This is a genomic window from Curtobacterium sp. MCPF17_018, from assembly GCF_003234135.1.
Taxonomy (GTDB): domain Bacteria; phylum Actinomycetota; class Actinomycetes; order Actinomycetales; family Microbacteriaceae; genus Curtobacterium; species Curtobacterium flaccumfaciens.
On sequence record NZ_QKSJ01000004.1, the window covers coordinates 54,856 to 112,526 of the forward strand.

The window sequence follows — 57,671 nt, forward strand, 5'->3', positions numbered from 1 at the left end:
CTCACCGCCAGCATCGGTGACGACGAGGTCGACTCGGCCACCGGCGTCTCCTACGAGATCGGCTCCGGCGACCTGCTCGAGGGCATCGACGAGGCGCTCGAGTCCCTGACCGCCGGTGAGTCGACGACCTTCGAGTCGAAGCTCGTCGGTGGCGACCGCGAGGGCGAGACCGCCCAGATCGCCGTCACCGTCACCGCCGTCAAGGAGCGCGAGCTCCCCGAGGCCGACGACGAGTTCGCCCAGATCGCCAGCCAGTTCGACACCATCGACGAGCTCAAGGCGGACCTCAAGGAGCAGATCGCGAAGTCCAAGACCTTCGGTCAGGGCGCCGCGGCTCGCGACAAGCTCGTCGAGAAGCTCACCGAGGACGTCAACATCCCGATCTCGGAGCAGCTCATCGCCGACGAGGTGCACCGTCACCTCGAGCAGGAGAACCGCCTCGAGGACGAGGAGCACCGCAAGGAGGTCTCCGAGTCCAGCGAGACCGCCTTCCGCTCGCAGATCCTCCTCGACGCGATCGCCGAGAAGGAAGAGATCCAGGTCTCGCAGGAGGAACTGACCCAGTACCTCATCCAGGCCGCCGCGCAGTACGGCATGGAGCCGGCCGAGTTCATCAAGGTCATCGACCAGAACGGCCAGATCCCCGGCATGGTCGGCGAGGTCGCCCGTTCGAAGGCGGTCGCGACCGTCCTGTCGAAGGTGACCGTCAAGGACACCAACGGCGACGCCGTCGACCTGTCCGCCTTCACGGCGGGCGTCGCGCAGGAGCCGGCAGGGGACGCCGAGTAACGATCTCGACGCCACCAGCACGACTTGACGGGAGGCACGGTGCCAGCTGGCACCGTGCCTCCCGTCCGTCGTTTCCGCACCTTCGCATTGCCGACAGCGAACAGACGAGAACTGGTGCGTTGCACCCGATAAGTTCGACAACAAGCGACAACTGAACGGGAGCTTTTCCATGGCCGAAGCAACACTGAACCCCAGTGTTTTTGACCGCCTTCTGAGAGACCGGATCGTGTGGCTCGGCTCCGAGGTCCGCGACGACAACTCGAACGAGATCGCAGCCAAGCTGCTGCTGCTCGCCGCCGAGGACCCTGAGAAGGACATCTACCTCTACATCAACTCGCCCGGTGGTTCGATCACCGCCGGCATGGCGATCTACGACACGATGCAGTTCGTCCCGAACGACATCGTCACCGTGGGCATCGGCCTCGCCGCGTCGATGGGACAGTTCCTGCTGTCCTCCGGCACGCCCGGCAAGCGCTACATCACGCCGAACGCGCGCGTGCTGCTCCACCAGCCGTCCGGTGGCTTCGGCGGTACCGCCGCCGACATCCAGACGCAGGCCAAGGTCATCCTCGACATGAAGCAGCGCATGGCGGAGCTCACGGCCGAGCAGACCGGCAAGTCGGTCGAGCAGATCCTCAAGGACAACGACCGCGACAACTGGTTCACGGCGCAGGAAGCGCTCGAGTACGGCTTCGTCGACCACCTCCGCGCCTCGAGCGCCGAGGTCATCGGCGGTGGTGGCACCGTCGGCGACGGCGAGACGCCCACCAGCGCAGCCGAGCCCGACGCCCAGTCCTGATCACCACCGAAGAAAAGGAAACGAGAATGCATCTCCCCATGCTCGGTGGCGCGCAGAACGTCCCGGCTCCGTCCAATCGGTACATCCTGCCGAGCTTCGAAGAGCGCACGGCCTACGGCTACAAGCGCCAGGACCCGTACGCCAAGCTGTTCGAGGACCGCATCGTGTTCCTCGGCGTGCAGGTCGACGACGCGTCGGCTGACGACGTCATGGCCCAGCTGCTCGTGCTCGAGTCGATGGACCCCGACCGCGACATCGTGATGTACATCAACTCGCCCGGTGGCTCGTTCACCGCGATGACGGCGATCTACGACACGATGCAGTACATCCGTCCGCAGATCCAGACGGTCTGCCTCGGCCAGGCTGCCTCGGCCGCGTCGGTGCTCCTCGCCGGTGGCACCCCCGGCAAGCGCCTCGCGCTGCCGAACGCCCGTGTGCTGATCCACCAGCCCGCGACCCAGCAGGGTGGCGGTCAGGCGTCCGACATCGAGATCCAGGCGGCGGAGATCCTCCGCATGCGCACCTGGCTCGAGGAGACGCTGTCGAAGCACTCCAACAAGACGCCGGAGGAGATCAACCACGACATCGAGCGCGACAAGATCATGTCCGCGCAGGAAGCCGTGGAGTACGGCCTGATCGACCAGGTCCTCACCAGCCGCAAGAACCTGCCGGCGCTCGTCAAGTAGCACCAGCACGAACGACGAAGGCCCCGCACCGAACGGTGCGGGGCCTTCGTCGTTGCGCGGTGGTCAGTCGTCGGTGTCGTCGGACTCCGGGGCCGGCTTGCGACGCAGGAGCAGCAGCACCGCGACGACCACGCCGACCAGCACGATGCCACCGGCGCCGATCCAGATCGCGTCGGACGCCGCCGAGTCGCTCGACCCCGAGGCCGTGCCGGTGGCGGTGTCCGAGCCGGTGTCGTCGTCACCCGCAGTGGCGCAGGTCGGGGGCTTCGCCGCACCCGAGGCCGGAGTGAAGCCCGACGGTGCCTTCCAGGTGAAGGGGTACTCGTCGGACACGGTGTGCCCGTCGGCTGAGACGATCTGCCACTCGACGGTGTACCCGCCCGAGTCGCCGAGTGCGGCGGTCGTGGTCATCGACGGCCCCTCGACGTCGACGCAGCCGTCCTCGTAGTACCTGCCGTCGGGGCCGACGATGCGGAACGCGAAGCCCGACCCCGAGTCGCCGATGTCGAGCAGCTTGTCGTTCGTCGTGATGTCGAACGTCTCCGGCAGTTCGGTCAGGGTGCCGCCGACCTCGGGGTCGGACGAGACCAGGTAGTTGTGCGCGCTGGCCGGACCGGCGAGCCCGAGGACCGCACCACCGGCGATCGCGACGGCCGCGGCGGTCCCGGCCACGAGCCTCCAGGCAGAGGGCCGCGGGTGGGACCGACGCGAGCCGCGCCGCGTCACTTGGCGGAGCTCCGACGACGCGTGCCGGCGACGGCGACGACCAGTGCGACGGCACCGAGCACCAGGCCGCCGAGGCCGAGGAAGCGACCGACCAGGTCGGGGTCGCTCGAGGCGGTCGTGCCGGCGGCCTCGGCCGTCGGGGTCGCGGCGATCGGGTCACCGTCGTCGTCCGTCGCCTCGGCGGCGGTCAGCGTGATCGAGGGTGCCGGGTGCTCGGGCTCGGCTTCGCCGGCCTGCTGCTCCTGGTTCCACTCGACGCTGCCCTTCTCGCAGGTCTGGATCGCGGGGAACTCGACGAGGTCACCGGCCTTGCCGTCCGGCAGCGAGAACGAGAGTGCGAAGGTGTCGCGCTCGTCGGCGGGCAGGGGGGTCTTCGCGGTGTACGTGACGCTGGTGACACGCTCGGCGGCCGTCTCGGCGTGGTCCTCGTCCGATGCCGAGGCCGACGGGTCGGTGTAGGGCTCGGTCGCCTTCGTGATCGTCCAGTTCGGGTTCACGGTGGGCGTGACCTCGATGACGGACTCCGGCACCTGGAACTCGATCTTGGTGGTGGGGGAGCCGTCGCAGCCGTGCGGGACCGAGAAGGTCGCCGTGGTGTACGAGTTCGCTGCGGTCGACGTGGCCGTGGCGGACACGTGCGCGCTGGCCGTCGTGGCGCTACCGAGGACGATGACGGCCGCGACACCGAGGGTGACGGCGCCGCCGGCGGCGAGACGCTTCTGCATGGGGTTCCTTCCGGGGTGGTTCTGCACCTGCTGTTCTACAAGATGTAGAGAAGTCCGGATCACCGTAGCAGGGTCGCACGCCCAGGGCGAACGCGCGGGCGGATTCCGGAGGGGCATCGCGGTCGGTGTCACCGGTTGCGGTTAGGCTCGTGTCCACGACGAGGTGCCCACCAGCAGCGGTGCACCAGCGGTGGTGCGACAGCGCGGCCGACATGTCCAATCAGGGAGGCACGGGAATGGCACGCATCGGAGAGAGCGGCGATCTCCTCAAGTGCTCGTTCTGCGGCAAGAGCCAGAAGCAGGTCCAGCAGCTCATCGCCGGACCGGGCGTCTACATCTGCGACGAGTGCGTCGAGCTCTGCAACGAGATCATCGAGGAACGTCTGGCCGAAGCCGGCGAGGACACCTCGAGCGGGGACTTCGAACTGCCCAAGCCGCGGGAGATCTTCGACTTCCTGCAGGAGTACGTCATCGGGCAGGACCCGGCGAAGCGCGCCCTCGCCGTGGCCGTCTACAACCACTACAAGCGCATCCGGGCGCAGGGGCAGATCACCGCCGCCGAAGACCGCGACGACATCGAGATCGCCAAGTCGAACATCCTGCTCATCGGCCCGACCGGCTGCGGCAAGACGTACCTGGCGCAGACGCTGGCCAAGCGCCTCAACGTGCCGTTCGCCGTCGCGGACGCCACCGCCCTGACCGAGGCCGGCTACGTCGGCGAGGACGTCGAGAACATCCTCCTCAAGCTCATCCAGGCCGCCGACTACGACGTGAAGCGCGCCGAGACCGGCATCATCTACATCGACGAGGTCGACAAGATCGCCCGCAAGGCCGAGAACCCGTCGATCACGCGCGACGTCTCCGGCGAGGGCGTGCAGCAGGCGCTGCTCAAGATCCTCGAGGGCACGGTCGCCTCGGTCCCGCCGCAGGGTGGCCGCAAGCACCCCCACCAGGAGTTCATCCAGATCGACACGACGAACGTGCTGTTCATCGTGGCGGGTGCGTTCGCCGGGCTCGAGGACATCGTGTCCTCGCGCGTCGGCAAGCGTGGGATCGGCTTCGGGGCGCCTCTGCACAGTGCGACCGACCACCAGGACCTCTACTCCGAGGTGCTGCCGGAAGACCTGCACAAGTTCGGTCTCATCCCCGAGTTCATCGGCCGTCTGCCCGTCGTCACCACGGTGTCGCAGCTCGACCAGGCGGCGCTCATGCAGATCCTCACCGAGCCGAAGAACGCGCTGGTCAAGCAGTACCAGCGGATGTTCCAGATCGACGGCGTCGAGCTCGAGTTCGACCAGGGTGCGCTCGAGGCCATCGCGGACCTCGCGGTGCTGCGCCAGACGGGCGCCCGCGGGCTCCGGGCGATCCTCGAAGAGGTCCTCGGCCCGGTGATGTTCGACGTCCCGTCCGACGACGACGTCGCCCGCGTGGTGATCACCCGTGAGTCCGTGCTCGAGAACGCGGCGCCGACGATCGTGCCGCGACCCCGGGCCAAGCGCGTCGAGAAGTCGGCGTAGCCCTCCGGAACCACGAAACGGACACAGCACCTCGGAATTCCGTGGTGCTGTGTCCGTTTCTTGGTGCGAGCCGGGGCCGGTGCCCGTGCCGGTGTCGCCGCCGGGGACGGTGCCGGTGTCGCCGCCGGGCCTACTCCAGCCCGCGGCGCCGCAGCAGCGGGCCGACCTCGGCGTCGCGGCCGCGGAAGTCCCGGTACGCCTCCAGCGGGTCCTTCGCCCCGCCGACCCCGAGCAGCCGCTCGGCGAACCGCTTGCCAGCCCCGCGGTCCAGCCCGCCGTTGTCGCGGAACCACTCCACCGTGTCGGCGTCGAGCACCTCGGACCAGATGTACCCGTAGTACCCGGCGTCGTACCCGCCCGAGAACGTGTGCGCGAAGTACGTCGACGAGTAGCGCGGCGGCACGGCCTCGACCGCGATGCCGGCGGCGGCGAGGGCGTCTCGCTCGAAGTCCGCGACGGACGTCACCGCCGCGGCGTCGGCTGCCGAGAGCCGGTGCCACGCCTGGTCGAGCAGTGCTGCGGCGAGGTACTCGGTGGTGCCGAAGCCCTCGTTGAACCCCTCGGACTCGCTGAGCCCCAGGACGAGCTCGGGCGGCAGGGGCGCGCCGGTCTCGTGGTGCTTCGCGTAGTTCGCCAGCACGGACGGCCACGACAGCCACATCTCGTTCACCTGGCTCGGGAACTCGACGAAGTCCCGCTCGACGTTCGTGCCGGAGAACCGCGGGTAGGTGGTGCGGGCGACGAGGCCGTGCAGGGCATGCCCGAACTCGTGGAAGAGCGTCTCGACCTCGTCCTGGATGAGCAGGGTGGGGGAGCCGGCGGACGGCTTCGCGACGTTGAGGTTGTTGACCACGACGGGCAGGGTGCCGAGCAGCTCGGACTGCTCGACGACGGGGTTCATCCACGCGCCGCCGCGCTTGCCGTCGCGCGTGTAGAGGTCGAGCAGGTACAGTCCGACGGGCTCGTCGTCGTCGCCGGTGACCTCGAAGACCCGCACCTCGTCGTTGTAGCCGTGCAGGTCCGGGCGCTCGGTGAAGGTCAGACCGTACAGGGCGCCCGCGGCGTGGAAGACCCCGTCGTGCAGGACCCGGTCGGCCTCGAAGTACGGGCGGAGCGCGGTGCTGTCCGCGGCGAACTGCTCGCCTCGCAGGATCTCGGTGGCGTACGCCCAGTCCCACGACTCGATGTCGAAGCCGACCGTGCGCGACCGGACCGCGCGTTCGTCGTCGGCGTTCCGTGCAGCAGCGCCGACGAGCGAGGACAGCAGCCCGTCGACGGCCTCGGGGGTCTTCGCCGTCTCGTCGGCGGTGACCACAGCGGCGTGGTTCGGGAACCCGAGCAGCTCGGCGCGCTCCGCGCGGAGCCGGACGATGCGGAGCAGCACGTCGCGGTTGTCGTACTCGTTGCCGCGACGACCGCGGGCGAGCGAGGCGCGCATGATCCGCTCGCGCAGGTCCCGGTTCGCCAGCGAGGACAGCCACGGGTGTCCTGTGTAGAGCGGCAGCGTGATGAGCCAGCCGTCCAGGCCCCGGTCGGCAGCGGCGGCGGCCGCGGCGGACTTCGCACCGTCGTCGAGCCCCTCGAGCTCGTCCTCGCTGGTCACGTGCACGGCGGAGTCGTTGGTGTCCTCGAGCAGGTTCCGCTCGAAGGTCGTCGTGAGGGTCGAGAGCTCCTGGTTGATCGCGGTCAGACGCTCCTTGCCCGCGTCGTCGAGGCCCGCGCCCGCCAGGGTCATCTCGGCGTGCGTCCGCTCGACCAGTCGCAGCGCCTCGCCCGCCAGTCCGGCGGCCTCGGCACCGTCGAGCACCGCCTGCACGCGGGCGTACAGGCGGGAGTCGAGCGTGATCGCGTCGCGGTGGGCGGCGAGGAGCGGGGAGACCTCGGCCTCGAGGTCGTGCAACTCCGGGGTCGAGTCGGCCGACGACAGCGTGAAGAACACGTGGCTGACGCGGGTCAGCAGCTGCCCGGATCGCTCGAGTGCGACCAGGGTGTTCTCGACCGTCGGGGCGTGCGGGTCGGTGGCGATGGCCTCGACCTCGGCGCGCTGCTCGGCCATGCCGGCCTCGAACGCCGGTCGGTAGTGCTCGAGTCGCACGTCGTTGAAGGGCGGCAGGGCGTAGGGGAGGGTGCTCGGGACGTCGAACGGGGTTGCCATCTGCCCACCCTATGCACGGGTGCTGGAGTGCGTTCCTTCCCATGACGCCCGGACTGGGAAGCGGATTCGGGCGTACCTGGTCGAAACAACCCACCCGGTACGCCCGGAAACACCAGGTACGCCCGGAAACAACAGGTACGCCCGGAAGCACCAGGTACGCCCGGTACGCCCGAAACGACCAGGTACGCCCGGAACGACCCGGGGAGCGCACCCGCGCCCGGCGCGACCAGCGAGCGGACGGGAGGCCCGTGGCGGTCTCGCCACGGGCCTCCCGTCCGCATCGTGGTCGCGTGTCAGCGCATCGCGGCGTCGATCAGGGTCACCGCGGCTCGGCGCGCGTGCGCGGCCGGCGCCGTGGTGCCGGCGATGGCCGCGGTGGTCTGCGCGCCCTCGGCGAGCAGTGCGAGCTGCGCGGCGAGCTCTTCGGCGTGCTTGGGGTCGGTGACGACCTCGGCGGTGAGCCGCTGCACGAACCGCTGGAACGAGTCCTTGTGCTCGCGCGCGATCTCGGCGACCGCGGGCGAGGTCGCGCCGAGCTCGCCGAACGCGTTGATGAACCCGCAGCCGCGGAACGTGTCGTCGCCGAACCACGACTCGAGGAAGTCGTAGACCGCCAGGAGCTTGTCGCGCGGGCTGGCCGCAGCCTCGACCGCGCCGTGCACGCCCTGCTCCCACATGTCGTGGCGGCCGGCGAGCACCGCGGCGATGAGCTGCTCCTTGCCGGGGAACGCCGCGTACAGCTTCTTGAGGGAGACCCCTGCGCCCGTCCGGATCTCGTCCATCCCCACGGACTGGATCCCGCGCGTGTAGAACAGCTGGTCCGCGACCTCGACGATGTGTGCTCGGACGTCCGGCTCGACGGTGCTGGTGGCCATGTGTGTACCCCGTTCCCTGAGTGTTCACCGTTCTCGACTTGCGCCGGGAACGGGCGTTCTCTACTGTAGTCCACATCGGCGGAGAACGATCGTTCTCCGCGATACCCAGGGAAGGAACGATCATGGGTGCCATCACCGTCGGAACCGAGAACAGCGTCGACATCGAACTCCACTACGAGGACAAGGGCCAGGGGCAGCCGATCGTGCTGATCCACGGCTTCCCCCTCGACGGCAACTCGTGGGAGGGGCAGGTCCCGATGCTCCTCGAGGCCGGCTACCGCGTCATCACGTACGACCGCCGTGGCTTCGGCCAGTCCTCGCAGCCGTCCACCGGCTACGACTACGACACCTTCGCCGACGACCTGCACACGGTCCTCGAGACCCTCGACCTGCGCGACGTGATCCTCGTCGGCTTCTCGATGGGCACCGGTGAGATCGCCCGCTACATCGGCCGCCACGGTGAGGACCGGATCGCGAAGGTCGCGTTCCTGGCCTCGCTCGAGCCGTTCCTCGCCATCACCGACGACAACCCCGACGGCGCCGGCCCGATGTCGTTCTTCGAGGGCGTCGCCGCCGACGTGGCGAAGGACCGCTACGCGTACTTCACGAACTTCTACCAGGACTTCTTCAACCTGTCGGAGAACCTCGGCTCCCGCATCTCCGAGGAGCAGGTCCGCAACGCCTGGAACATCGCGGCCGGCTCCGGCTCGATCGCGTCCGCTGCAGCACCCCTGACCTGGCCGACCGACTTCCGCCAGGACATCCCGAAGGTCACGGTCCCCGCCCTGATCGTGCACGGCACGTCGGACAACATCCTGCCGATCGACGCCACCGGCCGACGCTTCACCCAGGCCCTGCCCGCGGCGGAGTACGTCGAGATCGAGGGCGCCCCGCACGGCCTGCTCACCACGCACACCGCCGAGGTGAACGAGGTCCTGCGCACCTGGCTCGCCGAGTCCTGATCCCTCGGCGATCACGCGGGCGCTCCCCGGAGGGGGCGTCCGCAGCGTGAGCACGAATGGTCGGGTCCCCACCGGGGACCCGACCATTCGTGCACAACGAGCGAGGTCCGCGCAGCGGACCACGCGCAGCGCGCCGCGCGCTAGTCCTCTTCGCCCGCGTCGTCGGGGTTCGTCACCTGGGCGTGCCCGAGCGCGTCGAGGTGGATCGAGGTCCCGTCGTCGAGCTCGACGATCGGCTTGCCCTCGAGGAACGTCAGGGTCCAGCCCCACGTCGCCGTGTCGACGGACTCCGCCGCGAGTTCGTCCTCGACCTCGCGCACGGCGACGACCATCACCTCGGGCAGTCGCGCAGGCGGCTCCCCACCCACGTTCCAGCGTGTGCCCAACTGCATCCGTGCCTCCAGTCCGTTCGTTTCGAGTAGGAATGGTCGGGTCCGCCTGACGGACCCGACCATTCCGGCTCACCATGCGTCGTGCGCGAGCCTACGACGCCGGCTGCTCCGCGAGCTCGATCTCGGTGACGGCGAGCTCGTCGCCGTCGACGAACGACAGGTTCTCGATCCGGCCCACGGCCGCCAGGTCCACCGCTGCGCGCTCGATGAGCACGCGCGTCTCGGCGGGTGCCGCCACGACCGCACGCGTCACGGGCGTCTTCTGCGACGCCTTCGCCGCCGTCTTCGCGCCGCGGATGCCGATGAGCGCCTGTCCGACGGCCGCGAGCAGCCCGGTGGGGGCCGCGTCGGTCGGCAGGTCGGCCGCGGTCGGCCAGGAGGCCCGGTGCACGCTGGTGTCGTGGGTCCAGGCCCACACCTCTTCCGTCGCGTACGGGAGGAACGGTGCCAGCAGCCGGAGCAGCACGTCGATCGCGCCGCGCAGCGCCAGGACCGCACTCGCCTGCGTCTCGTGCGTCGCGTCGGACGCGGTGCCGTAGGCGCGCTCCTTCACGAGCTCCAGGTAGTCGTCGCAGAACGTCCAGAAGAAGCGCTCGGTGATCTCGAGGGCACGGGCGTGGTCGAAGCCGTCGAACGCCGCGGTGGCCTGCTCGACGACCGCGCCGAGCTCGGCGAGCATGTCGACGTCGAGTGCCTCGGTGACGCTGGTGGCGCCCTCGGGCAGCGGGAAGCCGTAGACGAACTTCGCCGCGTTGAGCACCTTGATCGCCAGACGGCGGCCGACCTTGATCTGCTTCGGGTTCTGCGGGTCGAACGCCGCGTCGGTGCCGAGCTTCGACGAGGCCGCCCAGTAGCGGACCGCGTCGGCGCCGTGCTGCTCGAGGATCGACAGCGGCGTGACGACGTTGCCCTTCGACTTCGACATCTTCTTGCGGTCGGGGTCGACGATGAAGCCGGAGATCGAGGCGTGCTTCCACGGGACCACGTCGGCCTCGAGCTGGCTGCGGAGCACGGTGGTGAACAGCCAGGTGCGGATGATGTCCTGCGCCTGGGGGCGGACGTCGTACGGGTACACCAGGTCGTAGAGCGCCGGGTCGGTCTCCCACTTGCCCGCGAGCTGCGGGGTGAGCGACGAGGTGGCCCAGGTGTCCATGACGTCGAGCTCGCCCTGGAACCCGCCGGGCACGCCGCGCTGGTCCTCGGCGAAGCCGGGGGCGGGCTCGGAGGCCGGGTCGACGGGCAGCTGCGCCTCGGTCGGCACGATCGGCTGGTCGAACACCGGGTTGCCGTCGGCGTCGAGCGGGTACCAGACCGGCAGCGGCACGCCGAAGAAGCGCTGGCGGGAGATGAGCCAGTCGCCGGAGAGGCCACCGACCCAGTTGTCGTAGCGGACGCGCATGAAGTCCGGGTGGAACGCGATCTCCTCGCCGCGCTGGCGGAGCGTGCTCTTCAGCTGCTCGTCGCGCGCACCGTTCACGATGTACCACTGGCGGGTCGACACGATCTCGAGGGGCTTGTCGCCCTTCTCGAAGAACTTCACCGGGTGCTGGATGGTCTTGACGTCACCGATCAGCTCGCCGGACTCGGTCAGGGCGTCGACGACGACCTTCTTGGCCGAGAACACGGTCTTGCCGGCCATCTCGGCGTAGAGCTCCCGGCCCGTCGCCGACTCGATCCAGGCGGGCTCGTCGGAACGCACGCGGCCGTCGAAGCCGATGATCGCGCGGTTCGGCAGCTGCAGCTCGCGCCACCACACGACGTCGGTGGTGTCACCGAAGGTGCAGACCATCGCGATGCCGACGCCCTTGTCCTTCTGCGCCAGGTGGTGTGCCAGCACCGGGACCTCGACGTCGAACAGGGGGGAGCGGACCGTGGTGCCGAAGAGGTCCTGGAACCGCTCGTCGTCCGGGTGTGCCACCAGGGCGACGCAGGCGGGCAGGAGCTCCGGGCGGGTGGTCTGGATGACGACGTCGTCGCCGCCGTCGGTGCGGTGGAAGGCGATGCCGTGGTACGCGCCGGGCATCTCCTTGTCCTCGAGCTCGGCCTGCGCGACCGCGGTGCGGAACGTGACGTCCCACAGGGTCGGGGCGTCGGCCTGGTAGGCCTCGCCACGCTCGAGGTTGCGCAGGAACGCGCGCTGGGCGCTGGCCCGCGAGGTGTCGTCGATGGTGCGGTACGACTGGGTCCAGTCGACCGACAGGCCGAGCGTGCGGAAGAGCTCCTCGAACTGCTGCTCGTCCTGCACGGTCAGGCGCTCGCACAGCTCGATGAAGTTGCGGCGCGACACGGGCAGCTGGTCGGCGGCCTTCGAGGACGTGCCGTCCCCGCCCTCCAACGGCGGCGTGAACTCGGGGTCGTACGGCAGGGTCGGGTCGCAGCGGACCCCGTAGTAGTTCTGCACGCGGCGCTCGGTGGGCAGACCGTTGTCGTCCCAGCCCATCGGGTAGAACACGTGCTTGCCGCGCATGCGCTCGAACCGGGCCTTGAGGTCGGTGTGCGTGTACGAGAACACGTGGCCGATGTGCAGCGAGCCGGAGGCGGTGGGCGGCGGGGTGTCGATCGACCAGACGGCGTCGCGGTGACCGGCGGCGTCGCGGTCGAAGCGGTAGGTGCCGTCCTGTTCCCAGACGGGCCCCCAGACCTGCTCCAGTCCGTCGACGCTCGGCTTCTCGGGCATGGGCTTGGTCATGGTGCACCTTCCGTCCGTGTGTGCGGCACCGAGTCCGTGATGAGGTGCCTGAGTGTTCCGCGCCTGACGCGCGGTGCCCCAATCGTAGCGGCCGCGCACGGGCGCGCAGCCGGACGACCGGCGGCTCGCGGCCATCGCCGATCGGCGCCTAGCACACCGAACTGTCGGACACGCCCGGAGCCTGCTAGTCTTCCTGCGCTTGTCCGGCGAGCGCAGGGTTCGCAGGAGCTGCAACGTCGCCGTCCGCCGGACGCCCGAAGGAAGCACCGCACCCCGGAGGAACGACTTGGCACCGAACAACGCACCCCACCCGCACGGCGATCGGCCGTTGCGCACGAAGGGCGCCGCGAAGCGCGCTCGTCGCGATCTGACGAAGGACGACGTCACCGTCGTCGAGGAGTCGCTGCTCAAGCGTGCCGTCGCGGCTGCCGCGCTCGGCAACGCCATGGAGTGGTTCGACTTTGGCATCTTCGCGTACCTGACGGTCACCATCTCGCAGGTGTTCCTGCCGCAGGGCGACCCGGCCGCGAACATCGTCGCAACGTTCGGCTTCTTCGCCGCCGCGTTCATCGTGCGCCCGATCGGCGGTGCCGTGTTCGGCCCGATCGGCGACAAGATCGGCCGCCAGAAGGTCCTCGCGCTGACGATGATCCTGATGGCCGCCGGCACGCTCATGATCGGCCTGATCCCGTCGTACGACACGATCGGCTTCTGGGCCCCGGTCCTGCTGCTCGTCGCCCGCTTCGTGCAGGGCTTCTCGACCGGTGGTGAGTACGGCGGCGCCGCGACCTTCATCGCCGAGTACTCGCCCGACAAGCGCCGCGGCTTCATGGGCTCGTGGCTCGAGTTCGGAACTCTCGCCGGCTACGTGCTCGGCGCCTCGATCGTCACCGGCCTGCAGTTCGGCCTGTCCGAGGACGCCCTGCTCAGCTGGGGCTGGCGCATCCCGTTCATCATCGCGGGGCCCCTCGGCCTGATCGGCCTCTACCTGCGCCTCAAGCTCGAGGAGACCCCGGCGTTCCAGAAGCAGCAGGAGCAGGCCGCCGAGCGCGAGGGCCAGAAGACCCCGTTCCTCAAGCTCTTCGCCGAGAACTGGCGCTCGCTCATCATCTGCATCGGCCTGGTCCTGGTCTTCAACGTGACCGACTACATGCTGCTGTCGTACATGCCGACCTACCTCGAGCAGAACCTCGGCCAGAACGCCACGTTCGGCCTGATCCTCATCGTCATCGTGATGCTGCTCATGATGGTCGTCATCACCTTCGGCGGCCGACTGTCCGACAGGTTCGGGCGCCGTCCGGTGCTCGCCGCCGGCTGCATCGGCTTCATCCTGCTGTCCTGGCCGGCCCTCAAGCTGGTCCAGACCGGCACCGGCGTCGGCGTCTTCGCCGGCCTGCTGATCCTCGGCGTCGTGCTGGTCACGTTCACCTCGACCATGCCGTCGACGTTGCCCGCACTGTTCCCGACGATCATCCGCTACGGCGCCCTGGCGATCGCGTTCAACGTGTCGGTGTCGCTCTTCGGCGGGACCACCCCGCTCGCGACCGCCGCCCTCATCAACGCCGCGAAGGACGCCGGGTACGGCTGGGCCGAGGACATCCCCGCGTTCTACCTGATGCTCGCCGCCGTGATCGGCCTGGTCGCGGTGTACTTCACCAAGGAGACCGCCGCGAGCCCGCTCATGGGCTCCGGCCCGACGGTCGGCTCCGAGGACGAGATCGCCGGCGTCATCGAGGACTACAACGACCCGACGTCGGAGCTCGCGAAGTCCGACTGGGCGAAGGACTTCTCGACGAGCGAGATCCCGATCATCTCGGCCGACGCCGCCCAGAAGGAACCCTCCGGTTCCTGACACGGGGCCGCGGTGACGTCACGCGCGCAGCGACAGTCCACGGGCGCGAGCGCGCGTGGACTGTCGCTCAGCCCGTGAGGTCGGTGGCGGGCCGGTCGGGGGCGGGGCCCGCTGCCAGCCGCTCGGCGGCGTGCAGCAGCCGCGCGGTCACCGGGTGGGCGGGGTGCGCGAAGACCTCGGCGGCCGGTCCGTGCTCGACGACCGCGCCGCGGTGCACCACGAGGACGTCGTCCGCCATCCGACGGACCGCTCGCAGGTGGTGCGACACGAACACCATCGCCACCCCGGTCTCGTCGCGGAGCCGTTCGAGCAGCCGCAGCACGGCGTCCTGCACCGTGGCGTCGAGGGCGGTCACCGGCTCGTCGAGCACGATCACCTCGGGGTCGGTCGCCAGCGCGCGGGCGATCGCGAGCCGCTGCCGTTGCCCGCCGGACAGGGTGCGGGGGGAGCGGGACCGCAGCACGGGGTCGAGGTCGACCTGCCGCAGTGCCGCGTCGACCCGTTCGCCGAGCGCACCGCGAGCCCGCCGTTCGTCACCGCGCGAGAACGCGTCGGCGAGGACCCGCTCCACGCTCCACCGTTCGTCGAACGTCGCGCCGGGGTCCTGCACGACGGCCGCGAGCCGGTGCCGTCGTGGGCGTCGCTCGCGCTCGGGCAGCGGGACCCAGGGCTCGTCGTCGAGCGTCACCGTGCCGGCGTCGGGCGTCTCGAGCCCGAGGAGCATCCGCGCCAGCGTCGTCTTGCCCGAGCCCGAGGCGCCGATCACTCCGAGCACCCGGCCACGTTCGAGCGCGAACGACACGTCGTCGACCGCGAGCAGCTCGCCGTACCCCCGCGAGAGTCCCTGCGCCGCGAGCACCCCCCTCGCACCGTGCGAGGTCGGAACGGCAGCGGGCGCCGCCGCAGCACCGGCCGCGCGCACCAGCGCCCGGGTCGCGGGGTGCGTCGGTGCCGCGAAGACCTCGGCGACCGCGCCCTCCTCGACGATCCGGCCCTCGTGCACGACGGCGACCCGGTCGGCCCACCCCGCGACGAGCCCCAGGTCGTGCGTGATGACGAGCAGTCCGGCGCCCCGTGTCTGCGCCGCCCGCAGCTGCTCCATCACGGTGACGGCGACCCCGGCGTCGAGCGCGGTCGTCGGTTCGTCGGCGACCAGCAGCGCGGGGGACCCGACGGTGGCCGCGGCGATGAGGGCCCGCTGTCGCATCCCGCCCGACAGCGTTCCGGCGAGCCGGCCGTCGGTCGCGATGTCCGGGTCGAGGCCCACCGCGGCCAGGGCGTCGCGCACGGCGTCCACGCGCTCGGCCGCACGCATCTCGGTGTGCAGGCGGAGGCTGTCGGCGACCTCGCGCCCGACGGGGCGCAGCGGGTCCAACGCGCCCAGGGCCTCCTGGCCGACGTAGCCGACCCGCGATCCCCGCAGCCGGCGCCACCGCCGGTCCGTGTACCCGTCGACGTCGACACCGTCGACCGCGAACACGTCGGCCTGCACGGCGGCGCCGGGCGCGGACAGGCCGAGCACGGCGCGGGCGGTGACGGTCTTGCCGGAGCCGGACGCCCCGACCAGGGCGACGCACTCGCCGGCGTCGACGCGCAGGTCGACACCGTGCACGATCGGGGTGCCACCGATGGCGACGGTGAGCCCGCGGACGTCGAGGACGGCGCTCACCGCGTGGCCCCGGTCCGTCGGATCGCCCGGCCGAGCACGGTGACGGCGGTCGCGAGCACCACGATCGCGAGTCCGGGGAAGGTGCTCATCCACGGCGCGGTCTGCAGGTAGGTGCGACCGTCGGCGAGCATCGCGCCCCACTCCGGCGCGGGCGGGGGCGTGCCGACGCCGAGGTAGCTCAGCGCCGAGGCCCACACGACCGCCTGCCCGACCCCGAGCGTGGCGACGGCGACGACGGGCCAGAGCGCCGTCGGCAGCACGTGCCGGACCACGGTGCGGGCGGGGGAGCGGCCGAGCAGCACCGCCGTCTCGACCACCTGCGAACTCCGGGCGGCCCGGACCAGACCGCGCACGATCCGGGCGTAGCCGGGAGCGGTCGCGAAGCCGACCGCGAGCACCGCCGGCACCGGACCCGGACCGGTCACGGCGATGACGACCAGGGCGACGAGCAGCAGCGGCAGGGCGAACGCGACCTCGGTGACGCGGCCGATGACGGCGTCGAGCAGGCGTCCGAGTCGTCCGGCCCCGGCGCCGAGCCCGGCGACGACGCCGAGCAGGACGCCCGCCCCGCCGCCGATCAGGGTCGCGGCGACGCCGACGACGAGCGATGCCCGGGTCCCCGCGACCACCCGTGCCAGGACGTCGCGTCCGGACTCGTCGGTGCCGAACGGGTGCGCGCCGCTCGGCGCAGCCAGGGCATCTGCGGGGTGCACCGCGAGCGGGTCCCCGCCGCCGAGCAGGGCGGGCCACGCCGCCGCCACGACGGCGACCAGGACGATCACCCCCGCGGTGATGCCGCCGGCGCCGAGCGTCCCCCCACGGACGCGCTCGGTGCCGGCGGCGGTCTGGTGGCCGGGCGCTCCGGTCTGGAGGCCCGGGTCGGCGATCCCGCTCACCGCGCGCCCGCCGGACGGCCGGGTCCACGGCGTCGCGCGTCGCCAGGGCGGGAGGTGGCGTTCCGTGCGTTGCTGCGCGGGTCGACGGCACGCTCGACCAGGTCGGCCACGGCGAGTACGACGACGTACGCTGCCGCCGACACCATCGCGATGCCGGCGACGAGCGGCATGTCCCGCTGGGTGACGGCGGTGACGAGGGCACGGCCGATGCCGGGCAGGGCGAACACGGACTCGACGACCACGGCTCCGGAGACGAGCGACCCGAAGGCCCATGCGGACAGCGCGATCCCGGGCAGGGCTGCGTGCCGGAGCAGGTGGCGTCCGAACAGTCCGACGCGGGTCTCGCCCCGGCCCCGGGCGGCGAGTGCGAAGGCGGAGCGCTGCGCGTCGACCACGCCGTCGCGCACGGTCTCGGCCAGGTACCCGGCGACCGGCACGGCCACGGTCAGCACCGGGAGCACCCACCCGCGCGCGGTGCCGTCACTGACCGCCGGCACCCACCCCAGGGAAGTGGCGAACACCACGATGAGCACGCTGCCGAGCCAGAAGTGCGGCATCACGCTCGCGGTGACGCTCAGGGCGCTGGTGAGCCCGGCGGCGATCCGGCCGCGCTGCGTCGAGGCCCACGCGGCGATGATCGCCAGCACCCAGGCGACGACGAGGCCGGCGACCGCGAGCGTCAGCGTGACGGGCAGCTGCTGGGCGAGGAGCGTCGCGACCGGGGTGCGGAAGGCGTACGAGTCCCCGAGCTGGCCGGTCACCAGGCGTCCGAGGAACACCGCGTACTGCACCAGGACCGGCTGGTCGAGGCCGTACTCGTGGCGGACCTGGGCGACGGCCTCGGCCGAGGCCTGCGAGCCCGGTCCGCCGAGGATCGCGAGCGCCGGGTCACCGGGGATGAGCCGGATCGCGACGAAGACGATCGTCGCGACGGCCCAGAGCACGCCGATGCCCCCGGCGAGCCGCCGGACGGCCCACCAGACCCATCGCATCCGGGTCAGCGGTCGATCCAGGCGGTGCCGAACCAGGGCGTCGAGACCGGGGTCGTCTGGATGCCGTGCACGGCCGAGCGCACCAGGAAGTGGTTCTGCTGGTCGTACAGGGGGAGCACCGTGCCGCTCGCCAGGATCGCTTTCTGGGCCTGCTCGTACAGGTCGGCGCGCTCGTCGGCGTCCGAGGTGCGGGCGGCCCGCTCGAGCAGCCGGTCGAGCGCGGGGTCGTCGAGCTGGGCGAGGTTCGCGAAGTAGCCGGACGGTGCCGGTTCGATGCTCGCGCTCTCGTACAGGATGCGCAGGACGTCGGGGCCGACCTTCGTGTACGGGGCGCTGACGAGGTCGTACTCGTTCGCTGCGAGGGCGGCGTACCAGCTGGACAGGTCGAGTTCGTCGAGCACGACCTTGAACCCGACGGCCTTCTCGGACGCCTGGATCTGCTGGAACAGGCTGCGCTCGGCCGGCACCGACTGGTTCGTCGAGACGGGGAACGTCACGGTGAGCTGCTGGCCGTCCTTCTCGCGGATGCCGTCTGAGCCGACCTTCCACCCGGCGTCGTCGAGGAGCTGCTTCGCCTTGGACGGAGAGTGGTCGAACCGGCTCTTCTCCGAGTACGCGAGCGGCTCAGCGCTCGAGAGCACCGAGTACGAGCGCTTCGCGGTGCCGAGGAACAGCGACTGCAGGCCGGGGTCGATCTCGGCACCGGCGATGAAGGCCTGGCGCACCGCTTCGTCGCGGAAGACCCCGTGACCGGAGTTCAGCTCGAGCCGGTTCGAGGCGCCGGGGCGCGGGGCGTCGAGGTCGCGGATCGCTCCCTTCGCCGACGCGGCCTTGAGCTGGTCGGGCTGGGCGTTGTCGATCACGTCGACCTGGCCGGACTGCAGCGCGGCGTAGCGCGAGGTCGAGTCCGGCAGGAACCGCCACGTGATGCCGGACAGGCGCGGCTTCGTCGCCCCCCAGTAGTCGGTGTTCTTCGTCAGGGTGACGCGGTCGCCGTGCTTCCAGCCGGTGACCCGGAACGGGCCGGTGCCGACGGGGGACTCGCAGTTCGTCGCCTGCTCGCGCTCGAGAGCCTTCGGGGACTCCATGCCCACCCAGGGCTGCGAGAAGGACTCGAGCAGCGCGCTGTCCGGCCGGCTCAGCGTCAGCGTGACGGTGTGCTCGTCGGTGGCGGTCGCCTTCGTGATGGACTGCAGTGCCAGGTAGCCGGTGCTCGAGGCGGTGGCCGGGTCCTGCACGTGCTCGATGTTCGCCACGACCGCAGCGGCGTCGAACGGGGCGCCGTCGGTGAAGGAGACGTCGTCACGCAGGGTGAACGCCAGGGTCTTCCCGTCGTCGCTCGTGGTCCACTTCGTCGCGAGCTCGGGTGTCGGCTTGCCGTCCTCGAGCCCGACGAGCTCCTCGATGTACTGCGTCGCCAGGAGCGCCTGCGGGTAGTTGCCGCCGACGTGCGGGTCGAGGCAGGTCGGTTCGGCGTCGCCGGAGGCGTAGGTGAGCGTGCCGCCCGCGACCGGGGTGCTGCTCCCGGTGCTCGTGCCCGGTCCGCTGCAGGCAGCCAGGACGAGCAGGACCGCCGAGGCGCCCGCGACTGCGGTGAGGGTTTTCTGTACTGAGTCCAAGATCATGGCGGATCGAGTCTAGCGGTTTACTGGGGCCCATGGACGAACCGATCCGCCGCGGTGGCCGCCCCCGACGATCGAGCGCCGAGGTGCTCGCGGACGCCGCCGCCGAGCTCTTCCTCGAGCAGGGGTACGGACGCACCACGGTCGACCAGATCGCCGCCCGCGCCGGGGTCAGCCGCGCGACGTTCTTCAACTACTTCCCGGCGAAGGCCGACGTGATGTGGCTCGAGCTCGACGCCGCCGTCGCCGGGCTGCCCGGGTACCTCGCCGCGTCGACCGAGCCGAGCGTCGTCCGGGCCGTCGAGCAGGCGCTCCTCGCCGCAGCCCGTGCCCACGACCCCGAGCGGGTTCCGTGGGCCGTCGCGCAGGCCGAGGTGATGGGCATCGGGCCCGAGCTGGTGGCGGGCGCCGCGGTCCGGGTGACGGCGCAGCACGAGGCCGTCGCCGCCTTCGTCGCGGGCCGCACGGGGGAGCAGCCGCGCTCGCTCTGGCCGCAGACGGTGTCCGGCGCGATGCTCGGGGCCGCCGCCGCTGCGTTCGGGGTGTGGGTCACCGACGGGGTCGGCCGCCGTGCGCTCGTCGAGTACGTCGCGGCGGCGCTCACCCCGGTGGTCGCGGGCCTCGACGCCCGCTGACACGCCGGCGTTTCGCCGCGACGAGACGCGATCGTGTTGCGCGAAGGTCCTGACGCAAGACGCGGTCGTGTCGGCACCACGCCCCGTTCCCCGCGAGACGCCGCCGAATTCGGCGGCGTCTCGCGCACGTGGCGGCGTCTCGCGGTGACGCCGGCGTCTCGCGGTGACGCCGGCGTGATGCGCAGACGCAGACGCCGGCGTCGTGCGGTGGGCGCAGCCGGTGGCGGGCCGGGAGGCTCGTTGCGGGCTGGTGCCGCGCCTCCAGTCCGGTGGTGGGCCGCGTTCTCGTGCGCGCAACACGCCGGCGTCCTCGCAAGACGCCGCGCAGCTCGCGAGACGCCGCCACGTTCGGCGGTGTGTTGGCGACCTGGCGGCGTCAGCGGAACACGACGGCGTTTCTCGGCCAAGCCACGACCCTCCCGACCGCCCGAAGCTCGCCCGACGCCCACCCGTCCGGCCTCGGACGCGTCACTCCGTGCGCAGGGTCCCCGCACCGCCGGACGCCACGTCCGAAGCGGTGCCGTCCCGGACGACCTCGGGCACGTCGCCGTCGGTCGGCACCAGCGACTCGTCGCCCGGGTAGCTCAGGGTGAGGACGGCCTCCTCGATGTACGGGCTGTCCTCGAGCGACTTCTCCACGTCACGCAACCGCACCGCCACGTGCTCCTCGGTCTCGTTGCCCGTCAGGTCGACGGCCGCGACGAGGTACACCCGCGACGGCCCCACGAACTCCAGGTGCAGGTAGGTGACCCGCTCGACCTGCGACCGGCCCAGCAGCTCGACGAGCACCGCGTTCTCGAGCTCGGGGGACGTGCTCTCGCCGAGCAGGAACCGGCGGTTGCGGTCGATCAGGACGATCGCGACGACCCCCAGCAGCACACCGATCGCGATGGAGCCGAGCGCGTCGAAGACCGCCAGCCCGGTGACCTGGTGCAGGAACACCCCGAGGAACGCCACGACCAGGCCGATCAGCGCCGCCGCGTCCTCGGCGAACACCGCACGGAGCGTCGGGTTCGACGACTGCAGCACGTGCCGCAGCACCGGGACCTTGCGCTTGGTCGCGGCACCGTGCGCCTGCCGGTAGGCCTGCAGGAAGCTCGTGCCTTCGAGCAGGAACGCGACCCCGAGCACGACGTAGTTGAGCACGACGTCCTCGGCCGGCCCGGTGTCCCCGAACTCCGAGATGCCGTGGTAGATCGAGACGATCGCACCGGCCGTGAACAGGCCGAACGCGGCGAACATCGACCAGATGTAGGTCTCGCGTCCGTACCCGAGCGGGTGCGCGGTGTCCCGCTTCTTGCCGCCGCGTCGTTCCGCGACGAGCAGGAACACCTCGTTGCCGGTGTCCGCCCAGGAGTGCGCCGCTTCGGCCACCATCGAGGCCGAACCCGAGACGAGCGAGGCGATCGTCTTCGCGATCGCGACGAGCAGGTTCGCCCCGAACGCGATCAGGACGGTGACGAGTGACTCGGGGCGTTCTTCTGCGGGCATCACTCAAGCATGCTCCCGTCCGGTAAAGTCGTGTTCCAAGAGCGTCGATCCGGCCATCACCGGGGAGCTTCCGGAAGAACGCGGAGCGCATCAGCGCCTCCGTCAGTAGAACCGGGCGGGTTCGGGACCGTCACCACCCCCGACACAGAGTGGTCGCACAGCGCACGTTGGGCGGCAAACGAGGTGGTACCGCGGAACCTGCTTCCGTCCTCGTGGAGATTGAGCGAACCCACAAGGAGTCCCGGTGCCGTACCCGTTGAACGCCGATGCCGATGGCGTCGTCCCCTCGCCGAGCTTCCCCGCCGTCGAGCGGGGCATCCTCGCCTTCTGGAAGCGCGACGACACGTTCCAGGCGTCCATCGACGCGCGCGAGGGCTGCCCGGAGTGGACCTTCTACGACGGCCCGCCCTTCGCCAACGGCCTGCCGCACTACGGGCACCTGCTGACGGGCTACGCCAAGGACGTCTTCCCGCGCTACCAGACCATGCGCGGCAAGCAGGTGCACCGCCGCTTCGGCTGGGACACCCACGGCCTGCCCGCCGAGCTCGAGGCGATGCGCCAGCTCGGCATCACCGAGAAGCACGAGATCGACGCCATGGGTATCGACGTCTTCAACGCCGCCGCCAAGAAGTCCGTGCTGCAGTACACCGACGAGTGGCAGGAGTACGTCACCCGCCAGGCGCGCTGGGTCGACTTCGAGGACGACTACAAGACCCTCGACGTCACCTTCATGGAGAGCGTGCTCTGGGCGTGGAAGCAGCTCTGGGACAAGGGCCTGGCGTACGAGGGCTTCCGGGTCCTGCCGTACTGCTGGAACGACCAGACGCCGCTGTCCAACCACGAGCTGCGCATGGACGACGACGTCTACAAGATGCGCCAGGACCAGTCCGTCACGGTCTCGTTCCCGCTGCACGGCGACCGCGCTTCCGCGCTCGACCTGGCCGGTGTGCGTGCGCTCGCCTGGACGACGACCCCCTGGACCCTCCCGACGAACGCCGCCCTCGCGGTCGGCCCGGACATCGCGTACGCGGTCGTCCCGGCGGGCCCTGGAGGCGCGGCTGACGGTGGCGAAGCGGGTTCCGCCTCGTACCTCCTCGCGTCCGACACCGTGGCCGCGCACGCGAAGGAGCTCGGCTACGCCTCGGGCGACGAGGCGCTCGCCGCCGTCGCGCGCACGCTGACGGGCGCCGAGCTCGATGGCGTCGAGTACGAGCGCCTGTTCGACTTCCTGGCCGAGCAGGAGGGGTACGACAACGCCTGGCGCATCCTGGTCGCCGAGTACGTCGAGACCGGGGAGGGCACCGGCATCGTGCACCAGGCCCCGGCCTACGGTGCCGACGACCAAGAGGTCTGCGCAGCAGCCGGCATCCCCGTCGTGCTGTCGCTGGACGAGGGCGGCGTCTTCACGTCCCAGTTCGGCGAGGTCGCCGGGATGCTCTGGTCGGACGCGAACAAGCCGCTGACGAAGGCCGTCCGCGACGCCGGGCGACTGCTCCGCCAGGCGTCCTACGAGCACAGCTACCCGCACTGCTGGCGGTGCCGGAAGCCCCTCATCTACAAGGCCGTCTCGTCGTGGTTCGTCCGCGTCACCGAGCTCCGCGACCGCATGGGCCAGCTCAACCAGGACATCAACTGGGTGCCGGACAACGTCAAGGACGGCCAGTTCGGCAAGTGGGTCGGCAACGCCATCGACTGGTCGGTCTCGCGCAACCGCTACTTCGGCACGCCTATCCCGGTGTGGCAGTCCGACGACCCCGAGTACCCGCGCACCGACGTGTACGGCTCGCTCGCCGACATCGAGCGCGACTTCGGCCGCCTGCCGCTGAACGGCGAGGGCGAGGTCGACCTGCACCGCCCGTTCATCGACGATCTGACGCGGCCGAACCCCGACGACCCCACGGGCAACTCGACGATGCGCCGGATCACCGACGTGTTCGACGTGTGGTTCGACTCCGGGTCGATGCCGTACGCCCAGGTGCACTACCCGTTCGAGAACCGGGAGTGGTTCGAGTCGCACAGCCCGGCCGACTTCATCGTCGAGTACATCGGGCAGACGCGCGGCTGGTTCTACGTCATGCACGTGCTCTCCACCGCGCTGTTCGACCGACCGGCGTTCCGGAACGTCATCAGCCACGGCATCGTCCTCGGCTCGGACGGCCAGAAGATGTCCAAGTCGCTCCGGAACTACCCGGACGTCTCCGAGGTCTTCGACCGCGACGGCGCCGACGCCATGCGCTGGTTCCTGATGTCCTCGTCGGTGATCCGCGGCGGCAACCTCGTCGTCACCGAAGAGGGCATCCGCCAGGGCGTCCGCGAGTTCATGCTGCCGCTGTGGTCGACGTACTACTTCTTCACCCTGTACGCGAACGCCTCGGGTCCCGACGGGTACCGGGCCCAGCGCCGGACCGACTCGACCGACGTGCTCGACCGGTACCTGCTCGCGAAGACCCGGGTCCTCGTCACCGACGTCCGGACGCACCTCGAAGCGCTCGACACCCCGCTCGCTGCCCAGGCCGTCCGCGACTTCGCCGACGTGCTGACGAACTGGTACGTCCGCCGCTCGCGCGACAAGTTCTGGACCGGGGCCGACGCGGACGCCGGGGTCGAGACCCGCGCGGCGTTCGACACGCTGTACACCGTGCTCGAGACCCTGACCCGGGTCGCCGCCCCGCTCGCGCCGCTCGTCACCGAGGAGATCTGGAAGGGCCTGACCGGTGGGCGCAGCGTCCACCTGACGGACTTCCCGGACCCCGACGAGTTCCGCGCCGACGACGCCCTCGTCGACGCGATGGACCGCGTGCGCGACGTCGCCTCGAAGGGGCTGGCGCTCCGCAAGGCCACGGGCAAGCGCGTCCGGCTGCCCCTCGCCACGCTGACCCTGGTGGTGCCGGACCCGGCGGCGGTCGAACCGTTCGCCGACATCCTGCGCGACGAGCTCAACGTGAAGCGCGTCGTGCTCGAGGAGCAGGCCGAGGAGTCGCTGGCGCAGTACGGCATCGAGCGGAAGCTCACCGTGAACGCCCGCGTCGCCGGCCCCCGCATCGGCAAGCAGGTGCAGCAGGTGATCCCGGCAGCCAAGAAGGGCGACTGGACCGCGACCGACTCCGGCGTGACCGTCGGCGGCGTCGACCTGATCGAGGGCGAGTACTCGCTCGACCTCACCGTGGCCGACGCCTCGGTGGCCGTGGCGTTCCTCGACGAGGGCGGCTTCGTGGTGCTCGACACCGTGACCACGCCCGAACTCGAGGCCGAGGGGCTCGCCCGCGACGTCGTCCGCGCCGTCCAGCAGGCCCGCCGCGACGCCGACCTCGACGTCAGCGACCGCATCGCCCTGACCCTCCGGGTGGACGACACGGCCGACGGCGCGGTCCGCGCGCACCAGGAGCTCATCGCGGGGGAGACCCTGGCGACGAGCGTCGAGATCCTGCCCCTCGGGGCGGACGACACCACCACCGACGTCGGTGACGGTGCGAAGGTATCCGTGGAGGTAGCACGCGCATGAGTGACGACGACCAGTACGACGACCACGAGGCGAACGAGGAGTTCGTCGGACACGACGAGTTCGACGGCCGCGACGAGGACGGCATCCGGATCCCGGTCGGCCCCTCCGGAGACGCTCCAGCCGACGCCGTGCCCTACGGGGGCGACGACGACGAGGTCCGCCGCGTCGAGGCCGCCCTGTACGCCCGCATCGGTGAACAGGCCCCCGAGCGCCGGCTGACCGCCACCCGCCGCGCCGTCGAGCTGCTCGGCGACCCGCACCTGGCGTACCCGGTGATCCACGTGACGGGCACGAACGGCAAGACGTCGACCGCGCGCACCATCGAGAGCATCGTCCGGGCACACGGTCTGCGCACCGGTCTGATGACGAGCCCGCACCTGGTGTCGATCCGGGAACGCATCGTGGTCGACGGCCAGCCGATCGCGGCGGACCGGTTCGTCGAGAACTGGGACGACATCGCCCCGGTGCTCGAGATCACCGACCGCGAGCTCGCCGACAAGGGCGAACTCCCGCTGACCTTCTTCGAGGCGCTCACCGTGCTCGCCCTGGCGTGCTTCGCCGAGGCGCCGGTGGACGTCGCCGTGATCGAGGTCGGCATGGGCGGCGAGTGGGACTCCACCAACGTCGTGCAGAGCCAGGTGTCGGTGTTCACGCCGATCGCCATCGACCACGCGAAGCAGCTCGGTGCCACGGTGGCCGAGATCGCCCGCACCAAGTCGGGCATCGTCAAGCCGTCGTCCGCCGTGGTGTCGAGCCGGCAGGTCCCCGAGGCCCTCGCCGAACTCGAGCGCGCCGCCGAACTCACCGAGTCCACGCTGGCCGTCGAGGGCGCCGTGGGCCCCTTCGAGCCGGTACCTGACCGTCGCGAAGCGGCGGGCAGGCCGAGCTCGCAGGGATTCAGCGTCGTCGACGTCACCCCGGCCGTGGGCGGACAGCTCATCACCGTGCAGGGCATCGCCGGCCGCTACGACGACCTGTTCCTGCCGCTGTTCGGCCGGCACCAGGCCGAGAACGCCGCCGTGGCGATCGCGGCGGTCGAGTCGTTCCTCGGCCGCGGGGCCCAGGCCCTCGACGAGGACGTCCTGTCCGAGGGCATCGCCGGCACGACGAGCCCCGGTCGCCTGCAGCCCATCGCGACCGACCCGACCGTCGTCGTCGACGCCGCGCACAACCCGCACGGTGCGAAGGCCCTGGCCGAGGCGCTGCCGGTCGCGTTCCCGTCCGAGCACGTCGTCGGCGTCGTCGGGATCCTCGGAGACAAGGACGCCCGCGGGTTCGTCCGCGCGCTCAAGGACACCGTCGCCACGTTCGTCGTGACGCAGCCGCCGGGGGAGCGAGCGCTCGACGCGGACGAGTTCGCCCGGGTCGTCGTCGACGAGGTCGGCGAGGACCGCGTCGTCGTCGAGCCGTCCCTGGCGTCCGCACTGCAGGAAGCGCGCAGCCTGGCCGACGAGGCGGACGCCGAGGACGCCCTCGTGCTCGTCGCGGGCTCCATCGTGATGGTGGGCGCGGTCATGGACCTCGTGCACCGCGAAGGCGAGGCGAAGTGACGGACGCACCAGGGGCCTCCCGGCCGGGCCGCGCACCGCGCACCCGGAAGCCGCGCCGCGAACGCGGGGCGCAGGAGAGCCTGCTCTCGATCACCCTGGTGCTCGAGGCGATCATGTTCTTCTTCCCCATGCTCGTCGTCTTCGGCAAGGGCACGCTTCCGCCCGCAGCGGCCTTCGGCGGCGGCATCGGCGCGATCATCGTCCTCGCAGCTGCCTCACGTCTGACGGGCAACCCCGCCGGTGTAGGGTTCGGGTGGCTGCTGCAGGCGGCCATCCTCGCCACCGGGTTCATCGAACCGTTCATGTTCGCGGTCGCCGTGGTGTTCCTGGCGCTGTGGGTCTTCTGCTTCGTCAAGGGCGGTCAACTGGACCGCCAGAACGCCGCGCGCCGAGCGGCCATGGGCGAGGACTGACCACCACATTCGACCCCGAACACAGGGAGTACTGCGTGTCCGACTTCGAAGAGACCCTCGTCCTCGTCAAGCCCGACGGCGTCGCCCGCCAGCTGACCGGTGAGATCCTCCGCCGGATCGAGACGAAGGGCTACGAGCTCGTCGACCTGAAGATGCTCACCGCACCGCGCGACCTGCTCGACGCGCACTACGAGGAGCACCAGGGCAAGCCGTTCTTCGAGCCGCTCGTCGAGTTCATGCAGTCCGGTCCGGTCGTCGCCGTGCGCGTCGCCGGCAACGGTGCGATCGCGGGCTTCCGCTCGCTCGCCGGCACCACCGACCCGACCTCGGCCGCGCCCGGCACCATCCGTGGTGACCTCGGCCGCGACTGGGGCCTCAAGGTGCAGCAGAACCTGGTCCACGGTTCGGACAGCCCCGAGTCGGCCGCGCGCGAGCTCGCGCTCTGGTTCGCCTGAGCGGCGGGCACGACGTGACGAACAACGACCGACCCACCAAGAACGAGCGGCGTCAGCACGCCCGAGAGGTCGCACGCCAGCGAGCCGACGCCGAGAAGCGCCGCAAGCGCCGCAACAAGTGGTTCCTGCAGGGCGGCATCGGCCTGGGCATCGTGGCGATCGCCGCGATCATCGCGATCGTCGTGGTGAACGTGAACAACGCGCCCGTGGTGTCCGCAGCGGGACCGAAGAACATGGCCACCGGGGCGATCCAGTTCACCGGCCAGGACGGCAAGGTCACCCCGGTGACCACGCCGGCCGTCTCCGCGACGGGCTCGGCCTCGCCGGTCCCGACTGCGAACAGCGACGGTGCCGTGACGGTCACCGAGTACGTCGACTGGGCCTGCCCGGTCTGCAAGCAGTTCGAGGCGGCCTACTCCGACCAGATCCTCGACAAGGTGAAGTCGGGCGACGTGACCTTGGCGATCCAGCCGGTGTCGATCCTCGACCGCAGCTACGCGGGCTCCCGCTACGCCAGCCGTGCCGCGAACGCCGCCATGTGCGTGGCGAACTACGCGCCGGACAAGTTCCTCGACGTGCAGACGCAGTTCTTCGAGAACCAGCCGGCCGAGGGCACCAAGGGCCTGACCAACTCCGAGATCGCGAAGCTCGTCAAGGCGGGCGGCGCGACAGGTTCGGACCTGTCCGAGTGCCTGTCGTCCGAGCAGTTCAAGGGCTGGGTGACGAAGTCCACGCAGGCCGTCACCACGAACGAGGCGCTCGCGGGAACGCAGGGCTTCGGCACGCCGACGATCGTCGTCGACGGCAAGCGCCTGGACGACCTGAGCACCGTCATCACCGCGATCGACGCCGCGGCGAAGTAACACTCTCCGAACGACCGACGGCCCTCGCTCCCATCCGGGAGCGGGGGCCGTTCGTCGTGCGGCGGGCGGGCGGTCGCGCGGTCGCGCGGCGAGGACGCGGCGGGACGGTGCGCGCGGCTAGGACGCCCTGCCGTGCTTCCGGACGAAGGCCGCGAACGCGTCGACGTCGGCGAGGGACGCCGCGCCGTCCGCGTTGTACTGCTGGCCGTCGACGATGATCGTCGGCGTGCTCGTGATCCCGTCGAGCGACGAGTTCGGCACCGGGTCGTTCATCGCCCGGTTGGTCGCGTCGGCGACCCACCCGGCGAAGTCCTGCCGGGTGATGCACGGTGTCACGGCCGGGTCCGTCGCCCCCGCTCCGCGCGCGAGGGACGCCAGCTCGTCGTTCGTGAGTCCGCGCGTGCTCTCCGAGGGCTGGTGTTCGTACAGCGAGCTGTTGAACGCCAGGAACGCGTCCGGGTCGTGGTCCGCCACGCAGGCGGCAGCCGCAGCCGAGCGGGTGGAGTACCGGGATCCGAGCGACACGCGGTCGAGCAGCCCGAGCGGATGCAGCTCGAGGGTCGCGGTGCCGTCCTCGACCCACTGCCGGATCCGGGACATCTGGGCCGTCTCGAACTGGTTGCAGTACGGGCACATGTAGTCCGCGTAGATCGTGATCGCGGTCTCGGAGCCGTCCTGCTCGGTCGGCGTCGGGGTCCCGCCGTCGGGCACCGCCCGCGTCTCGACGGGCACGATCCTGCCGTTGACCCCGGTGAGCAGGACGCCGTCGCTCGCCGTGTTGCGCGGCCCCGGACCGGCGGGCTGCACGGAGTTCGCGATCACCAGGACCACCACCGCGATCACCGCGAGGCCGCCGACGATGATCCCGCTGATGCCGAGTGTGCGGAGGCGGCGTCGGCGCGACTGCTCCGCCGCCCGTGCCGCTCGCGCGCGCTCACGTGCGGCGTCCCGGCGCGCCCTGCTGCTCTCGTTCTCGTTCATCGATCCCGAGCGTAGGGGCAGCGGGGACGGCTCAGAAGCTGGTGAGGACCGCGGGGAACTTGATGATGATCGTGACGATGATGACCAGGTAGTTCGCCAGCGCGAACGCCCAGCTGAAGGGCAGGAGCGACCGCCCGACACGCTGCGCTCCGGCGCCGAAGCGACCCTGGGCGGCGTTCCAGATCGTGAACACCCAGAACATCGGGATGGTCATCGACCAGACGAGCATGCACCACGGGCACAGGGCACCGATGACGAAGACGGTCTGCGTGAACAGCCAGGTCACGAACACCCACGCCAGGAGGACACCGGCGTTGAACGCGATCCAGAACCAGCGCGAACCGTTCCGGAACCCGGCGAGCAGCAGCACGGCGACGGCGATCGGCGCGACGAACCCCATGACGCCGAGCAGCGGGTTCGGGAACCCGAACAGGTGCCCCTGCCAGCTGGCCATCACGTCGGAGCAGTTGATGAACGGGTTCACGTCACAGCTCAGGACGGCCTTCGGGTTCTGGTACTTCGTGAACTCGTCCAGGACGAGCCGGAACGAGCCGAACAGGCCGACGATCCCGGTGACGAGCAGGAAGACCGCCATCGCGATCGGACGACGGGGGGCAGGTGCAGACGCGGTCACGCGGTCATCATCGCATGCGGGTTCCGGTGCTTTCGGGGTGTGGCATGCGATAATGCCTGGAGGTCGTGCGGCCAACCGCACACCGAAGAGAGCTTTCCGAGTGACGCCCCACCGGGCCGAACCCGGACGATCCGGTGCGGTGAGAGCGCACTGTGGTCGGGACAGCGTCACTCCGACGCCGAGCCGACCCGGGCCGGGTGCCCGGACCGGAACGGGCGCGGACGCAAGCGAAGTTGACGCAGACCGGTCACGAGACAGCGAGCGCGGGGGCGTCGACGCCGCCCGCCACAACTACAGAATTCCCGCCGCCCGAAAGGGTGCGAGTGGGGCCGAGGAGTGCACCAGTCCATGGTGGAGCAGAACAACGACAACACGACCAACGACGAGAACGCGCCGAAGCGCCGGAGCCGCCTGTTCGGCGGTCGCCGCGCCCGGTCGTCCGGCCAGGAGGCCCGTGGGGGCGCCGAGCAGGCACCCCACGCCGACGAGACCCTCGCGCTGACGGGCGGCGCTGACGCCCGTCCCGCGGCCAGCGTCGGGTCTCCCGACTCGCCGGATTCTCCCGATTCGCCGGACTCCCCGGCATCGCCCGTCGAGCCGACCGACACCGGGGCGGTCTCCGTCGCGGTCGAGGCCGTGGCCGACAGCGGTGCCGAGCCGCACGACGTGAGCACGCTGACCGGTGACCTGCCGGTCGTGACGGGCGACCAGCCGGGCACCGCGAGCGACGGGGCGGACGCGGACCGCGCCTCCCGTCCGGCCGATGCCGCACCGACGGCCGCGGCGAACGACGACGCCGCACCCGCCGACGAGCCGTTCGTGCCGAAGGCCACGAGCACGCTCAGCCTGATCTTCCACGCGCCGGTGCTGCCGGAGCTGCCGCAGCGCGCGCCCCGGTTCGAGCGCGATCGTGACCGCGACCGCGACCGCGACCGCGACGAGGACGACCGCTACGACCGCGAGGACCGCTTCGACCGCGATCGCGACCGTGACGACCGCGACGACCAGGGCGGCTCGCGCCGTCGCTCGCGTCGCCGTGGTTCGAGCGCCGACCGCGAGGCCCGCGAGCCGCGCGACCACCAGGAGCCGCGCCGCCGCGAGCCGGAGCTCATCACCGAGCCGCAGCGCATCAAGGGCTCGACCCGACTCGAGGCGAAGAAACAGCGCCGTCGTGACGGCCGCGACGCCGGACGCCGCCGTCAGGTGGTCAGCGAGGACGAGTTCCTCGCCCGCCGCGAGAGCGTCGACCGCCAGATGATCGTCCGCTCCAGCTCGTCGACGATCGAGATCGGCGTGCTCGAGGACGGCATCCTCGCCGAGCACTACATCACCAAGTCCGAGAACGTGTCGCTCATCGGCAACGTCTACCTCGGCAAGGTGCAGAACGTCCTGCCCTCGATGGAGGCGGCGTTCGTCGACATCGGTCGTGGCCGGAACGCCGTGCTCTACGCCGGTGAGGTCGACTGGAACTCCGTCGAGACCGGCAACCACGGTCGCCGCATCGAAGCAGCGCTCAAGCCGGGCGACAAGGTGCTCGTGCAGGTCACGAAGGACCCGGTCGGCCACAAGGGTGCCCGCCTCACCAGCCAGATCTCGCTGCCGGGTCGCTACCTGGTCTACGTGCCGAACGGCTCGATGAACGGGATCTCGCGCAAGCTGCCGGACACCGAGCGTGCCCGACTGAAGAAGATCCTGAAAGAGGTCCTGCCGGAGCACGCGGGCGTCATCGTCCGCACCGCTGCCGAGGGCGCGACCGAGGAGCAGCTCACCCGCGACGTGCAGCGCCTGACCAGCCAGTGGGAGGCCATCCAGAAGAAGGTCGCCGGCGGTCACGCCCCGGTGATGCTGCACTCCGAGCCCGACCTGCTCATCAAGATCGTCCGCGACGTCTTCAACGAGGACTTCACGAAGCTGATCATCGACGGCGAGGCCGCCGGCGGCACCATCGACGAGTACCTGTCGGCCGTCGCCCCGGACCTCAAGGACCGCGTCGTCCGGTACGAGGGCCCCGACTCGTTCGAGGAGTTCCGCCTCAACGAGCAGATCGACAAGGCGCTCGACCGCAAGGTCTGGCTGCCCTCCGGTGGTTCGCTCGTCATCGACCGCACCGAGGCCATGACGGTCGTCGACGTCAACACGGGCAAGTTCGTCGGGTCCGGCGGCAACCTCGAGGAGACGGTCACGAAGAACAACCTCGAGGCCGCCGAGGAGATCGTCCGGCAGCTCCGCCTGCGGGACATCGGCGGCATCATCGTCGTCGACTTCATCGACATGGTGCTCGAGGAGAACCGCGACCTCGTGCTCCGCCGTCTGGTGGAGTGCCTGAGCCGTGACCGGACGAAGCACCAGGTCGCCGAGATCACCTCGCTCGGCCTCGTGCAGATGACCCGCAAGAAGATCGGTGTCGGTCTGCGCGAGTCCCTCGACGAGGTCAACGCCAAGATCAACGACAACAACGCCGACCCGGGCCCGAGCAAGGGTCGTCGCAAGGGCCGTGGCGGGAACGGCAACGAGAACGGCCGGTCCGGCAACGGCGGGAACGGCAACGGGAACTCCGGTTCGTCGGGGTCGTCGAACGGGGCGTCCAGCCAGGCGCACCAGATCACCGACGACGTGAAGAACGCGCTGTCGCGGATCGCCGCCTCGACCCTGTCGCACGACGAGCAAGAGGCGGCAGCTGCTGCCGTGACCGCCACGGAGGCCGCGGCACCGTCGTCGGCCGACGCGTCGACCGGCACGGACAGCACGGGTGGCGAACAGCCGACCGGCTCGAAGCGTCGTCGTCGTGGTCGTGGAGGCCGCGGGGCTGACCAGCAGACCGGAGACCAGCAGAACGGCGAGCAGCAGGCCGCTGCACCGGCTGGGGCCACCGAGGCGCCGCAGGCACCTGCCGCCGAGCAGTCGGACGCACCGGAGTCCTCGGCCACCGCCGAGTCCGCCGTGGTCGTCGAGCCCGAGGCGCGCGCGCCGAAGGGCGCTGCTCCGGCCGTCACGGAGCCCGCGGCCGCACCGAAGGCGAAGGCCCCGGCCCGCCGTCGCGTGAGCTCGAGCGCCACCGTGACCCCGACCGACAACACCGTCGCGATCCTGGACATCCCGATCGCCGCGGCACCCAAGCGCGAGCCCCGCGCGGTCGCCCCGGACGCCGAGTCCCTGCTCGACTCGGTGCTCCAGGCGCTCCCGGAGCCGAAGCAGCCCGGACAGGGGCGCTCGCGCTCCCGCCGGGTCTCGTCGCCGAGCATCAGCGCTCCGGCCACGCCGACGGAGGAGCCGACCGACGACGCCGACGGCTCCGACGGCGCAGTGATCCTGGGGAACTGACGTGACGAACCCGGGCGACCCGCAGCAGCAGCGTGGGTACTACGGTGCGGGCTGGTCCCAGCCCGCACCGCCCGGCCCGGGTGCCCAGCAGCCCGGTGGCCCCGTGCCGCCGCAGCAGGGCGGTGTGCCGCAGTACGGGCGTCAGCCCGGTGCCGGCGCGCCGTACGCCCCACCGCGGCCGCCCCGTGCCCCGGCAGACCCGCGTCGGGCCTTCGCGCCCGGGGCATCGGTGACGAACACGGCCGGTGCGCTCATCGCCGTGGTGGCCCTGGTGCTCGTCGAGTTCGTGTCCGGGCTCTTCGGGCTGCTCGGCACCTCGCTCGTGGTCAGTCCGTTCCGGCACTACGGCGCCGGCACGAGCCTGCTCGGCAGCTTCACGACCGGAGTCTTCGTGGCGCCGTTCCCGTACTACGTCGGCGCGTTCCTGGCCCTGGCGTTCCTGACGCCGATCGACCGCCGCAGCCCGCTGCCGAGGCTCCTGCTCCGCGTGGTCCTCGCCGGCGCCGCTGGCACGGTGGCCCTGATGCTCGTCGGGGTCTTCACCGGGTCGCTCGGAGCGGCCACCGCCGGCGCTTCCCAGCTCGTCATCGACGTGCTCACGCGGCCGCTGCAGAACGGTCTGCCGTTCACCGTGATGCTCCTGGCGACCGCCACGGCGGCCTGGCTCTGGCTCGGTCGACCGCGCCGCGGACGAGGCACGTCGACGACCCCGGGCATGCCGGGCACCGTCCGACCCGCCGACGCGGTCCCGCCGTCGACGATCCAGCCGCAGCAGCAGCAGCCTCCGCAGCAGCCCCCGGCGAACCCCTGGGGCGGACCAGCGCCCCGCTGAGCCCGTTCCCGGCCCCTCGCACGCGCAGCCCTGCGAGCCGGCGGCGCGCCGTGCGAGGTGCCGCGTGGGGCGGACCCGCACCGGGCCTCCCGGCCGTCCTGAGGCGCTGTCAGAGGCCGCGCTTGTCGCGCTGCGCCACGCGCAGCCCACTGCGGATCAACCGCAGCACGAGCTCGCGACCGGTCACCGCCGAGGCGCCCGCGGCCACGAGTTCGTCGTACCGCGCGAGCGGGACGTCGTAGTGATCGTGGTCGAACGCACGGCGCGGCACACCTGCCCGCGCAGCGAACGCGTGGAGTTCCGCGTAGGATTCATCACTGACGAGGTGCGACCACAGTGTGTCGTGGGCGGGCCACGTCGGTGGGTCGATCAACACGGTCACCGTGCAATCGTACGGGTGTCGCCGTTTGACCGGACCCAGGGTGATCGAGTATTCTCGGTCCCTGGTGTCAGCGGGCCGTTCTGCCTGCGTCGCCGATCGGGCCCGGCCTTCCCGGGAGCCGCTCGTGCAGAAGTGGGCACCCGAGACTTCCCTCAAGCAGAGTTACGTAAGGATTTCCACGTGGTTTACGCAGTAGTGCGCGCCGGCGGCCGTCAGGAGAAGGTCGAGGTCGGCACCATCCTGACCATCGACCGTGCCAAGGCGGACGACAAGGGCAACATCGACCTCGCCCCCGTGCTCCTCGTGGACGGTGACAAGATCACGTCGGCGGCTTCCGAGCTCGCGAACGTGACCGTCACCGCCGAGGTGCTCGACGACCTCCGTGGTCCCAAGGTCATCATCCAGAAGTTCAAGAACAAGACCGGGTACAAGAAGCGCCAGGGTTTCCGCGCTGAGCTGACCCGCGTCAAGATCACCAAGATCGCGTAAGGGAGTCAACTCATGGCACACAAGAAGGGTGCGAGTTCCACTCGCAACGGTCGTGACTCGAACGCACAGCGCCTCGGCGTGAAGCGCTTCGGTGGCGAGGTCGTCAACGCCGGCGAGATCATCGTCCGCCAGCGCGGGACCCACTTCCACCCGGGCGCCAACGTCGGCCGCGGTGGCGACGACACGCTGTTCGCCCTCTCGTCCGGTTCGGTCGAGTTCGGCACCAAGGGTGGCCGCAAGGTCATCAACATCGTCAACGCGTAGTCGTTCGAACGACTGCAGCTGGAGGGGCGGGCCGAGTGCCCGCCCCTCCTTCGCTTTTCCCGCCGACGATCCCGTCGGCACAACGAAACACCAGGAGTGGACCATGGCGACCTTCGTCGACCGCGTGACCCTGCACCTCAGCGCGGGGCACGGCGGCAACGGCTGCGTGTCGGTCCGCCGTGAGAAGTTCAAGCCCCTCGCCGGGCCCGACGGCGGCAACGGCGGTGACGGCGGCGACATCGTGCTCGTGGCCGACCCGCAGGTCACGACGCTGCTCGGCTACCACCGTTCCCCGCACCGCTCGTCGAAGAACGGCCAGCCCGGCATGGGCGACCACCGCAGCGGTCTCAGCGGCGAGGTCCTCGAGCTCCCGATGCCCGTCGGCACCGTGGTGTACGACGAGTCCGGCGAAGTCATCGCCGACCTCACCGAGCCCGGCATGCGCGTCGTCGTGGCTCCCGGTGGACAGGGCGGCCTCGGCAACGCGGCGCTCTCCACCACGAAGCGCAAGGCCCCCGGCTTCGCGCTGCTCGGCACCGAGGGCTGGGCGGGGGACATCAGCCTCGAGCTGAAGACCATCGCCGACGTGGCCCTCGTCGGGTTCCCGAGCGCCGGCAAGTCCTCGCTCATCGCGGCCGTCTCCGCCGCCAAGCCGAAGATCGCGGACTACCCGTTCACGACCCTCACCCCGAACCTCGGCGTCGTCGAGTCCGGTGACACCCGGTTCACCGTCGCCGACGTCCCCGGTCTGATCGAGGGCGCGTCCGAGGGCAAGGGCCTGGGCCTCGAGTTCCTGCGCCACGTCGAGCGGTGCGAGGCGCTGCTCCACGTCATCGACTGCGCCACGCTCGACCCGGGCCGCGACCCGATCAGCGACCTCGACGTCATCCTCGGCGAGCTCGAGCGCTACCCGGTCCCCGAGGGCCAGGTGCCGCTGCTCGAGCGCCCGCAGCTCATCGCCCTGAACAAGATCGACGTGCCCGAGGCGCAGGAGCTCGCCGAGTTCGTCACCGCCGAGCTCGAGGGCCGCGGCTACCGCGTCTTCCCGATCTCCACGGCGTCCCGCAAGGGGCTCCGCGAGCTGACGTTCGCCCTGGCCGACATCGTCGAGCAGGCCCGCGCCGCCCGTGCTGCCGAGCCCGTGCCGGAGCGCATCGTGCTCCGCCCCCGCTCGGTCAACGAGAAGCCCTTCACCGTGCGCGCCGAAGGCGGCGAGGAGCACCGCTTCTACCGCGTCCGCGGCGCCAAGCCGGAGCGCTGGGTCCAGCAGACCGACTTCACGAACGAAGAGGCGATCGGCTACCTGGCCGACCGGCTCGCGAAGCTCGGCGTCGAGGACGGCCTGTTCAAGGCCGGAGCCGTCGCCGGCTCGACCGTCGTCATCGGTGGCGACGGCGGCATGGTGTTCGACTGGGAGCCCACGCTCACGTCGACCGCGGAGCTCATCACGAGCGCCCGTGGGACCGACGCCCGCATCGGCGCGACCTCGCGTCCGACCCGCAACGAGCGGCGCGAGGAGTACTTCGAGCGGATGGACGCCAAGGCGGCCGCCCGTGCCGAGCTCGAGCAGGAGCGCGTCTCCGGGCTCTGGGTAGACGACGACGTGGTGACCAGCGACCAGCTCGGCACCAGCGACCAGGTCGAGACCAGCGACCAGAAGGACTGACCGCGGCATGACCGACACGACCGCCCGCACCGACCTCGGACCCGTCACACGGCGCGAGGACATCCCGCGTGCGCGGCGGATCGTGGTCAAGGTCGGCTCGTCCTCGGTCAGCGGTGACGCCGCCGGCCAGATCGGCCCCCTGGTGGACGCTCTGGCGGCCGCCTACGGTCGAGGGACCGAGGTCGTGCTCGTGTCGTCCGGTGCGATCGCGACCGGGTTCCCGTTCCTCGGGCTCGAGGGGCGACCGGACGACCTCGCCACGCAGCAGGCGGCGGCCGCAACCGGGCAGAACGTCCTGATGTTCCGGTACCAGAAGGAACTCGACCGGCACGGTGTCGTCGCGGCGCAGATCCTGCTCACCGCCGGTGACCTGCAGAACCCCACGCACCGTGTGAACGCCCAGCGGGCCATCGACCGGTTGCTCGCCCTGCGCGTGCTCCCGATCGTGAACGAGAACGACACCGTCGCCACGCACGAGATCCGCTTCGGCGACAACGACCGGCTCGCGGCCCTGGTGGCTCGGCTGCTCGGGGCCGACGCCCTCGTCCTACTCTCCGACGTCGAGGCGCTCTACACAGCACCCCCGGAGCAGCCGGGCGCGACCCGCATCGACGAGGTGCCGTTCGGCGACGAGCTGGCCGGGGTCACCTTCGGCTCGATCGGCACCGCGGGCGTCGGCACCGGGGGAGCAGGGACCAAGGTCGCCGCCGCGCGGCTCGCGGCCGAGGCGGGCACCGCGGTGCTCGTGACCGACACGGCGCTGGTCGACCGCGCGCTGGCGGGCGAACACCTCGGCACCTGGTTCCACGCCGCGCCGCGTCCCTGACACGGCCCGCAGTGCGCCACGCCGCGCCGCGCCGCGCCGCGCCTCGCGGGTGGCACCGAGTGGTCGCGACTCCCCGTTGGGACGCGGTCGTGTGGTCGGGAACCGTCGCTGCGGGCGGCGCGGAGCGTCGATCTGCGACCGCTCGGCGGGCGGGGGACGACGTGTCGTGACCGCTCGGAGCGGCCGGTCGACGGGGTGGACGCGACCGCCTGGAGGCCCGGTGCGTGTCCGGGGACCGGTGGCGGGCCTCCAGGCGGTCGCGACTCCCCGTTGGGTCGCGGTCGTGTGGTCGGGAACCGTCGCCGCGGGCGGCGCGGAGCGACGATCTGCGACCGCTCGGCGGGCGGGGGACGACGTGTCGTGACCGCTCGGAGCGGCCGGTCGACGGGGTGGACGCGACCGCCTGGAGGCCCGGTGCGTGTCCGGGGACCGGTGGCGGGCCTCCAGGCGGTCGCGACTCCCCGTTGGGTCGCGGTCGTGTGGTCGGGAACCGTCGCCGCGGGCGGCGCGGAGCGACGATCTGCGACCGCTCGGCGGGCGGGGGACGACGTGTCGTGACCGCTGGGCGCGGCGGACCGGGCCTGGAGGCACGGCGAGCGTCCGGCACGCCCGTCACGAACCGGGGGACGGACCTACAATCGGTCCATGTCGTCGATCGCGCCCGCCCCGACCCTGACCGACAAGCTCGTGGCGGCACGGGCCGCCTCGTCGGCGCTCGCGACCGCGACGACCGCCGTCAAGGACGCGGCCCTCGGCGCGATCGCCTCGGCGGTGCGTGCCGCAACCGACGAGATCGTCGCCGCGAACCACGACGACCTCGTTGCCGGCGAGGACGGCGGACTCTCGTCCGGGCTGCTCGACCGGCTGCGACTCGACCCCGTCCGGATCGAAGCCCTCGCCGCCGCGGTCGAGCACGTCGTCGGGCTGACCGACCCCGTGGGGGAGCACGTGCGCGGGTCGCAGCTGCCGAACGGACTCCAGCTCACCCAGGTGCGCGTGCCGTTCGGTGTCGTCGGGGCCATCTACGAGGCACGCCCGAACGTCACCGTCGACATCGCCTCGCTCGCGCTCAAGTCGGGCAACGCCGTCGTGCTCCGTGGTGGGTCGGCGGCCCAGCACACGAACGCCGTGCTCGTCGCCCGGATCCAGGACGCGGTCGAGTCGGTCGGCCTGCCCCGCGACCTGGTGCAGACCATCGACGAGTTCGGGCGCGCCGGTGCAACCGAGCTCATGCGCGCACGTGGCCTGGTCGACGTGCTGATCCCGCGGGGGAGCGCCACGCTCATCCAGACCGTCGTCACCGAGTCGCAGGTACCCGTCATCGAGACCGGTGCGGGCGTCGTGCACGTGTTCCTCGACGCGTCCGCGCCGGAGCAGCGTGCGGTCGACATCGTCCTGAACAGCAAGGTGCAGCGGCCGAGCGTGTGCAACGCCCTCGAGACCCTCCTGGTGCACGAGGCCGCGGCCGAACGACTCCTGCCGGTGCTGGCCGACCGGCTGCGGGCGTCCGGTGTCACGCTGCGCGGCGACGACGCCACGCGGGCGATCGTGCCCGGGGTGCTCCGAGCCACCGAGGACGACTGGGCGACCGAGTCGATGGACCTCGACCTGTCGATCCGCGTCGTGCCCGACGTCGACGCGGCGATGGCGCACATCGCCCGATGGTCGACGCACCACACGGAGTCGATCGTCACGAACGACGTCGACACCGCCGAACGGTTCCTGGCGACCGTCGACTCGGCGGTCGTGATGGTGAACGCCTCGACCCGGTTCACCGACGGCGGCGAGTTCGGTTTCGGGGCCGAGGTCGGCATCTCGACGCAGAAGCTGCACGCGCGTGGTCCGATGGGCCTGCCGGAGCTCACGAGCACGAAGTGGATCGTGCGCGGCTCCGGGCAGATCCGCGGCTAGACTGAACGGCGTCTTTCCCCGACCGAACGGAGCACGAACGATGACCTTCCTCGCAGAAGCTGCTGAGCACGCCTCCGGGGCGCCCGCGTTCGTGTTCCCGATGGTCGGCGCCCTCTTCTTCATCTTCCTCGGCTTCGTGACCTGGAGCTTCCGCGACGTGGCCTACCGCCACTCCCAGAAGTTCGAGGCCACCCGCCACCACGAGACGGGTGTCGACGAGTTCGGCCACACCAAGATCTGACCGACCACTCGATGCTCGAGACCACCGGACGGCCACGCATCGGCGTGATGGGTGGCACGTTCGACCCCATCCACCACGGGCACCTGGTCGCGGCGTCCGAGGTGGCGCGGGCGTTCGACCTCGACGAGGTCGTCTTCGTCCCCACCGGACAGCCGTACATGAAGTCCGACGTCACCGACGCCGAGCACCGGTACCTGATGACCGTGATCGCCACCGCGTCGAACCCGATGTTCACCGTCAGCCGCGTGGACATCGACCGCCCGGGGCCCACGTACACCGTCGACACCCTGCGGGACCTGCACGAACAGCGACCGGATGCCCAGCTCGTCTTCATCTCGGGCGCAGACGCCGTTCAGCAGATCGTCGACTGGAAAGACCATGATGGCCTCTGGGACCTCGCGCACTTCGTGGCCGTGACGCGTCCGGGACACGCCTTGAGCATCACCGGATTGCCCGAGCGGGACGTAAGCTTGCTCGAAGTCCCTGCACTGGCCATATCCTCGACGGATTGCCGTGACCGGGTTCGACGGGGTTTCCCCGTCTGGTACTTGGTTCCCGACGGTGTCGTCCAGTACATCTCCAAGCACCATCTGTATCGGAGCGTTGCATGAGTTCGTCCGACGCGCAGCCGCCCCTGTCGCGGCGCCAGGCGCGCGAGCGGGAGCGTGCCGCCGCGGCCGGTTCGCAGCCCGCGACGCCGCCCCCGACCGTCGCCGCACCCGCCGCCGAGACCCCCGAGTCCCGCCGCCGTCCCGGGTCGCACGTCGCCCCGGCCCCCGGTGGCCCCGCCCAGTCGTCCGCGCCGGCATCGGCGCAGACCGCGCCCGGGTCCGTCCCGGCGTCGGCGCCCGCCGCCGGTGTGCCGCCGTTCCCGCCGGCCTCCGCGACCGAGATCGTCCCCGGCAGTGGTGGGCTCACCCGTCGGCAGATCCGGCAGCTCCGTGCCGCCGAGCGCCAGGCGGTCCTGCCGGTCCCGCTGCAGAACCCCACGCCCCAGTCGTCCGACCGCACCGTCGAGGACGTCCTCGGGTCGGTGGACACGATCGACCCCGCCGCCGCGCCGCAGAGCGCTCCGGACGCCGAGGCCGCGCACGAGGAGCAGCCCGCTGCCCCGACGGTCCTCGACCAGGCCGCTGTTGCCCAGGCCACCGAGGCCGACGGGTCCCCGGACGCGCTCGAGCCCCTCGATGAAGCCGCCGCGCACGCCGAGGAGCCCCGCCGCCACCGGTCGACGTGGTCGCCGCCCGCCGACGCCACCGAGTCCGACGCGTCGGCGACCGACGCCCCTGCGGACGAGGCGACCGACGTCGCCCCGGCGGACGAGACGTCCGAGGACGCTCCGGCCCGCTCAGCCCACGACGCTCCGGCTCCCGCTGCCGGGTCGCAGCCCGCCGTCACGCCGGTGCCGATCCCCACGAACGCCGCCGCAGCGACCCCCGCGGTGTTCCCGCTCTCGCTCGACGCCGAGGACGACGACACCAACGAGGTGCCGCTGCCCGAGCCCGCGACCGAGGCCCCGAAGGTCCCCGCCGCGTTCCAGCGTCCGACCGAGCCGAAGCCGGTGACCACGGCCTTCGCGCCGCCCGCCGGCCACTGGTCCCAGCAGGCGCACGACTCGAACGACTCCGAGGTGCACGACGCCGAGACCGGCACCCGCCGCGTCGCGGTGACGAACACGAACGCGATCATCCTGCCGAACTCGGCCCTGGCCGACCCCACCGGCGCACTCAACGCGACGGGCGAGGTGATCCTGACCGGGTCGATCGACCTGCCGGCGTCGCTGTCGTCGACGGGGTCGCACCGGCCGATCGACGGCGCCGAGGTGGACCGCCTGCTCGAGCAGCAGGACGAGCAGCCCGACACCGATGCCAGCCCGGTCCGGGCCAGTCGCGCGGTGTCCAGCCACACCTCGACCCGCCAGGTCGTGCTCGCCGCCGCCAAGCCGAAGGAGTCGCGCACGCCGCTGATCCTCGGTGTGACGGTCGGCGCGGTCGGGCTGGCTGCGGCCGGTGTCATCATCACCGCACTGCTCACCACCCACGCGTTCGGCGGCTGACCGCTGCCGTCCCCGACGTCCGTTCTCCACCACCCCGCCGACCCTGGCCTGGCCGCTGTCGGCGGGGTGGCTTATGATCGTGACCCATCAAGCGAACCGGCTGTCCGTCGGTTCGACGACCGGAAGGAATCCGTGACCGCCTCCACTCGCGCACTGGAACTCGTGCAGGCCGCAGCACTCGCGGCCGACGCCAAGCAGGCCGAGGACCTCGTCGCTCTCGACGTGACCGGGCCGTTGCAGCTCACGGACGTGTTCCTGCTCGCAACCGGTCGGAACGAGCGCAACGTGCAGTCCATCGCCGATGCCGTCGAGGAGCGCCTCCTCGAGCTCGGCGCCAAGACGCTCCGCCGCGAAGGCCGTACCGAGGGCCGCTGGGTCCTCATCGACTTCGGCGAGATCATCGTGCACGTCTTCCACGACGAAGACCGCCAGTACTACTCGCTCGAGCGTCTCTGGGCCGACTGCCCGACGATCCCGCTCGAGCTCCCGGTGGACCACACCGCCTGATCAGCGACGCGCCCGGGTGACGGCTTCGATTTCGTCGCCCGGCGTTCGCATGGTGTACGCTTCTATGGTGCCTCCGGGGAACCGGTTGGTGCAAAAGCAACACAATCTGGGTCTGTGGCGCAGCTGGTAGCGCACCTGCATGGCATGCAGGGGGTCAGGGGTTCGAGTCCCCTCAGATCCACCCAGAACCCCCATCGTTCCTCGGAACGGTGGGGGTTTTCTCGTGCGTCCGACAGTGCTTCTCGTGCGTCCGACAGTGCTTCTCGTGCGTCCGACAGTGCTCGGTGGCCCGATACGCTGAGCGCATGAGCAACGCCGCGCCGCTGTCCGGGTCCCCGCTGACGATCGCCTCCGCCGGGTACGCGGCCGACATCGCCACCGTCGGAGCGACACTGCGGACCCTGCGGCACGAGGGCCGAGACCTGGTCGTCCCGTTCGACGCCGACGAGGTCCGCCCGGTCTTCCGCGGTGCCGTCCTGGCCCCGTGGCCGAACCGGATCGTCGACGGCGAGTACTCCTTCGGCGGCGTCGACCACGAGCTGGCCCTCACCGAGCCCGCACGGCACCACGCCCTGCACGGACTCGTCGCGTGGACGGACTTCCGCGTGCAGGAGCAGGCGGACGACCGCGTGGTGCTCGCCACGACCGTCCAGGCGCAGCAGGGCTACCCGTACCGCGTCGAGGTCACCGTGGAGTACCGGCTCGACGCCGAGGGGCTGCACACCACGATCACCGGGACGAACACCGGGGCCGAGGCCGCGCCGTGGGGGACCGGCCCGCACCCGTACCTCGTCGCGGGTGCCGGCACCGTGGACGACTGGACCCTGACGCTCCCCGCCGCCCAGGTGCTCGAGGTGACGCCGGACCGGCTCGTCCCGACCGACCTGGTCCCCGTGCACGACGAGTTCGACCTGCGCACGCCCACGCTGATCGGTGACCGGTTCATCGACCACGCCTTCACCGGCTTCGACCGCGACACCGCCGGCCTCGCCACCATCGCGGTCACGGCTGCGGACGGTCACGGGGTCCGTGCGACCTTCGGGCCGGAGTGCGGCTGGGCGCAGGTGCACACCGCCGACCACGTCGTCCCCGAGTACCACCGCGCCGGTCTCGCCGTCGAGCCGATGACGTGCGCCCCCGACGCCTTCAACGACGGCGAGGACCGCGGCCTCGTGGTGCTCGCGCCCGGTGCCTCGCACGCCGCCGCATGGACGATCGCCGCGATCTGAGCACCCCCGACCCCGGCGTCCGCGTCGAGGTCCGCCGACTCGATCCGGTCCCCGACCTCGCGGCCCTGGCGGCGCAGGTCGCCGGGGACCTGGTGTGGCTCGACTCCGGCCTGCCGGACGGTGCTCCCGCCACGGCTCGGCCCCGGGCGCGCTGGTCCGTGCTGGCGTGGACGGACGGGCCGTTCGCCGCCCGGTTCCGGCACCAGGACCGTCGTGCGCACCTGACGGTCGCCGCGCCCGCCGAGGAGTGGTTCGGGCCTGCCCGATCCGGGGAGCGTCCGGCCTTCGCGGTGCTCGCGGACCTGCTCCGACGCACGCCCCGCCTGCCCGAACCGGTCGTCGGGTGCGGGTTCGCGCTGGGCTGGGTCGGGTTCCTCGGCTACGAGCTCGGCCGCGAGTCCGGCGGCCCGGACCGCACCGCCGACGGGCACGCCGACGCCGACCTGCGTTTCGTCGACCGAGCCGTCGTCGTCGACCACACCGGTGGCGCCTGGGCGCTCGCGCTCGTCGCCGAGGCGGAACCGGCGGCCAGTGCGCGCAACCGCGCGTGGCTCGAGGAGCTGAGCACCCCCACGACGTCGGCCGGCGTCGTGGACGCGGCCACGGGCCTCCCGGCCGGGGTGTCCACGGCGACCGGACGCGTGACGCGTGCCGCCTACGAGCGGGCGGTCGACGTGTGCCGCGCGGAGATCCGCGAGGGGAACGCGTTCCAGGTCTGCCTCACCACCACCTTCGCGGTCGGACAGGAGGCCCGTGGCGGCCCCGGTACGGACCCCCACCTGGGCGAGTACCTGCGGATGCGGGCGTCCGACCCCGTCCCGTTCGGCGCGTTCCTGCGGCTCGGCCCGCTGCGCGTGGCGAGCCGGTCACCGGAGCGGTTCCTGCGGATCGACGCGGTCGGAGCGGTGCTCGCGGAACCGATCAAGGGCACGCGGCGGCGGCTCGCCGACGCGGTGGCGGACGCGGTCGCGCGGGACGACCTGGCGGCGAGCCCGAAGGACCGCGCCGAGAACGTGATGATCGTCGACCTGCTGCGGAACGACCTGCTGCGGACCGCGGTGCCCGGGTCGGTGCACGTCGAGCGGCTGTGCGCCGTCGAGACGTACGCCAGCGTGCACCAGCTGGTCTCGACGATCGGGGCGGTGCTGCCGCCGGGGACGTCGCGGGCCGACGTGGTGCACGCGGCGTTCCCGCCGGGGTCGATGACCGGGGCGCCGAAGAGCAGTGCCACGGCGATCGCGGACCGGCTCGAGGGGGCGCCGCGCGGGGTGTACTCGGGTGCGATCGGGTACTTCTCGGCCAGCGGGGCGGTCGACCTGTCGGTGGCGATCCGTAGCCTCGTGACCGTGCTCGACGAGTCGGGGGCGGTGCGTTCCCGGACCCTCGGAGCCGGGGGAGCGGTGACCTGGTCGTCGGTGCCCGCGGACGAGGCGGACGAGGTCGAGACCAAGACGCGGTCGGTGCTCGGCGGAGTCGGGGCGGTGGCCAGCTGGTGAGCTGATGCCCTGATCCGAACACGTGTTCGACCAGAACTGTCCACAGATGTCGGACGCGATTGACATCATCGAACACATGTTCGAATATGAGGGCATGCAGACGGCGGCGGCACTCCGGTCGCCCACCCCGGACCGGGGCGGGCGGAGCGGTGCTGCACGCGGCGGCAGCGGCGCGGGCGGTGGCGGTGCGCGCCGTGGGACGGATCACCTGAGCGATGCCCGGGCCGCGCTCGACCGCATCACGTCCCTGCGGTCCCGGGTGGCCGACATGGAGTCCACGCGGGTCGACACCGCCGGGCTCCCCACGGCCCCGGCGCTCGAACCCCTGCTGCCCGGCGGCGCGATCCGGGTCGGTGGCACCTACGCCGTCCCCGAGTCGGTGCTGCTCGCGATCACGATGCTGCAGGCGGCCTCGGCGGCCGGGGCGTGGTGTGCGGTCGTCGGGGTGCCGTCCTTCGGGATCGAAGCCGCCGCCGCCGCGGGGATCGACCTCGAACGGCTCGTGCTCGTCCCCGATCCCGGTGACCAGTGGCTCGCCGTGACGGCGGCGATGGCCGACGTCGCCCAGATCGTCCTCACCCGACCGCTCGGCCGGGTCGTGCCGGGCGACGTGGCACGGCTGTCGGCTCGGCTGCGACAGCGCGGTGGCGCACTCGTCGCGCTCGGCTCCTGGCCCGGGGCGGACGTCACGCTGCGGGTCACGTCCTCGACGTGGAGCGGCATCGGTCAGGGCCACGGCCACCTGACGGAGCGCCGGGCCACCGTGACCGCGACCGGGCGTGCCGGCGCGGTGCGTCCGGCGACCGCCGAGCTGCTCCTGCCCGCGGCCGACGGTGCGGTCCGGGCCGCCAGAGCGGTGCCGACGGTGGGCTCCGGGGACACCCGCGTGCTGCGGCCCGTGGCGGTGGCGTCGTGATCGCCTCCGGGCGCGTCCGGACCGACGCGATCACGCGGGGAGCGGCACTGCCCGAACCACCCCCGACCCGGACGATCGTGCTCTGGTGCCCGGACTGGCCGGTCATCGCTGCGGCTCGGGCCGGTGGCACCCCGCCGGAGCAGCCACTCGCCCTGACCGCGAAGGGGCTCGTGTTCGCGAGCTCCGCGTCCGCGCGTGAGCAGGGTGTCGTGCGGGGGCTCCGCGTGCGTGAGGCGCAGGCGCGGTGCCCCGAGCTCCTCGTGCAGCCCTACGACGACGCCCTCGACCACCGCGCCTTCGAGCCCGTCATCCGTGCGGTCGAGGCGGCGGTCCCCGGGGTCGAGGTGCTGCGGCCGGGCACCCTCGCGCTCCGCGCCCGCGGGCCGGCCCGGTACTACGGCGGTGAGCGCGCGGCGGCGGCGACCCTTGCCGGCATCGCGGCCGACCACGGCGCCCCCGCGGTACGGGCCGGGGTGGCCGACACCCCGTTCGCGGCGGACCAGGCCGCCCGGGCCCGTCCGGTGCGTCCCGGTGAACGGGTGCGGCTCGTGCCCGTCGGGGGATCGGCCGACTTCCTCGCGCACCTGCCGCTCGGTGTGCTCGGCGACCCCGACCTCACGACGGTGCTCGACCGGCTCGGCATCACCACGCTCGGCGACTTCGCGGCACTCGGCGACGAACAGGTGCGGGACCGCTTCGGCGTGGCCGGGGCGTTCCTGCACCGGTTGGCCGGGGGCCGCGACCCCCGCGAGATCGCGGCGCGGGAGATCCCGCCGGAACTCCGGGTCGAGGCGTCGTTCGAACCCCCGCTGGACCGTGCCGACCAGATCGCGTTCGCGTTCCGGCGTTCCGCCGACGACTTCGCCGAGCGACTCCGGGCCGCGGGGCTCGTGGCGACGACCATCCGCGTGGGGATCGTCGACGAGCGCGACATCCTGCTCGAACGGACCTGGGCGCACCCGCGCTGGTTCGACGCCGCCGACGTGGTCGACCGGGTGCGGTGGCAGCTCGCCGGCGGGGTGGACCCCAGCGGGCTCGAGGCGCCGGTCACCTCGGTCGTGCTCGAGCCGGTCGCCGTCGACGACATGGCGAACCACGAGCGCGGGCTGTGGGGCTCCGGCCCGGACGAGCGCGTGCACCACGGCCTCGCCCGGATCCAGGGCATGGTCGGCCACGACGGTGTGGTGAGTCCGCGCATCGGTGGTGGCCGCACCCTGTCCGAGCGCGTGGTGCTCGTGCCGTGGGGCGACGCGCCAGCCGGTGGTGAGCGAGCCCTGGCGACCGTGCGCGACCGCCCGTGGCCCGGCAAGCTACCCGGCCCGCCCCCCGCCACCGTGCTCGAGCGCCCCCGACCGGTCGACGTCGTCGCCGTCGGTGGTGTGAGCGTCGACGTCGACGAGCGCGGCGTGCTGTCCGGCGCACCCGAACGGTTCCGTGCCGAGGGCGACCGGGGCGGCGGCTTCTCGGCCGTGACGGCCTGGGCGGGTCCGTGGCCGCTCGTCGTGCGGTGGTGGGAGTCCGGCGGCCGACGCCTGCACCGGTTGCAGCTCGTCGACGCCGAGGGGCGTGCCTGGTACCTGGTGCTGGCGGACCACCGCTGGTGGGCCGAGGCGATCGCGACGTGACCCAGACCACCACCACCAACAGGAGCGTGACCTGATGGGCTACAGCAACCCACCCATCCCGTGGTCGCAGTTCGAGCGCGCGCTGTCCGACAAGCGGAGCCCGGGCACGGCGCACGACGGCGACGGCGGCGACAGCCCGGCGTGGTCGCGGAAGCGCGAGCCGTACGTCCCGTCACCGCTCGACACCGACGGCGGACCCGTGGTGCCGTACGCCGAACTGCACGCGCACTCGGCCTTCAGCTTCCTCGACGGCGCCAGTCAGCCCGAGCACCTGTTCGAAGAAGCTGCTCGGCTCCGACTGCACGCCCTCGCGCTCACCGACCACGACGGCTTCTACGGGGCCGCCCGGATGGCCGAGGTCGCCGAGTCGTACCCGCAGGTCGGCACCGTCTTCGGCACCGAGCTGTCCCTGGGGTTGACCGAACCGCAGAACGGTGTGCCCGACCCCGAGGGCTCGCACCTGCTCCTGCTCGCCGACGGCCAGGACGGCTACCACCGGCTCGCCGGCGCGGTGACGAGCGCACACCTGGCCGCCGGGTCCGAGAAGGGCAGCCCGCAGTACGACCTCGACGACCTCGCCGCGCGGGCGAACGGGCACTGGCGCGTCCTCACGGGGTGCCGGAAGGGCTCCGTGCGGCAGGCCCTCGAGCAGGGTGGCGAGTCCGCCGCCGAGACCGCGCTCCGGGTGCTGCTCGACCGGTTCGGCAGCCGCAACGTCGTCGTGGAGCTGCTCGACCACGGCGACCCGCTCGACAGCGCCCGCAACGACGCCCTGGCCGCCCTCGCCGCGAAGCACGCGCTGCCCCTGGTCGCCACCGGCAACGTGCACTACGCCACCCCCGACCGGTTCCCGGTGGCGACCGCACTCGCGGCGGTGCGCGCCCGCCGCAGCCTCGACGAGATCGACGGCTGGCTGCCGGCCGCCGACACCGCCCACCTGCGCTCCGGCGCCGAGATGGCCAGACGGTTCGGGCGCTACCCCGGCGCGATCGAGCGGACCGTGGAGCTCGCCGACGAGCTCGGGTTCCGGCTGAAGACCGTGCAGCCCGGGCTGCCCGACCTCGACGTCCCGGACGGACACACCGCGATGTCGTGGCTCCGCGAGCTCACGTGGACGGGTGCCCGGCGGTTCTACCCCGGCAGCGCCGACGGCGTCGACCCCCGCAAGCGGGAGCGCATCGAGCGTGAGCTGTCCGTGATCGAGGAGAAGAACTTCCCGGGGTACTTCCTGATCGTGCGCGACATGGTGCAGTACGCCCGCGGTCGGGGCATCCTCTGCCAGGGGCGGGGCTCGGCGGCGAACTCGGCGGTCTGCTACCTGCTCGAGATCACCGCGGTGGACTCGATCCGGTACGGGCTGCCGTTCGAGCGGTTCCTGTCGGCGATGCGCGACGAGGAACCCGACATCGACGTCGACTTCGACTCGGATCGCCGCGAAGAGGTGATCCAGTACGTGTACGCCAAGTACGGCCGGCACAACGCCGCCCAGGTCGCGAACGTCATCACCTACCGGCCCAAGGGTGCGGTGCGTGACATGGCGAAGGCGCTCGGCCACAGCCCCGGGCAGCAGGACGCCTGGTCGAAGCAGGTCGAGCGGTGGGGCTCGGTGACCGAGAGCCAGGACCACGACATCCCGCCGGCGGTCGTCGGGCTCGCGAGCGACGTCCTCGGGTTCCCGCGGCACCTCGGCATCCACTCCGGCGGCATGGTGCTGACCGACCGTCCGGTGGGCGAGGTCGTGCCGATCGAGCACGCCCGGATGGACGGCCGCACCGTGCTGCAGTGGGACAAGGACGACTGCGCCTACATGGGGCTCGTGAAGTTCGACATGCTCGGGCTCGGCATGCTCGCGGCCCTGCAGTACTCGTTCGACCTGGCGGCAGAGCACTGCGGGGAGCGCTGGGAGATGCACTCCATCCCGAAGGAAGAACAGGGGGTCTACGACCAGCTCTGCCGCGCGGACACGATCGGGGTGTTCCAGGTGGAGTCCCGCGCGCAGATGGGCACCCTGCCCCGACTGCTCCCGCGGCGGTTCTACGACCTGGTGATCGAGGTCGCACTCGTCCGACCCGGGCCCATCCAGGGCGGCGCGGTGCACCCGTACATCCGCCGGCGCACGGGCGAGGAACCGATCACCTACATGCACCCTGCGCTCGAACCCGTGCTCGAACGCACCCTCGGGGTCCCGCTGTTCCAGGAACAGCTCATGCAGATGGCGATCGCGGTCGGCAACTGCTCCGGTGACGACGCCGACCTGCTGCGACGGGCGATGGGGTCGAAGCGCGGGCACGAGAAGATCGACCGGTTGCGGGACAAGCTCTACACGGGGATGGCGGACAACGGCATCCACGGTGCGGACGCCGACGCGATCTACGCGAAGATCCAGGCCTTCGCGAACTTCGGCTTCGCGGAGAGCCACTCGATCAGCTTCGCCCTCATCGTCTACGCGAGCGCGTGGATGCGGCTGCACTACCCGGGGGCGTTCCTGGCGGCGCTGCTCCGGGCGCAGCCGATGGGGTTCTACTCACCGCAGACCCTGGTGGCCGACGCCCGACGGCACGGCGTCCGCGTGCTGCGACCGGACATCCTGCGGTCCGGGGTCGACGCCACGCTCGAACCGCTGCCGGACGGGGACGCCCCGGCCGGTGACGACGCCTGCCTGGCCACCGAGCAGCCGCCGGTGCTGCCCTTCGACAAGGCGCTCCCCGACGACACCGCGAGCCACCGTCGCGACGGTGCCTTCGCCGTGCGGCTCGGGCTCGCCGAGGTCGCGTCGCTCAGCCGGAAGAGCGCCGAGAAGATCGTCGCGGAGCGGGACGCGAACGGTCCCTTCCGCGACATGTCGGACCTGGCCCGGCGGGTCGGGCTCACCACGCCGCAGCTCGAGGCCCTCGCCGCCGCCGACGCCTTCGCCCCGTTCGACATCGACCGCCGCGGTGCGATGTGGTCGGCTGCCCAGGCGGCCGCCGAGCGTCCGGACCAGTTGCCGGACACACAGGTGTTCGTGCAGCCGCCGCTGTTCGGTCAGATGACGAGCGGGGACGTGCTCATCGCCGACATGTGGTCGACGGGCATGACGACCGACGACCACCCCGTCCGGCACGTGCGCGACCGGCTCGCCGCCCGCCGGGTGCTCAGCGTGCAGGACACCGCGACCGCCGAGACCGGACGACGGGTCGAGGTCGGCGGGATCGTGACGCACCGGCAGCGTCCGGCGACGGCCTCCGGCATCACGTTCCTGAACGTGGAGGACGAGACCGGGCTGGTCAACGTCATCTGCAGCGTCGGGGTCTGGGGGCGCTTCCGCCGGGTGGCGCGGGAGTCCCCGGCGGTGATCGTCCGGGGCATCCTCGAGCGCTCACCCGACGGGGTGGTCAACCTGGTGGCGGACCGCATCGAGCACCTGTCGCTGTCCGTCCGCACCCGCTCGCGGGACTTCCAGTGAGCGGTCGTGCGCAGGTGAGCGGTCGCACTCGAGTGAGCGGTCGTGCCCGAGTGAACGGTCGTGCTCAGCGCACCTCGGGCAGGCGGACCGTGACCTCGAGTCCACCGGCAGGCACGTTGCGGAGGGACGCCGTGCCTCCCGCCCGTTCCGCCACCGCACGCACGATCGCGAGTCCCAGCCCGGAGCCGCCGGGCAGGGCGCCGGCACCGGTCGACGGGTCCGGGTTCGGGCGGGACGTCCGGGCTTCGTCCGGACGGGTGAAGCGGTCGAACGCCACCGGGATGAAGGACTCGGGCACGCCGGGGCCGTCGTCGGTGATCTGCAGCACGCCCTCGCCGCCGGTGCTCCGCCAGGACACGAAGATGCCGCCGCCGCGGGGGAGTGCGGACACGGCGTTGCCCGCGATGTTCGTCACGAGCTGGGCCATCCCGCCGGTGTCGATCCGGTACCGCGGTTCGACGGTGCCGCCGCCGATGCCCGGGCCGGAACCGCCGACGGCGACGGGCGGCTCGAGGTCGAAGTCGACGGTGACGTCCTTCGCCGAGGCGATGAGCCGGACGCGGTCGACCGCGGCCATCACCTCGTCGCCGAGGTCCGACCACGCGGTCTCGGGGCGCCGGTCGCCGTCCTGTTCACGGCGCTCCGACTCCTCGATCCGCGACAGCGCGAGCAGGTCGTTCGCCAGCCGCGACAACCGCGCGACGCTGTGCTTGGCGCGTTCGATGTGGGCGGCGAGGGCGGCGGCGTCGTTCCCGTCGAGCGAGGCGAGGTCGAGCTGGGTCGTCAGGATCGCCAGGGGTGTCCGGAGCTCGTGGCTGGCGTCCGACACCATCTGGCGTTCGCGCTCGGTCGCCTGCCGGGTCCGGGCGAGGAAGGCGTTGAGCGTGGTCGCCAGGGATGCCAGCTCGTCCTGGGCAGGGCCCACCGGCAGTTCGGCACGCTCCGGGGCGACGGAGAGCCGTTCGGCCTCGCGGCGCATCCGGTTCACCGGGCGCAGCGCGGTGGTCGCGAGCACCCAGGACGCCACGCCGAAGGCGAGCAGGATGGCCAGACCGGTCAACGACAGGGTGGTCGTGAGGTCGTCGACGACGATGGCCTCGGCCTGCGAGTTACGAGCGGCCACGACCGTCCAGCGGCCGGCCTCGTTGACGGGGTGCTCCACCACGACGCGGTACTCCGAGCCGGAGACGGTGATGATCGAGGTGCCGGCAGGGGTGGACCGCAGGCTGCCGAGCGCCTGCTCGACACGATCGGGCATCGTCGACAGCACGATCTCGCCGGACGGGGACACGACGGCGACGAGCTGCGCGTTGCCCGGCGGCGACAGGTCGGGGTCGCTGTCGACCTCGAGCGTGGCGACGTACGGGTCGGCGTCGGCGTCGAGCAGCGTGCGCGTCGCACTCGCGACGACGCTCACCACCTGGAACCGCATCACCAGGACGAGCAGCAGGATGACGATCGCGGCGATCGCCGTCGAGCCGATCGTGATCCGGGCACGCAGCGACAGCAGACGCAGCGGCCGGATCGGACCGCCGCGTCGGCGGTCCGATCGTGGGGCGTCGTCGGCCCCGCTCACGCCCCGAGCAGATCCAGGCGGTACCCGCGACCGCGGACCGTGGCGATGGCGACGGTGGCCTCGTGCGCGGTGAGCTTCTTGCGGAGGTACGAGATGTACTGCTCGACCACGTTCGGGTCGACGTGCTGCGAACCGTCCCAGACCTCTTCGAGGATCTTCGGGCGGTCGACGACACTGCCTGCGGAGCGGGCGAGCAGTCGGAGCAGGGCGAACTCGGTGGGGCTCACGGCGACGCGCTGCCCCTTGATCGAGATGCGGCGCGCCTCGGAGTCGATCGACACGTCCCCGACCTCGATCGTGCGGGGCGCCCCGGCGGACTCGCGACGGCCGAGGGCACGCAGCCGGGCGGTGAGCTCGGCGAAGGCGAAGGGCTTGGTGAGGTAGTCGTCCGCACCGGCGTCGAGCCCGAACACGCGGTCGTCGACGGCGTCGCGCGCGGTCACGAGCAGAATCCGCACGGGGTCCTCGCGCTCACGGATCCGTCGGGCGAGCTCGAAGCCGGACATGCCGGGCATCATCACGTCCACGACCGCCAGGTCGAACGCCTGCTCGCCGAGGGCGATGAGCGCCTCGACACCGTTCTCGACGGCCGTGACCCGGTACCCCTCGGCCGCGAGTCCGCGTTCCATCAGGGCACGCATCTCGTCGTCGTCCTCGACCACCAACAGCCGCATAGTGGACCTCCTCGGACCCATCGTGGCATCGAACCGGCGCGGAGGGCCGTTCTCCGGGGCCGACTCGCTGAATCTCGTCACAGGACGGAGCAGAACGGTCTGTCCCACGTCCTGGGGACGTGAGCGCGGCTTGCTTCGTTGCTAGGCTCCGGCAGCGGACAGCGCGACCCGATGCGCCGCCCGCACTGGGGGATCATGAACGACTCGATCGACCACCCGGCCATCGTGCGCCTGCGCGTCGAACTGGACGCCGCGTGGAAGGGCATCGGCGCGCTCGCGCAGCTGGAGGACGCTCCGCGCGACCGCGTGGTCGCGGAGCTGCGGACGGCGGTGCCGGACGTGGCGAGCCGTGCTGCACGCGAGGTCGGCACCGAGGCCGTCGTCGCCGAGATCAGCCGGTACGCCGACGCCGGCATCCCGGGTGCGACCGCGACCGACGTCGTGCCGACCGCGGTGATCTGGTCGGACGTCGTCCGGACAGCGTCGGAAGCGGCCTGCGCAGCGCGCTGAAGCGGACCGACTAGTCGTCCTCGCCGAGCAGCTCGCCACGCACCCGTCGGATGTCCTCGAGCAGCGCCCCGATGAGCACCCAGTGCCGGGAGTTCGGGCGCACCACCTCGAGCGGCGCGGTGAGCGCCGGCTCCGAGGCCTCGGCCCACGGCTCGGCGTCCGGTCCGAAGGCGCTGGCGTCCGTCCGGCCGAGCCCGTCCACCGGGTCGAGCCGTGTCGATTCGACCCGCGCACTGAGTGCTCGGACGTCCGCACCGATCCGTGCCACCTCGGTGGCGATGCCGTGCACCACCGGGTCGTCGCGCAGGTCCGGTGCGGTGTTGTCGCGGATCGCCCGGGTCATCCCGGTGACCCGGGCCACCAGGACGCGCAGGTGGTCGGTGATCGCCACGTCGCGGTCGAGGATCGTCCGGTGCCGGCCGCCGCGCGGGTTCATCGTCAGGGACTCGCGCGCCGACCCCAGGGACGCCTCGGCCTTGGCGTGCTGCTGCCGCAGTGCACGGGCGGCGACGAGCGCCTCGTCCCAGCGCTCGCGGTCCCACCCTTCGGTCAGGCCGATCGCGATCCGCTCGAACGCCACCGCGGTGTCGCGGGCGAGCCGGGCGACGGCGAGGTGCGCCGGTTCGAGCAGCACGGGCGGCACGATGAGCGCGTTCACGACGAGGGCGACGATCGCACCGATCACGGTCTCGAGGACCCGGTCGGCGGAGTAGTTCGGCGTCACGACCCCGGCGGTGAGCACGAGCATCCCGCTGATCCCCACCTGGGTGGCCGAGGTCGGGGTGAGCCGGAGCGCCCACGCGATGAGGATCGCGAGCACGATGACGAGCAGCACGACGAAGACGCCGTCGCCGAGCAGCAGGTGGAACCCGGTGGCCAGCACGACGCCGATCACCACGCCGGCGCTCCGCTCGAGCCCCTTCACGAACGACTGGTTGATGCTCGGCTGGACCACGAGCAGGGCAGCGATCGCCGCGAAGGTGGGGAACGGCCCCTGGATGACCAGGCGGCAGAGGAGCACGGCGGCGACCACCGCGACGGCGGTCTTCACGACCTGCAGGAACGGCGTGCGACTGGAGCTGCGGAGGCGCGCGACCGGGTTCACACCGACCACGGTAGCCACCGGCCCCGCGCCGAGCCGTGCACGAACGCGACGAAACCCGCGCGACACTGTTGACTGATCTCGTGTGGCCCAACCATGAGCGCGTCATCCCGCAGGCCTTCGCCGGCTCCGGGACCTCTGTCGTGGCCGCGCGGGCGCACTCCGTCGAGCCCTCGGGCAACGGTTACCTGTACGGCTACGAGGTCGACACGGTGGACCGCAACGGCCAGCGCGCCACGGTCCTGACCTACGTCGACACCGGCGGCACCCACGACCAGAACAGCGCGATCGTCACCGACCCCGCGACGGGCGACCCGGTGTCGGTGTGGGCGTACCCGAACGACCCCGGCCTGCCGGTGCTGCCGCAGGTCACCTACCGCGACGCCGTCGCCGAGCTGCTGACCACGCTCGGCATGCCCGTCACGGACCCGGTGCTCACCGTGGCGGCCTACCGGCCCGGCAAGCGCGCGGTCGTGCGCGTCGACGCCCCCGAGCGCACCCTGTTCCTGAAGATCGTCCGTCCGCACCGGGTCGCGCCGATCGTGCAGTCGCACGAGCAGTTCGTCGCGGCCGGTCTGCCGGTGCCGCGCGTGCTGTCCAGCCGTGGCGACGGCCTGCTCGTGCTCGAGCGCATCCGCGGCGTGCCCGCGGGCAGCCGCATCCTCGACATCGCCGACGACCCGCGTTTCGTGGCGTCGCTCGCCGCGCTGAGCGGTCGGGTCGCCACCGTCCCGATGACCCAGCAGGCGCGCGCCGACGCGATGGACCACGCCGACTGGCACCGTCGCACGCTCATCGCCGCGCTTCCGCGCGACGCCGAGGAGATCGACCGCCTGTACGACGCCATCGGCCGCCGCTCCATCGGCTGGTCGAGTTCGACCAAGCAGGTCGTGCACGGCGACCTGCACCTGGAGCAGGTGTTCGTCGACGAGGACGAGCCGTGGCGCATCTCCGGCCTCCTCGACATCGACACCGCGGGCTGGGGCTTCCCCGTCCGTGACGTCGGCGCCGTCGTCGCCCACCTCGTGGTCACCGGGCTCTGGCACCGGTCCCGCGGGGACGCCGAGCGCGGTGCCGCCGCCGAGCGCCTCGCCGACGCGATCGCCCGCGACTGGGTCACGCGCAACCCGCGCGAGGCCGACCGCATCGGACCCGCCATCGGCGCCCAGCTGCTCGCCCACGCCGGCGGCCAGGCGACCACCGGCTCCGCCAACGGGATCCAGACCGCCCAGCAGCTCCTCGCCGCGACGCAGGCCGCCCTGGCGGACGCGGCCCCGACCCTCCCGACCGGTGGCTCGACCCGCCCGCGGTCCGCACCGCAGGCCTGAGACGCGACCGAAGGACGGACCGGAGGCGCGGGTCGGGTCCGCAACGGGCCTCCCGTCCGCCGTCGCGACGCGCGCGGGCAACGCGCCGGTCGCCTCTGTCGGTCGTCCCGGAGTAAACTGAGCGCGCACGCACCGCGTTCCCGCGTGCCGCGTCGATTCCGGACGCAGCCGTCGATCACTTGATCGACGCGGGGACCGGGCCGTGACCGCCCCGAGGGGGCATCACGTGCGTGTGACGACGCCGGATCCCGGCGCGGACCGTCCGAACCTGCTCCCGGCAGGTGCTCGTGTGGAACGGCTCGCGGGAGTCCACCGGACGTCCCGAAGCGGGGACCGGCGATGCGGTGGGCCACGGTGGCCCGCAGCCGAACCGGAGCCGCGCCAGGCCCCGGTGCAGGACTTCCCGCCCCACGGGCGGATCGCCCCGACGTGTGGGCGGAACAGGAGGAGCGTTGGCTCGATCAGGCACCCGGCGTGCTGCCGGCGGGACGCGGACCGCGTCACGTCGCACCAGGCCGCTGGACAACGACGGCGTCATCCCCGTCCTCGCCCGCGCTGTGCGCGAGGTCGAGGCCGCGGCACAGCGCGGACCGCTCAAGGCATCGAACCGGACGAAGTTCCAGGCGGTCGCCCTGCTCATGCGCGAAGAGCGCGCGCGGGTGAAGGCCGACACGGAGCTCACCGACGCGCAGCGCGCCGAGCAGCTCAAGCGGCTCGACGGCGTGGCCACGATCCTGGCGAAGACGGCGGCGCGCGACACCAGCGTCATCCAGCTCCTCGCCGAAGAGGTGCAGGTGTCCGAGGCGACGCGTGCGGTCAAGCGCGACATGATGATCGCCGGCGGCATGGAACTGCAGCCGGAGGACCTCGTCATCGCGTCCGAGCCCGCCGCGGTGGTCGAGACCCCGGTGCGGGCCGTCGTGCCGCAGGCGGTCGTGCAGCGCCAGCTCGCGAACCCGTTCATGCCGCCGGACTTCGCCCTCGCCGACCAGCCCGTCGCGCACCCGCGTCGCCTGGCGAACTGGGAACTGTTCGGACCGCTGTTCAAGTCGTTCGAGTACGGCGCGGGCGGGGGAGCGGCGTCGATGCCGCTGCCGGAACCCACGACGCTGCACTCGCGCTCGGGCACCACGCTCATGAAGCACCAGGCGGAACTCGTCGCCGCCGCGGCGCAGGGGCACCGCACGTTCCTGCTCGCCGACGAGCCCGGCCTCGGCAAGACCGCACAGTCGCTGCTCGCCGCCGATGCCGCGAACGCGTTCCCGCTGCTCGTCGTCGTGCCGAACGTCGTGAAGACGAACTGGGCGCGTGAAGCCGAGCGGTGGGTGCCGAACCACCGCGCCACGGTGATCCACGGGGACGGCAACGACCTCGACGGGTTCGCCGACATCGTCATCGTGAACTA

48 protein-coding genes and 1 tRNA gene (2 of these 49 only partly in view) are annotated in these 57,671 nt (G+C 71.7%); 32 read left to right on the forward strand and 17 right to left on the reverse strand.

The genetic code is table 11. The features are described from left to right. The 3 genes from tig to DEJ27_RS06310 form a co-directional block, all read left to right on the forward strand. On the forward strand, nucleotides 1–789 hold the 3' portion of the coding sequence (gene tig / locus DEJ27_RS06300) for a trigger factor (protein WP_027464695.1). 519 nt of this gene lie to the left of the window's left edge; the window shows 789 of its 1,308 coding nt (coding positions 520–1,308); its start codon lies off the left edge, out of view; it ends in the stop codon at nucleotides 787–789. Between the two features lie 169 nt (nucleotides 790–958). Further along, entirely contained in the window at nucleotides 959–1,588 is a 630-nt protein-coding gene (locus DEJ27_RS06305; protein ID WP_035807635.1) for an ATP-dependent Clp protease proteolytic subunit, read from the forward strand. A 26-nt stretch (nucleotides 1,589–1,614) separates the two neighbouring features. Then, nucleotides 1,615–2,274, forward strand: coding sequence for an ATP-dependent Clp protease proteolytic subunit (locus DEJ27_RS06310; RefSeq protein WP_027464696.1), 660 nt, complete (start codon nucleotides 1,615–1,617; stop codon nucleotides 2,272–2,274). Nucleotides 2,275–2,337: 63 nt separating this feature from the next. Here DEJ27_RS06310 and DEJ27_RS06315 read toward each other — a convergent pair whose 3' ends face one another. Beyond that, nucleotides 2,338–2,946 carry a copper resistance CopC family protein gene (locus DEJ27_RS06315; protein ID WP_181419998.1) on the reverse strand — a complete coding sequence of 203 codons (609 nt, stop codon included), beginning with the start codon at nucleotides 2,944–2,946 and terminating at the stop codon, nucleotides 2,338–2,340. Nucleotides 2,947–2,996: 50 nt separating this feature from the next. Beyond that, nucleotides 2,997–3,725, reverse strand: coding sequence for a YcnI family protein (locus DEJ27_RS06320; RefSeq protein WP_181419999.1), 729 nt, complete (start codon nucleotides 3,723–3,725; stop codon nucleotides 2,997–2,999). Between the two features lie 236 nt (nucleotides 3,726–3,961). Here DEJ27_RS06320 and clpX point away from each other — a divergent pair, with 236 nt between their 5' ends. Then, nucleotides 3,962–5,242: an ATP-dependent Clp protease ATP-binding subunit ClpX gene (gene clpX / locus DEJ27_RS06325; RefSeq protein ID WP_017886000.1), complete on the forward strand. Its 1,281-nt coding sequence runs from the start codon at nucleotides 3,962–3,964 to the stop codon at nucleotides 5,240–5,242. A gap of 130 nt (nucleotides 5,243–5,372) precedes the next feature. Here clpX and DEJ27_RS06330 read toward each other — a convergent pair whose 3' ends face one another. Both DEJ27_RS06330 and DEJ27_RS06335 read right to left on the reverse strand, forming a co-directional pair. Then, nucleotides 5,373–7,397, reverse strand: coding sequence for a M3 family metallopeptidase (locus DEJ27_RS06330; protein WP_110859212.1), 2,025 nt, complete (start codon nucleotides 7,395–7,397; stop codon nucleotides 5,373–5,375). 293 nt (nucleotides 7,398–7,690) lie between these two features. Beyond that, a complete protein-coding gene (locus DEJ27_RS06335) occupies nucleotides 7,691–8,272 on the reverse strand; it encodes a TetR/AcrR family transcriptional regulator (RefSeq protein ID WP_111090531.1) in 582 nt (193 codons plus the stop codon). Between the two features lie 122 nt (nucleotides 8,273–8,394). On the opposite strand from DEJ27_RS06335, the gene DEJ27_RS06340 reads away from it, so the two are divergent. Next, nucleotides 8,395–9,234, forward strand: a complete 840-nt coding sequence (locus DEJ27_RS06340; RefSeq protein WP_110859214.1) for an alpha/beta fold hydrolase — start codon at nucleotides 8,395–8,397, stop codon at nucleotides 9,232–9,234. Nucleotides 9,235–9,374: 140 nt separating this feature from the next. Here DEJ27_RS06340 and DEJ27_RS06345 read toward each other — a convergent pair whose 3' ends face one another. Further along, entirely contained in the window at nucleotides 9,375–9,626 is a 252-nt protein-coding gene (locus tag DEJ27_RS06345) for a hypothetical protein (protein WP_181420000.1), read from the reverse strand. Nucleotides 9,627–9,717: 91 nt separating this feature from the next. After that, a complete protein-coding gene (gene valS / locus DEJ27_RS06350) occupies nucleotides 9,718–12,315 on the reverse strand; it encodes a valine--tRNA ligase (protein WP_258370301.1) in 2,598 nt (865 codons plus the stop codon). A 286-nt stretch (nucleotides 12,316–12,601) separates the two neighbouring features. Here valS and proP point away from each other — a divergent pair, with 286 nt between their 5' ends. After that, nucleotides 12,602–14,167, forward strand: a complete 1,566-nt coding sequence (proP, locus tag DEJ27_RS06355) for a glycine betaine/L-proline transporter ProP (RefSeq protein ID WP_258370302.1) — start codon at nucleotides 12,602–12,604, stop codon at nucleotides 14,165–14,167. A 67-nt stretch (nucleotides 14,168–14,234) separates the two neighbouring features. Here the strand turns inward: proP and DEJ27_RS06360 are convergent, their stop codons facing one another. From DEJ27_RS06360 to DEJ27_RS06375, 4 genes are read right to left on the reverse strand one after another with little or no spacing between them, the layout of a single operon-like run. Further along, nucleotides 14,235–15,836 carry an ABC transporter ATP-binding protein gene (locus DEJ27_RS06360; protein WP_111090532.1) on the reverse strand — a complete coding sequence of 534 codons (1,602 nt, stop codon included), beginning with the start codon at nucleotides 15,834–15,836 and terminating at the stop codon, nucleotides 14,235–14,237. After that, nucleotides 15,833–16,732, reverse strand: a complete 900-nt coding sequence (locus DEJ27_RS06365; RefSeq protein WP_111090533.1) for an ABC transporter permease — start codon at nucleotides 16,730–16,732, stop codon at nucleotides 15,833–15,835. The genes DEJ27_RS06360 and DEJ27_RS06365 overlap by 4 nt, the downstream gene beginning before the upstream one ends. Beyond that, nucleotides 16,729–17,724, reverse strand: a complete 996-nt coding sequence (locus DEJ27_RS06370) for an ABC transporter permease (protein WP_111090534.1) — start codon at nucleotides 17,722–17,724, stop codon at nucleotides 16,729–16,731. The genes DEJ27_RS06365 and DEJ27_RS06370 overlap by 4 nt, the downstream gene beginning before the upstream one ends. Before the next feature lie 5 nt (nucleotides 17,725–17,729). Beyond that, nucleotides 17,730–19,349, reverse strand: coding sequence for an ABC transporter substrate-binding protein (locus DEJ27_RS06375; protein WP_110859218.1), 1,620 nt, complete (start codon nucleotides 19,347–19,349; stop codon nucleotides 17,730–17,732). A 32-nt stretch (nucleotides 19,350–19,381) separates the two neighbouring features. Between DEJ27_RS06375 and DEJ27_RS06380 the strand changes: the two genes are divergently transcribed. Further along, entirely contained in the window at nucleotides 19,382–19,981 is a 600-nt protein-coding gene (locus DEJ27_RS06380) for a TetR family transcriptional regulator (protein WP_110859219.1), read from the forward strand. Between the two features lie 468 nt (nucleotides 19,982–20,449). On the opposite strand, the gene DEJ27_RS06385 is transcribed toward DEJ27_RS06380, so the two are convergent. Continuing rightward, the gene (locus DEJ27_RS06385) at nucleotides 20,450–21,472 is read right to left on the reverse strand and encodes a cation diffusion facilitator family transporter (protein ID WP_111090535.1); all 1,023 of its coding nucleotides are present in this window, start codon (nucleotides 21,470–21,472) and stop codon (nucleotides 20,450–20,452) included. Nucleotides 21,473–21,716: 244 nt separating this feature from the next. Between DEJ27_RS06385 and ileS the strand changes: the two genes are divergently transcribed. The 5 genes from ileS to DEJ27_RS06410 are packed head-to-tail and all read left to right on the forward strand — an operon-like array spanning nucleotide 21,717 to nucleotide 28,255. Then, on the forward strand, nucleotides 21,717–24,974 hold the full coding sequence (ileS, locus tag DEJ27_RS06390; RefSeq protein WP_110859221.1) for an isoleucine--tRNA ligase: 3,258 nt from the start codon (nucleotides 21,717–21,719) through the stop codon (nucleotides 24,972–24,974). Continuing rightward, nucleotides 24,971–26,524, forward strand: a complete 1,554-nt coding sequence (locus DEJ27_RS06395) for a folylpolyglutamate synthase/dihydrofolate synthase family protein (RefSeq protein WP_181420001.1) — start codon at nucleotides 24,971–24,973, stop codon at nucleotides 26,522–26,524. The genes ileS and DEJ27_RS06395 overlap by 4 nt, the downstream gene beginning before the upstream one ends. Next, nucleotides 26,521–26,937, forward strand: a complete 417-nt coding sequence (locus DEJ27_RS06400) for a DUF4233 domain-containing protein (RefSeq protein WP_110859222.1) — start codon at nucleotides 26,521–26,523, stop codon at nucleotides 26,935–26,937. Before DEJ27_RS06395 ends, DEJ27_RS06400 begins: the two co-directional genes overlap by 4 nt. Nucleotides 26,938–26,972: 35 nt before the next feature. Beyond that, on the forward strand, nucleotides 26,973–27,392 hold the full coding sequence (ndk, locus tag DEJ27_RS06405; protein WP_110859223.1) for a nucleoside-diphosphate kinase: 420 nt from the start codon (nucleotides 26,973–26,975) through the stop codon (nucleotides 27,390–27,392). Between the two features lie 14 nt (nucleotides 27,393–27,406). Further along, nucleotides 27,407–28,255, forward strand: coding sequence for a thioredoxin domain-containing protein (locus tag DEJ27_RS06410; RefSeq protein WP_110859224.1), 849 nt, complete (start codon nucleotides 27,407–27,409; stop codon nucleotides 28,253–28,255). Nucleotides 28,256–28,372: 117 nt separating this feature from the next. Here DEJ27_RS06410 and DEJ27_RS06415 read toward each other — a convergent pair whose 3' ends face one another. Continuing rightward, complete coding sequence (locus DEJ27_RS06415) at nucleotides 28,373–29,236, reverse strand: thioredoxin domain-containing protein (protein ID WP_110859225.1); 864 nt, start codon at nucleotides 29,234–29,236, stop codon at nucleotides 28,373–28,375. Nucleotides 29,237–29,267: 31 nt separating this feature from the next. Continuing rightward, nucleotides 29,268–29,870, reverse strand: a complete 603-nt coding sequence (locus DEJ27_RS06420; protein ID WP_258369814.1) for a vitamin K epoxide reductase family protein — start codon at nucleotides 29,868–29,870, stop codon at nucleotides 29,268–29,270. Between the two features lie 348 nt (nucleotides 29,871–30,218). Here DEJ27_RS06420 and DEJ27_RS06425 point away from each other — a divergent pair, with 348 nt between their 5' ends. Further along, complete coding sequence (locus DEJ27_RS06425) at nucleotides 30,219–33,191, forward strand: Rne/Rng family ribonuclease (protein WP_110859227.1); 2,973 nt, start codon at nucleotides 30,219–30,221, stop codon at nucleotides 33,189–33,191. 1 nt (nucleotide 33,192) lies between these two features. Beyond that, the gene (locus DEJ27_RS06430; RefSeq protein WP_110859228.1) at nucleotides 33,193–34,023 is read left to right on the forward strand and encodes a hypothetical protein; all 831 of its coding nucleotides are present in this window, start codon (nucleotides 33,193–33,195) and stop codon (nucleotides 34,021–34,023) included. Between the two features lie 109 nt (nucleotides 34,024–34,132). Here the strand turns inward: DEJ27_RS06430 and DEJ27_RS06435 are convergent, their stop codons facing one another. Further along, entirely contained in the window at nucleotides 34,133–34,405 is a 273-nt protein-coding gene (locus tag DEJ27_RS06435; RefSeq protein WP_110859229.1) for a DUF4031 domain-containing protein, read from the reverse strand. A 180-nt stretch (nucleotides 34,406–34,585) separates the two neighbouring features. Between DEJ27_RS06435 and rplU the strand changes: the two genes are divergently transcribed. The 15 genes from rplU to DEJ27_RS06510 all read left to right on the forward strand — a co-directional run bounded on the left by rplU (nucleotide 34,586) and on the right by DEJ27_RS06510 (nucleotide 51,076). Further along, on the forward strand, nucleotides 34,586–34,894 hold the full coding sequence (gene rplU, locus DEJ27_RS06440) for a 50S ribosomal protein L21 (RefSeq protein ID WP_027464715.1): 309 nt from the start codon (nucleotides 34,586–34,588) through the stop codon (nucleotides 34,892–34,894). Nucleotides 34,895–34,906: 12 nt separating this feature from the next. Continuing rightward, nucleotides 34,907–35,158, forward strand: coding sequence for a 50S ribosomal protein L27 (gene rpmA / locus DEJ27_RS06445; protein ID WP_017885976.1), 252 nt, complete (start codon nucleotides 34,907–34,909; stop codon nucleotides 35,156–35,158). A gap of 103 nt (nucleotides 35,159–35,261) precedes the next feature. Continuing rightward, entirely contained in the window at nucleotides 35,262–36,824 is a 1,563-nt protein-coding gene (obgE, locus tag DEJ27_RS06450; RefSeq protein ID WP_110859230.1) for a GTPase ObgE, read from the forward strand. Nucleotides 36,825–36,831: 7 nt separating this feature from the next. Further along, the gene (gene proB / locus DEJ27_RS06455) at nucleotides 36,832–37,650 is read left to right on the forward strand and encodes a glutamate 5-kinase (RefSeq protein WP_217499638.1); all 819 of its coding nucleotides are present in this window, start codon (nucleotides 36,832–36,834) and stop codon (nucleotides 37,648–37,650) included. Between the two features lie 645 nt (nucleotides 37,651–38,295). Next, nucleotides 38,296–39,561 (forward strand): glutamate-5-semialdehyde dehydrogenase, encoded by a 1,266-nt coding sequence (locus DEJ27_RS06460; RefSeq protein WP_110859231.1) that lies wholly within the window; start codon nucleotides 38,296–38,298, stop codon nucleotides 39,559–39,561. A gap of 40 nt (nucleotides 39,562–39,601) precedes the next feature. Further along, entirely contained in the window at nucleotides 39,602–39,802 is a 201-nt protein-coding gene (locus DEJ27_RS06465) for a hypothetical protein (protein ID WP_110859232.1), read from the forward strand. An 11-nt stretch (nucleotides 39,803–39,813) separates the two neighbouring features. Next, nucleotides 39,814–40,413: a nicotinate-nucleotide adenylyltransferase gene (gene nadD / locus DEJ27_RS06470; RefSeq protein WP_110859233.1), complete on the forward strand. Its 600-nt coding sequence runs from the start codon at nucleotides 39,814–39,816 to the stop codon at nucleotides 40,411–40,413. Beyond that, on the forward strand, nucleotides 40,410–41,858 hold the full coding sequence (locus DEJ27_RS06475) for a hypothetical protein (protein ID WP_111090536.1): 1,449 nt from the start codon (nucleotides 40,410–40,412) through the stop codon (nucleotides 41,856–41,858). Before nadD ends, DEJ27_RS06475 begins: the two co-directional genes overlap by 4 nt. 132 nt (nucleotides 41,859–41,990) lie before the next feature. Beyond that, nucleotides 41,991–42,365 (forward strand): ribosome silencing factor, encoded by a 375-nt coding sequence (rsfS, locus tag DEJ27_RS06480; protein WP_027464721.1) that lies wholly within the window; start codon nucleotides 41,991–41,993, stop codon nucleotides 42,363–42,365. Between the two features lie 108 nt (nucleotides 42,366–42,473). Further along, nucleotides 42,474–42,546, forward strand: a tRNA-Ala gene (locus DEJ27_RS06485). A gap of 124 nt (nucleotides 42,547–42,670) precedes the next feature. After that, nucleotides 42,671–43,594: an aldose 1-epimerase family protein gene (locus tag DEJ27_RS06490; RefSeq protein ID WP_110859235.1), complete on the forward strand. Its 924-nt coding sequence runs from the start codon at nucleotides 42,671–42,673 to the stop codon at nucleotides 43,592–43,594. Next, entirely contained in the window at nucleotides 43,573–45,090 is a 1,518-nt protein-coding gene (locus DEJ27_RS06495; RefSeq protein WP_110859236.1) for an anthranilate synthase component I family protein, read from the forward strand. The genes DEJ27_RS06490 and DEJ27_RS06495 overlap by 22 nt, the downstream gene beginning before the upstream one ends. Before the next feature lie 76 nt (nucleotides 45,091–45,166). Then, nucleotides 45,167–46,006, forward strand: coding sequence for a hypothetical protein (locus DEJ27_RS06500; protein ID WP_181420003.1), 840 nt, complete (start codon nucleotides 45,167–45,169; stop codon nucleotides 46,004–46,006). Continuing rightward, complete coding sequence (locus tag DEJ27_RS06505; RefSeq protein ID WP_110859237.1) at nucleotides 46,003–47,631, forward strand: DNA polymerase Y family protein; 1,629 nt, start codon at nucleotides 46,003–46,005, stop codon at nucleotides 47,629–47,631. The genes DEJ27_RS06500 and DEJ27_RS06505 overlap by 4 nt, the downstream gene beginning before the upstream one ends. Nucleotides 47,632–47,665: 34 nt before the next feature. After that, nucleotides 47,666–51,076, forward strand: a complete 3,411-nt coding sequence (locus DEJ27_RS06510) for an error-prone DNA polymerase (protein WP_111090537.1) — start codon at nucleotides 47,666–47,668, stop codon at nucleotides 51,074–51,076. A gap of 64 nt (nucleotides 51,077–51,140) precedes the next feature. Here the strand turns inward: DEJ27_RS06510 and DEJ27_RS06515 are convergent, their stop codons facing one another. Both DEJ27_RS06515 and DEJ27_RS06520 read right to left on the reverse strand, forming a co-directional pair. Further along, nucleotides 51,141–52,652, reverse strand: a complete 1,512-nt coding sequence (locus tag DEJ27_RS06515; protein ID WP_110859239.1) for a cell wall metabolism sensor histidine kinase WalK — start codon at nucleotides 52,650–52,652, stop codon at nucleotides 51,141–51,143. After that, nucleotides 52,649–53,326: a response regulator transcription factor gene (locus tag DEJ27_RS06520; RefSeq protein WP_017885962.1), complete on the reverse strand. Its 678-nt coding sequence runs from the start codon at nucleotides 53,324–53,326 to the stop codon at nucleotides 52,649–52,651. The genes DEJ27_RS06515 and DEJ27_RS06520 overlap by 4 nt, the downstream gene beginning before the upstream one ends. Nucleotides 53,327–53,521: 195 nt before the next feature. On the opposite strand from DEJ27_RS06520, the gene DEJ27_RS06525 reads away from it, so the two are divergent. Next, nucleotides 53,522–53,836, forward strand: coding sequence for a hypothetical protein (locus tag DEJ27_RS06525; protein ID WP_111191956.1), 315 nt, complete (start codon nucleotides 53,522–53,524; stop codon nucleotides 53,834–53,836). A 10-nt stretch (nucleotides 53,837–53,846) separates the two neighbouring features. On the opposite strand, the gene DEJ27_RS06530 is transcribed toward DEJ27_RS06525, so the two are convergent. Continuing rightward, nucleotides 53,847–54,941: an aromatic acid exporter family protein gene (locus DEJ27_RS06530; protein WP_110859370.1), complete on the reverse strand. Its 1,095-nt coding sequence runs from the start codon at nucleotides 54,939–54,941 to the stop codon at nucleotides 53,847–53,849. A gap of 80 nt (nucleotides 54,942–55,021) precedes the next feature. Between DEJ27_RS06530 and DEJ27_RS06535 the strand changes: the two genes are divergently transcribed. After that, a complete protein-coding gene (locus tag DEJ27_RS06535) occupies nucleotides 55,022–56,266 on the forward strand; it encodes a phosphotransferase enzyme family protein (protein ID WP_110859241.1) in 1,245 nt (414 codons plus the stop codon). Between the two features lie 452 nt (nucleotides 56,267–56,718). Further along, on the forward strand, nucleotides 56,719–57,671 hold the 5' end (the start) of the coding sequence (locus DEJ27_RS06540; protein ID WP_071245021.1) for a DEAD/DEAH box helicase. The gene runs 1,174 nt beyond the window's last position; only the first 953 of its 2,127 coding nucleotides appear in the window; it begins with the start codon at nucleotides 56,719–56,721; the stop codon falls past the right edge of the window.

Coding starts and splice junctions, on each gene's coding strand:
- DEJ27_RS06305 (WP_035807635.1), top strand. CDS start 959: ATGGCCGAAGCAACACTGAACCCCAGTGTTTTTGACCGCCTTCTGAGA.
- DEJ27_RS06310 (WP_027464696.1), top strand. CDS start 1,615: ATGCATCTCCCCATGCTCGGTGGCGCGCAGAACGTCCCGGCTCCGTCC.
- DEJ27_RS06320 (WP_181419999.1), bottom strand. CDS start 3,725: ATGCAGAAGCGTCTCGCCGCCGGCGGCGCCGTCACCCTCGGTGTCGCG.
- clpX (WP_017886000.1), top strand. CDS start 3,962: ATGGCACGCATCGGAGAGAGCGGCGATCTCCTCAAGTGCTCGTTCTGC.
- DEJ27_RS06330 (WP_110859212.1), bottom strand. CDS start 7,397: ATGGCAACCCCGTTCGACGTCCCGAGCACCCTCCCCTACGCCCTGCCG.
- DEJ27_RS06335 (WP_111090531.1), bottom strand. CDS start 8,272: ATGGCCACCAGCACCGTCGAGCCGGACGTCCGAGCACACATCGTCGAG.
- DEJ27_RS06340 (WP_110859214.1), top strand. CDS start 8,395: ATGGGTGCCATCACCGTCGGAACCGAGAACAGCGTCGACATCGAACTC.
- DEJ27_RS06345 (WP_181420000.1), bottom strand. CDS start 9,626: ATGCAGTTGGGCACACGCTGGAACGTGGGTGGGGAGCCGCCTGCGCGA.
- valS (WP_258370301.1), bottom strand. CDS start 12,315: ATGACCAAGCCCATGCCCGAGAAGCCGAGCGTCGACGGACTGGAGCAG.
- DEJ27_RS06370 (WP_111090534.1), bottom strand. CDS start 17,724: ATGCGATGGGTCTGGTGGGCCGTCCGGCGGCTCGCCGGGGGCATCGGC.
- DEJ27_RS06375 (WP_110859218.1), bottom strand. CDS start 19,349: ATGATCTTGGACTCAGTACAGAAAACCCTCACCGCAGTCGCGGGCGCC.
- DEJ27_RS06380 (WP_110859219.1), top strand. CDS start 19,382: ATGGACGAACCGATCCGCCGCGGTGGCCGCCCCCGACGATCGAGCGCC.
- DEJ27_RS06385 (WP_111090535.1), bottom strand. CDS start 21,472: ATGCCCGCAGAAGAACGCCCCGAGTCACTCGTCACCGTCCTGATCGCG.
- DEJ27_RS06395 (WP_181420001.1), top strand. CDS start 24,971: ATGAGTGACGACGACCAGTACGACGACCACGAGGCGAACGAGGAGTTC.
- DEJ27_RS06415 (WP_110859225.1), bottom strand. CDS start 29,236: ATGAACGAGAACGAGAGCAGCAGGGCGCGCCGGGACGCCGCACGTGAG.
- DEJ27_RS06425 (WP_110859227.1), top strand. CDS start 30,219: ATGGTGGAGCAGAACAACGACAACACGACCAACGACGAGAACGCGCCG.
- rpmA (WP_017885976.1), top strand. CDS start 34,907: ATGGCACACAAGAAGGGTGCGAGTTCCACTCGCAACGGTCGTGACTCG.
- obgE (WP_110859230.1), top strand. CDS start 35,262: ATGGCGACCTTCGTCGACCGCGTGACCCTGCACCTCAGCGCGGGGCAC.
- proB (WP_217499638.1), top strand. CDS start 36,832: ATGACCGACACGACCGCCCGCACCGACCTCGGACCCGTCACACGGCGC.
- DEJ27_RS06460 (WP_110859231.1), top strand. CDS start 38,296: ATGTCGTCGATCGCGCCCGCCCCGACCCTGACCGACAAGCTCGTGGCG.
- DEJ27_RS06465 (WP_110859232.1), top strand. CDS start 39,602: ATGACCTTCCTCGCAGAAGCTGCTGAGCACGCCTCCGGGGCGCCCGCG.
- nadD (WP_110859233.1), top strand. CDS start 39,814: ATGCTCGAGACCACCGGACGGCCACGCATCGGCGTGATGGGTGGCACG.
- DEJ27_RS06475 (WP_111090536.1), top strand. CDS start 40,410: ATGAGTTCGTCCGACGCGCAGCCGCCCCTGTCGCGGCGCCAGGCGCGC.
- DEJ27_RS06490 (WP_110859235.1), top strand. CDS start 42,671: ATGAGCAACGCCGCGCCGCTGTCCGGGTCCCCGCTGACGATCGCCTCC.
- DEJ27_RS06495 (WP_110859236.1), top strand. CDS start 43,573: ATGGACGATCGCCGCGATCTGAGCACCCCCGACCCCGGCGTCCGCGTC.
- DEJ27_RS06500 (WP_181420003.1), top strand. CDS start 45,167: ATGTTCGAATATGAGGGCATGCAGACGGCGGCGGCACTCCGGTCGCCC.
- DEJ27_RS06510 (WP_111090537.1), top strand. CDS start 47,666: ATGGGCTACAGCAACCCACCCATCCCGTGGTCGCAGTTCGAGCGCGCG.
- DEJ27_RS06520 (WP_017885962.1), bottom strand. CDS start 53,326: ATGCGGCTGTTGGTGGTCGAGGACGACGACGAGATGCGTGCCCTGATG.
- DEJ27_RS06525 (WP_111191956.1), top strand. CDS start 53,522: ATGAACGACTCGATCGACCACCCGGCCATCGTGCGCCTGCGCGTCGAA.